The organism is Mycolicibacterium sp. XJ1819 (assembly GCF_053483675.1).
The window spans coordinates 1-57,671 of sequence record NZ_JBEFST010000015.1 but is presented as its reverse complement, the minus strand read 5'-3'; the positions used below and the strand labels follow the sequence as shown (position 1 = coordinate 57,671).

Sequence of the window (57,671 nt, the reverse complement as noted above, 5' to 3'; positions counted from 1 at the left end):
TCCTGCAGCACGTCGTCGGATTCGGTTGCGCTGCCGAGGATCTCGTATGCGATCGTGAACAGCAGCGGACGCAACAGTGTGAACCGTTCGGCGTGTTCGTCACCCGGTGTCGCAGTCATCGCTTCGACGCTACGCTTTCGGTGGTTTCGCCGGTCAGCAGTTGCCGACGGTCGGGCCCGCTCTTCCAGCTGTACGAGCCCGGCTTGACGGCCTCGTCGCGCATCCACTTGATCGTCCAGCGGCACACCTGCTCCTTGACGATCGCGCCGGCCCGGCCGCCGATGTAGAGCCGCCGCGGGGTGTCGTCGAGGTTGTTCACCTGGAATGTGCCCGCCTTGCGGCCCAGGCTGATGCATTGGGCCGACATGCCGTGGTTCACGTCCGCGGGCGTCTCACCGGCCATCCGCGCCAGCACCGTGTTCGCGGCCTGGGCGCCCAGCGGCATGGCGGCCTGGCAGCTCATCCGGTAGGGCAGCCGCGAGGGCGACACCGCATCACCGGCGCCGACGATGCGAACGTCGTCCACGCTGGTCAGCGTCTCGTCGGCGAGCAGCCGGCCCAGCTCGTCGGTGGACAGTCCGCTGGCGGCGGCCAGGCCCGGGACGCCGAAGCCCGTGGTCCACACCGTCACCGCGCTGGGCACCTGACGGCCGTCGTCGAGGACGACGTGATCGGCGGTCACCCGCGCGACCAAAGCGTCGTCCACCACCGCGACGCGCAGCCTGGCCAGCCGCTTGGCCACCGAACGCCGTCCGCCCTTACCCAGCGACGGGCCCAGGATGTCGGTCACCAACGTGACCGGGCGGCCGGCTTCGGCGAACTCGGCCGCCGCCTCGATACCGGTCAGCCCGCCGCCGACCACGACAATCGGCGCCGAGGTCGGCACGTCGGCCAACCGCGCGGTCAGTCGCTGCGCCTGCTCGAATTCGCTTATCGGGTAGGCGAACTCCGCGGCGCCGGGCACCGAGTGGGGCACGGTGCCCGTGCTGCCCACGGCGTACACCAGGTAGTCGTAGGCCAGCGACTCACCGGAGGCCAACGCGACGGTGCGCGCCGCGGCGTCGATACGCGTCGCGCCCTCGACCACCAGTCGCACGTCGGCCGACAGCACGGTCGAATAATCGACCACCGCGTCGTCGTTGCCTGCGACGAGTTGGTGCAGCCGGATCCGCTCGACGAACGTCGCGCGCGGGTTGACCATCGTCACGGCCGCATGCGGGGCGAGTCGGTTGGCGGCCATCACACCGGCGTAACCACCGCCGATCACGACCACGCGATTGTTCTGCTCGGTCATCTCGTTCTCCTCGGGTCGGTCCGGCTCACCGTTGAGCCGGTCTGACCTCGAGACACCGTAAATGTCCGGAGTGTGACAGCTTTGCGCCCCGATGTGTCAGAGGTCACTTCCGGCCGTGACCGGCTGCTGGGGCCGTGGGCCGCCCTTGAACCAGAAACTCGAGCCCGGTTTGCGGGCCTCGCGGCGGATTCCCCACACGGTGCCCTTGCAGACCGCCTCCTTGATCATTGCGCCGAGACGTCCGGGCACGAAAAACCTTGTCGCGGTGTCGTCCTTGCGGGCGAACTGGATGACCGCCGCACGCCTGCCCAAGCTCACGTTGGACCCCGCGAAGCCGTACTCGAACCGCGGCGGCGCATCGCCTGCGATGCGGCTCAGCACGGTGTCGGCGGCCTGCGGCCCCAACTGCGAGGCCGACTGGCAACTCATCCGCAACGGCGCCCCGGAGGGGGAGGCGCAATCGCCCGCCGCGACCACCCGATCGTCGTCCACACTGGTCAGCGTCTCGTCGGTGAGCAGTCGCCCCAGCGCGTCGGTGCGCAGTCCGCTGGCGGCGGCCAGGCCCGGCACGCCGAAGCCCGCCGTCCAGATCGTCACCGCGCTGGGGCGCACCGCACCGTCGGCGAAGACGACCGCGTCGCGGCGCACCTCGGTGACGACGTCGTCCTCCAGGATGGTGACACCCAGCTTGCGCAGCCCGCGCGCGGTTGCGCGCCTGCCCCGCTCGGACAGCGACGGGACCAGTCGGCCACCGCACACCAGCGTGACGTTGCGGCCCTGCTCGGCGAGTTCTGCCGCCGTCTCCGTGCCGGTCAGCCCGGCGCCGACGACGGTGACCGGCGCGGCGGACCCGGCGTCGTCGAGTGCGTGACGCAACCGAGTGGCATGCTCGAATTCCCCGATGGGGTAGGCGAATTCGGCGGCGCCGCGCACCGAGTCGGAAACGGCTGCGGTGCTGCCGACCGCGTAGATGACGTAGTCGTACCCCAGCGTGCGTCCCGAGGCCAGCTCGACCTGGCCAGCGTCGGTGTCGATGCGGGTGGCCTTGTCGACGACCAGCGTGACGCCCTCGCCCAGCAGCGTGCCGAAGTCGACGGCGGCCGGGTAGTCGCCGGCGACGAACTGGTGCAACCGGATCCGTTGCACGAACTCCGGGCGGGGGTTGACCAGGGTGACGTCGACATCCGCGGCGCCGGCGCCCTTGCGCAGCCGGTTGGCCGCCAACGTGCCTGCGTATCCGCCCCCGAGGACGACGACGTGTGTGGGCTTCTCGGCCATGATATCTCCTGCTCTGTCGAAGGTGTCGTGCCCTTGAGACACCGCGGGGCGGCGAAATGTGACACGAGGTGTCTAGCGGCGGATGGTGCGCGGGCTCGCGATGCCCGCGAGCTTCTCCGGGTTGGCCATCGCGTAGAAATTCGTGATCGCACCGTCGACGATCTCGACGAGGAACACCCCCAACAGGTCGTCGCCGTCGGAGATGATCACCGCCGGGGCGCTGTTGCAGTTCACCGTCTCGAACCGGATGTCCGGCAGCCGCTGCGGGCCCACCCGGAAGAAGCTGGTGATCAGCGCCGCAACCTTCTTGGCGCCCACCACCGGCCTGCGGATGGCGGGTGCCTTGCCGCCGCCGTCGGCGGTCCAGGTGACATCCGGTGCGAGCATCGCCAGCAGCCCGTCCATGTCGCCGGTGGCCGCGGCGGTCATGAACTCTTCGGTGATCCGCACGGACGTGGCCGAATCGACGGGTTCCACCCGCCGGCGGCGCGCCTGCACGTGATCGCGGGCCCGGTAGGCCATCTGGCGCACCGCGTTCGCCGACTTTCCGACGGTCGAGGCGATCTCGTCGTGGCTGAACCCGAACACCTCCCGCAGCACGAACACCGCCCGCTCCTCGGGGGTCAGCGTCTCGAGCACCACCAGCATCGCCATCGACACCGATTCGGCGAGCACCACGTCCGTCGAGGCGTCGGTGCCGTCGCTGGTGTCGAGCAGCAGCGGTTCGGGCAGCCACGGGCCGACATAGTCCTCGCGTCTGCGCGACTGCGCACGCAGCGCGTTGAGGGCCTGGCGGGTGACCAGTCGGGCCAGGTAGGCCTTGGTGTCCTGCACCGTCGTCAGATCCACCTCCGCCCACCGCAGGTAGCTGTCCTGCAGCACGTCGTCGGATTCGGTTGCGCTGCCCAGTATTTCGTAGGCGATCGTGAACAGCAGCGGTCGCAGGTGGACGAACCGGTCGGCGTGCTCGTCGTGGCCGCTCACGTGATCGACACCCCGCTCTCGTCGGCCAGCCGCTGGCGGCGGTTGCCGCCCTTGAGCCAGATCAGCGAGCCCGGCCTGCGCGCTTCGCGTGCGAGGAACTTGATCGAGGCCGAATACGCCGCCTTCTTCACGGCCGCGCCCGCGCGGCCCGCGACGTACACCGGCAGCGCGGTGTCGTCGGTGCGCGCCACCTGCAGGATCGCGGTCCTGGCGCCCAGGCTGATGCACTGGCCGGCCACCGCGACGTTCAGCGGTGCGGGTGTGGTGCCGGCGATCCGGCTCAGCACGGTGTCGGCGGCCTGGGCGCCGAGCGGGGCAGCGGACGCGCAGCACATCCGCAGCGGCTGGTTGGACGGGGTGGCCGCATCGCCCGCGGCGACGATGTGCGGATCGTCGATGCTGGTCAAGGTTTCGTCGGTGATCATCCGGCCCGCAGCGTCGGTGCTCAGGCCACTGTCGGCGGCCAGCTCCGGCACGGCGAAACCGGCGGTCCACACGGTGATCGCGCTGGGCACCTCGCGGCCGTCGGCGAGGGTGACCGCCTCGCGGGTCACCTCGGTGACCGTGCTCGCCGGACCGTGGAACACCGTCACACCCAGTTCGGCCAGCCTGCGCGCCACCGACCGGCGGCCGGGTGCGGCCAGATACGGTCCCAGCACTCCGCCGCACACCAGGGTGACCGGGCGGCCCTGCTCGGCGAGTTCGGCGGCGGTCTCGATGCCTGTCGAACCACCGCCGACGACGGTGACCGCCGCGGCGGGCCCGGCGTCGTCGAGCGCGTGACGCAACCGGGTGGCGTGCTCGAATTCCGAGATGTGGTAGGCGAATTCGGCGGCACCGGGCACGGCCGGGGCGGTGACTCCGCTGCCGACCGCGTAGATGAGGTAGTCGTAGACCAACGGCTCACCCGAGGCCAGGTTCACCCGGCGCGCGGCGGGGTCGATACGTGTGGCGCGGTCGGTGACCAGGTGGACCTTGTCGCTGAGCACCTCGGAGTAGTCGACGACGGCGTCGTCGGAGCCCGCGACCAACTGGTGCAGGCGGATCCGCTCGACGAAATGGCTTCGCGGGTTGATCAGCGTGACGTCGGGGACGACCGCGCCCGCGCCCTTCTGCAGCCGGTTGGCCGCGACCGTGCCGGCGTATCCGCCGCCGATGACGACGACGTGTGTGCGGTGGTCAGCCATGGTGCCTCCTTGCTCGGTGGGGTTCATACCCTCGAGACACCGCCGAGGCCCTGGTCGTAACAACCGAGCGCGGGTTGTGGCCTACATCACATGACTCAGACCAGGCCGAGGGCCAGCATCGCGTCGGCCACCCGGATGAACCCGGCGATGTTGGCGCCGGCCAGGTAGTTGCCGGGCTGTCCGTACTCGTCGGCGGTGACCAGGCAGCGGTTGTGGATGCGACGCATGATCACTTCCAGCCGCTTCTCGGTGTCGGCGAACGTCCACGAATCCCGCGAGGCGTTCTGCTGCATCTCCAGCGCGCTGGTGGAGACGCCGCCCGCGTTGGCGGCCTTGCCCGGTGCGAACGTCACCCCCGCCTCGCCGAAGTGCTTGACCGCGGCAGGCGAGCAGGGCATGTTGGCCCCCTCGGCCACGATGCGGCAGCCGTTGGCGACCAGCGCGATCGCTTCCTCACCGTTGATCTCGTTCTGGGTCGCGCACGGTATCGCGATGTCGCACGGCACATTCCAGACGTTCTGGTCCTCGACGAAATGCGCTGCGCCACCGCGCATGTCGACGTAATCGGCCACTCGGCCGCGGCGAACCTCCTTGATCTCCTTGAGGATGTCGAGGTCGATGCCCTTCTCGTCGACGATGTAGCCGCTGGAGTCCGAACAGGCGACCACGACGCCGCCGAGCTCCTGGATCTTCTCGATCGCGTAGATCGCCACGTTGCCCGAGCCCGACACCACGGTGTGCTTGCCCTCGAACGTGTCGTTGGCAGCCCGCAGGATCTCGTTGACGAAGAACACGGTGCCGTATCCGGTGGCCTCGGTGCGAACCTGAGAACCGCCCCAGGTCATGCCCTTACCGGTCAGCACCCCGGACTCATAGCGGTTGGTGATCCGCTTGTACTGGCCGAACAGGTAGCCGATCTCGCGCTGGCCCACCCCGGTGTCGCCGGCGGGCACGTCGGTGTACTCGCCGAGGTGGCGGTAGAGCTCGGTCATGAACGACTGGCAGAACCGCATCACCTCGTCGTCGGAGCGGCCCTTGGGGTCGAAGTCCGCGCCGCCCTTGCCGCCGCCGATCGGCATTCCGGTCAGTGAGTTCTTGAAGATCTGCTCGAAGCCCAGGAACTTGACGATCCCGAGGTAGACCGACGGGTGGAAGCGCAGACCGCCCTTGAACGGTCCGAGCGCGGAGTTGAACTCGACCCGAAAGCCGCGGTTGATCTGAACCGTGCCGCGGTCGTCGACCCAGGGCACCCGGAAGATGATCTGGCGCTCCGGCTCGCACAGCCGCCGGATCACCTCGGAGTCGACGTACTCCGGGTGCTTGTCCACCACTGGACCGAGGCTGGTGAGCACCTCGTACACCGACTGGTGGAACTCGGTTTCACCCGCGTTGCGACGAGCTACTTCCTCATAGATGCTGCGGAGCTTTTCGTGTAAGCCGTTCATTCACTCACCTGATACCGGGGAAAGACGCCGACCGGGGCGGGCAGCGTGGTGCCGGGCGCCAGCCGGGTGCCCACCGCCGCGAATGTCCGCTGGTCGGCGGACTGGCCAAGCAGGTCAAGCAGCTTGGCCGTCGAGTCGGGCATCACCGGCTGGCTCAGCAGTGCGGCGACGCGCACCACTTCCAGCGTCGTATACAACACGGTGCGGAACCGTAGCGGATCTGACTTTCGCAGCACCCATGGCTCCTGCGCGGAGAAGTACTTGTTCGCCGCCCCCAGCACCGACCAGATCGCCTCCAGCGCCAGGTGCATCGCGGTGTCCTCGAAGTGGCGGCGCACCCGGGTGAGCAGACCGTCGGCGGCGGCGAGCAGGTCTTTGTCCTCGGCAGTGAACTCGCCGGGCTCGGGCACGGTGCCGTCGAGGTTCTTGGCGGCCATCGACAGCGAGCGCTGGGCCAGGTTGCCCAGCTCGTTGGCCAGATCGGCGTTGATCCGGCCGATGATCGCGTCCTCGCTGTAGCTGCCGTCCTGGCCGAACGGCACCTCGCGCAGGAAGAAGTAGCGCACCTGGTCCACCCCGAAGGTGTCGACCAGGTTCACCGGATCGATGATGTTGCCGACCGACTTGCTCATCTTCTCGCCGCGGTTGAGCACGAAGCCGTGCGCAAACACCTTGCGGGGCAACTCGATCCCCGCCGACATCAGAAACGCCGGCCAGTAGACGGTGTGGAACCGGATGATGTCCTTGCCGATCATGTGCAGGTCGGCGGGCCAGTAGCGCTTGAACATCTCTGACGAGGTGTCCGGAAAGCCCACGCCCGTCAGGTAATTGGTCAATGCGTCCACCCACACGTACATGACGTGGTCGGGGTGGTCGGGCACCGGCACACCCCAGTCGAAGGTGGTGCGCGAGATCGACAGATCCCTCAGCCCGCCGGAGACGAAGCTGATGACCTCGTTGCGCCGCACCTCGGGTCCGATGAACTCCGGATGGGCGTGGTAGTGCGCCAACAGCTTGTCGGTGTAGGCCGACAGGCGAAAGAAGTAGGTCTGCTCCTCGGTCCAGGTCACCGGGGCGCCGGTCTCGGCGGCCACCCGCACGCCGTCGGCGCCGACGGTGGTCTCGGCTTCGGTGAAGAACCGTTCGTCGCGCACCGAGTACCAGCCCGAGTAGGTGTCCAGGTAGATGTCACCGGCGTCGTTCATCCGGCGCCAGATCTCCTTGGACGCCTCGAAGTGGTCGGGGTCGGAGGTGCGGATGAAGCGGTCGAAGGAGATGTTGAGCTTCTCCTGCATGCGCTGGAACACGTCGGAGTTGCGCCGGGCCAGCTCGGCGGTGGGGATGCCCTCGGCGGCCGCCGTCTCGGCCATCTTGAGCCCGTGCACGTCGGTGCCGGTCAAGAAGCGCACGTCGAAGCCGTCGAGGCGCTTGAACCGCGCGATCGCATCGGTGGCGATGTACTCGTAGGCGTGTCCGACGTGCGGGTCGCCGTTGGGATAGGCGATGGCGGTCGTGACGTAGTAGGGCTCGCTCATTTGAACCCAGCTTATGGTGTGGACGTGAACGAGAAGCGTCCAGGCAGAAGGGAGCGGCCGCCCGCCCCGGAGCCGCTGGCCCCGCTGATCGACGCTCACACCCACCTCGACGCATGTGGCGCCACCGACGCCGCCGGAGTCACCGCGATCGTCGACCGGGCGGCCGCCGTCGGCGTGCAGGCCGTCGTCACCATCGCCGACGACCTGGCCTCCGCACGCTGGGCCGCCGACGCCGCCGACGCCGATCCGCGGGTGTACGCCGCCGTCGCGCTGCACCCCACCCGCACCGACGCGCTCACCGACGAGGCCCGGGCCGTCATCGAGCGGCTGGTCGAACACCCCCGGGTGGTCGCCGTCGGCGAGACCGGCATGGACATGTACTGGCCGGGCAAGCTCGACGGCTGCGCGGCGCCCGCCCGTCAGCGTGAGGCCTTCGCCTGGCACATCGACCTGGCCAAACGGACCGGTAAGCCGCTCATGATCCACAACCGTGACGCCGACGCCGAGGTGCTCGACGTGCTGCGGGCCGAGGGTGCGCCGCCGACCGTGATCTTTCACTGCTTCTCGTCGGATGCGCAGATGGCGCGCACCTGCGTGGACAACGGCTGGCTGCTGAGCCTGTCCGGGACGGTCAGCTTCCGAAACGCTCATGCGCTGCGGGAAGCGGCGTCGCTGATCCCACCCCAGCAACTGATGGTCGAGACCGACGCGCCGTATCTGACCCCGCACCCGCATCGGGGCGCCCCCAACGAGCCGTATTGTCTGCCCTACACGGTGCGCTCGTTGGCGGATCTGCTCGGGCGACGTGCCGAAGACATTGCGAGGGAAACCACCGCGACCGCCGTGCGCGCCTATGGCCTGCCGAGTTGTGCGGCTTGAGCGTGTTCGTTACGGTTCTGTGATCGAACTGCGGGGGTTTGCACACGCCGTCCGATAGTCGGGGATAGACCAGGTATTGAATATTCTGAATAACATCCATGAAGCGCGCTCGCCGATGTTGCGTCTTCTGGTCGGGGCGATGTTGCTTGCGCTGACCTTCGCAGGCGGGTTCGCAGTTGCTGCGCACAAGACCGTGACCCTCACGGTCGACGGGGCGTCGGTGACCGTGCCGACCATGAAGTCGCGCGTGATCGACGTCGTCAACGAGAACGGGTTCGACGTCGGCGAACGCGACGACCTTTACCCGGCGGCCGATGCGCCGGTGAGCGACTCCGACACGATCGTGCTGCGCCGCAGCCGTCCGCTGCAGCTCTCGCTGGACGGCGAGAACAGCCGGCAGGTGTGGACCACGGCGTCGACGGTGCAGGAGGCCCTGGCCCAACTGCAGATGACCGACAAGGCGCCCGCGGCCGCCTCGCGCGGCAGCCGGGTGCCGCTGGCGGGCATGTCACTGCCGGTGGTCAGCCCCAAGACCGTTCACCTCAACGATGCCGGTGTCACCCGCACCGTCCGGTTGGCGGCGCCGAATGTCGGCGCTCTGCTGGCCGCCGCCGGTGTTCCCCTCGAGCAGCGCGACTCCGTGGTGCCCGCCGCGTCGTCGCCGGTGGTCGACGGCATGCACATCGACGTGCGCCGGGTGCGCATCGAGAAGGTGACCCAGCGGTTGCCGCTGGCCCCGCCGAACAAGCGGATCGAAGACCCGACGCTGAACATGAGCCGGCAGGTCGTCGAGGACCCGGGCACCCCCGGCACCCAGGACGTCACGTTCGCGGTGGCCAAGGTCGACGGCGTGGAGACCGGCAGGTTGCCAGTAGCCAATGTCGTTGTCACTCCGGCCCGCGAAGGCGTTCTGAGAGTCGGTGCAAAACCCGGCACCGAAGTCCCGCCGATCGCCAACGGAGCTGTCTGGGACGCCCTCGCGCGGTGCGAAGCGGGAGGTAACTGGGCCATCAACACCGGCAACGGATTTTACGGTGGCGTCCAATTTGATCAGAATACGTGGGAGCGGAACGGTGGTCTGCGCTATGCTGCGAGGGCGGATCTCGCGACAAGGGAAGAGCAAATCACGATTGCTGAGGTCACTCGGGCACGGCAGGGTTGGGGTGCGTGGCCGACGTGCAGCGGGAGGATTGGGGCGCGCTGACCATTCGACTACTCGGGCGGACCGAGATACGGCACCTGGCCAGGGAGATCGACTTTCGACCTCGTAAGTCCTTCGGCCAGAACTTCGTGCATGACGCCAACACCGTGCGCCGAATCGTCTCGGCCTCCGGGGTGAACCGGCAGGATCATGTGCTCGAAGTGGGCCCTGGCCTGGGCTCGTTGACGCTGGCCCTGCTCGACCGCGGCGCCAAGGTGACCGCCGTGGAGATCGACCCGGTGCTGGCCCGTCAGCTGCCCCTGACCGTCGCCGACCACTCCCACAGCGAGATCAACCGGCTGACCGTGCTCAACCAGGACATCCTCACGTTCCGGCGGGCCGAACTCGCCGAGGAGCCCACCGCCCTGGTCGCGAATCTGCCCTACAACGTCGCCGTTCCGGCGCTGCTGCACCTGCTGGCCGAATTCCCCTCGATCCGCACCGTGATGGTGATGGTGCAGGCCGAGGTGGCCGAGCGGTTGGCCGCCGAACCCGGCGGCAAGGACTACGGCGTGCCCAGCGTCAAGGTGCGCTTCTTCGGCGACGTCCGTCGCTACGGCATGGTGTCGCCGACCGTGTTCTGGCCGATCCCGCGCGTCTACTCGGGGCTGGTGCGCATCGACCGGCACCAGAGTTCGCCGTGGCCCACCGACACCGAATTCCGCGAGCAGGTGTTCAACCTGATCGACATCGCGTTCGCCCAGCGCCGCAAGACCTCGCGCAACGCGTTCGCCGAATGGGCCGGATCGGGCAACGAGTCGGCGCGCCGGTTGCTGGCCGCCAGCATCGACCCGTCGCGGCGCGGAGAGACGCTGTCCGTCGCCGACTTCGTCAGGCTGCTGCAGCGCTCCGGGGAGAGCGACGAGCCCAAGGTCAGGGTGCGCCCGGCTACTGCAACGCCCTGGTGATCAGCGCGACGAACTCCCGGCACGACGGGTAGCGCTCTGCCGGTGCCTTGGCCATGGCCTTGGCCAGGATCGAATCGAAAACCCTCGGCAGCCAATCTATTTCGCGCGACAACCGCGGCGGTTCGCGGTGCAGGTGGGCATTGATCAGGCCGATTCTGCCCGGTGCGGGAAAGGGCGGTGACCCGGTGATCAGCTCCACGGCCGTACATGCCAGCGCGTACTCGTCGGTTGCCTCCGTCGGCGCGTGGCCGGTGATCAACTCGGGGGCACTGTAGGGCAGGGACGCCTCGACCGCGCTCGATCGGTAGCCCACGTCGGAGGTGATCGCGTGGGCCACGCCGAAGTCGATCAGGGCGGCTCCGTCATGCGGGAAGTTCTTGTGGACAAGGATGTTGGCGGGTTTGACGTCGCAATGCACGATCGAGTGGTTGTGCGCGTAGTCCAGGGCGTCGGCGACCTGGCCAAGGGCGGCAAGGCGATTCGCCAACGGCTTCAGGTTCGCGACTGCACCGCCGTCGACGACCTCCATCGACAGCCAACCGGGGCCGTGCTCGTAGACGGTCACGATGTGGGGATGGTCGAGCGCGTGGGCGAAGTCGAATTCGCGTCGCAGACGGGCGAGTTGAGCCCGATGCCGGTGGTGCTCGTCGAGGACCTTCAGCGCGACCGCGCGATCCGGGCCCGCACGGTGGTGCGCGCGGTACACGGTGGCGTACCCGCCGCGGCCCAGCACCCCGCCCACGACGTAGCCGTGGAAGTCCTCACCGGCCAACAGCACGCCCTCAGACTAGGTATCGCCGCGGGCGCGGGGACGGCAAGACGGCTGCCCGGTCGCACACCACTCGGATAGGGTCGATTCCCGTGTCCAACGGAAGTACCGCCTCGGAATGGGTGCCCACCGGGTCGGTCACCGTTCGGGTCCCGGGCAAGGTCAACCTGTATCTGGCCGTGGGGGACCTTCGCGACGACGGCTATCACGAGCTGACGACGGTCTTCCACGCCGTGTCGTTGCTCGACGAGATCACCGTGCGCAACGCCGACGTGCTGTCGCTCGAGCTGGCCGGGGAGGGCGCCGAGATCCTGCCCACCGACGAGCGCAACCTCGCGTGGCGGGCCGCGGAGCTGATGGCCGCCCACGTCGGCCGGGCGCCCGACGTGTCGATATCGCTCGAGAAGTCGATACCCGTGGCGGGCGGTATGGCCGGTGGCAGCGCCGACGCGGCCGGGGTGCTGGTGGCCATGAACACGTTGTGGGAGCTCGGGGTGCCGCGCCGCGATCTGCACGCACTGGCCGCGCAACTGGGCAGTGACGTCCCGTTCGCCCTGCACGGCGGTACCGCGCTGGGCTCCGGGCGCGGTGAGGAGCTGGCCACCGTGCTGGCCCGCAACACGTTTCATTGGGTGCTGGCGTTCTCCGACAGCGGCCTGTCCACCCCCGCGGTGTTCGCCGAGATCGACCGGCTGCGCGACACGGCCGGGTCGGTGCGCGATCAGCCGCCCCGGCTGTCGGACCCGGAGCCGGTGCTCGCGGCGCTGGCCTCCGGCGACCCGGCCGAGTTGGCCCCGCTGCTCGGCAACGACCTGCAGGCCGCCGCGTTGAGCCTCGACCCCGGTCTGCGCCGCACGCTGCGGGCGGGCACCGAGGCCGGCGCGCTCGCCGGCATCGTGTCGGGTTCGGGCCCGACATGCGCGTTCTTGTGCGCGTCGTCGGCGGCCGCGGTCGACGTGGGCGCCGAGCTGGCCGGGGCGGGGGTATGCCGCACCGTGCGGGTGGCCAGCGGCCCGGTGCAGGGCGCGCGGGTGGTGCCCACCCCGTCGCCGTCGGTGTAACGCCTGGCCGGGCCCCCGGAACATCGGTTTGGTCACGACTTTGTGTGACTCGGACCTCAATTCTCGGGATAGTTTGGCGGTTACTTAAGAGTTGCCTAAGATGAATCGCGGTGAAATTCAGCGGTCAAGCATCGGACGCGACACTTTCGCCCACCGGGACGCTCGGTGGGCGCTACGTCGAACACGGTCGGCGACCCGAAGCAACACCAAACCGAGACATAACCGCTCCCCAGTCGTATGCGCGCCTGCGCGCGAGTGCCCTGAATCAGGCGGAGCATGACATCCGGGCAAATGCGCTGGAGCAGACGCCGGCGCAGCGGCTCCAGAAACCGAGGAGGTCGTCGTGAGCCGATTCACCGAGAAGATGTACCGCAATGCCCGCACCGCGAAGACGGGCATGGTCACCGGTGAACCCTACGAGCCCGTCCGGCACACCTGGGGTGAGGTTCACGAGCGTGCCCGCTGCATCGCGGGCGGCCTGGCCGAGGCGGGCATCGGCCTCGGCGACGCCGTGGGCGTGCTGGCCGGCTTCCCCGTCGAGATCGCGCCGACCGCGCAGGCGCTGTGGATGCGCGGCGCCAGCCTGACCATGCTGCACCAGCCCACCCCCCGCACCGACCTGGTGATCTGGGCCGAGGACACCATGAACGTCATCGGGATGATCGAGGCCAAGGCCGTGATCGTCTCCGAACCCTTCATGGTCGCGATCCCGGTGCTCGAGGAGAAGGGCATCAAGGTCCTCACCGTCGGCGATCTGCTCAAGTCGCACCCCATCGACCCGATCGAGGTGGGCGAGGACGATTTGGCGCTGATGCAGTTGACGTCGGGCTCCACCGGCTCACCGAAGGCCGTGCAGATCACCCACCGCAACATCTACTCCAACGCCGAGGCGATGTTCATCGGTGCCGAATACGACGTCGAGCGCGACGTCATGGTCAGCTGGCTGCCCTGCTTTCACGACATGGGCATGGTCGGCTTCCTGACCATCCCGATGTACTTCGGCGCGGAACTGGTCAAGGTCACGCCGATGGACTTCCTGCGCGACACGCTGCTGTGGGCCAAGCTCATCGACAAGTACAAGGGCACCATGACCGCGGCGCCGAACTTCGCCTACGCGCTGTTCGCCAAGCGGCTGCGCAGGCAGGCCAAGCCCGGTGAGTTCGACCTGTCCACGCTGCGGTTCGCGCTCTCAGGCGCCGAACCCGTCGAGCCCGCCGACGTCGAGGACCTGCTCGACGCGGGTAAGCCGTTCGGGCTGCAACCGGAGGCGATCCTGCCCGCCTACGGGATGGCCGAGACGACGCTGGCGGTGTCGTTCTCGCCGTGCGGCGCCGGTCTGGTGGTCGACGAGGTCGACGCCGACCTGCTGGCCGCGCTGCGCCGCGCCGTGCCGGCCACCAAGGGCAACACCCGGCGGCTGGCCTCGCTGGGGCCGCTGCTCAAGGACCTCGAGGCCCGCATCATCGACGAGCACGGCAACGTGATGGCGCCGCGCGGCGTCGGTGTCATCGAACTGCGTGGCGAGTGCGTGACGCCGGGCTACCTCACCATGGGCGGTTTCATCCCCGCTCAGGACGAGCACGGCTGGTATGACACCGGGGACCTCGGTTACATCACCGAGGAGGGCAACGTCGTGGTGTGCGGGCGCGTCAAGGACGTCATCATCATGGCCGGCCGCAACATCTATCCCACCGACATCGAGCGGGCCGCCTGCCGGGTGGAGGGCGTCCGTCCCGGTTGTGCGGTCGCGGTGCGCCTGGACGCCGGGCACTCGCGCGAGACGTTCGCCGTCGCCGTCGAGTCCAACGCCTGGCAGGATCCGGCCGAAGTGCGTCGCATCGAGCATCAGGTGGCCCACGAGGTCGTCGGCGAGGTCGACGTGCGACCGCGCAACGTCGTGGTGCTGGGCCCCGGCACCATCCCCAAGACTCCGTCGGGCAAGCTGCGCCGCTCCAACTCGGTCTCCCTGGTCACCTAGTTTCTTGTACTCCCTCCTGGCGCGAGCGTGCGTGTTGGAGGGCGACACGCCGCGTGTTCACCGGAGTTTCCGCACGCTCGCGGGCAGCGAGACGGGCCGTAGGTAGTCTCCGATCAACGTGCGGCGCCACCACGCCCCGTCGTTCCGCAGTTCGCGCCAGCTGGTGAACCGGTATTCGTAAAGCAGTGCGCGCACATGCGTCGGCGGAGATTCGGGAAACGGGTTGTGGCGCAACAACCGCAGCGTCGCAGCATCGTTGCGCAGCAGCCGTTCGACGAACGGCGTGAACCAGTCGCGCGCATAGGCCGGTGACAGCGCCGCGAACCACATCAGCCAGTCCAGGCGCAGGTGATACGGCGCCCACTGGCGCGGCATCCTGTGCGGGTCGCCGGGTTTGCCCTTGAACCCGTACTCCTTCCACACCGTGTGCGCGGTGACGTCCGGCTCGGCGGTGCCCTCGATGATCACCTCGAACCGCTGACGGCCGATGCTGCCGAAGGCGCCGTAACTGTTCATCAGGTGAATCGGATTGAACGCGGCATTCATCCGCTGGCGGCTCGACACCATGTTGCGCACTGGCCAGAAGCTCAGCACGACCGACAGTGTGGTGAACGCGATCACCGTGGCGACGAACCACGTCGGCGGACTGGGCAACGCCGGCGCGTCGGGAACCGGGAGCGCGGATGCGAAAGCGCGGTGATCGACGGCCGCGACGGCCAGCACGATCGTCAGCCAATTCAGCCAGGCGAAGTTGCCCGAGGCCACCAACCACAGTTGGCTGACGATCACCAACCCCGCGGCGATGCCGGCCACCGGCTGCGGCGCGAACAGCGCGAAGGGCACCACCAGCTGGACGAAATGGTTACCCGCGACTTCGACGCGATGCAGCGGCCTGGGCAGGTGATGGAAGAACCAGCTCAACGGTCCGGGCATCGGCTGGGTCTCGTGGTGGTAGTCCAGACACGTCAGATCGCGCCAGCACGGGTCGCCGCGCAGCTTGATCAGCCCGGCGCCGAACTCCACCCGGAACAACAGCCACCGGACGAGCAGAATCGCCAGCAGCGGCGGCGCCGTGTCGTCGTTGCCGAGGAAGGCCGCGACCAGACCGGCTTCCAAAAGCAGTGACTCCCAGCCGAATCCATACCATCGCTGGCCGATGTTGACAATCGACAGGTACAGCACCCACAGCAGCAGCCACATCACCAGCGAGGTCCACAGCGGCACCAGGTTCGCCACGCCGACGGCCATCGCCGCCGACAACGCCGCGCCGAACCAGGCCACCCCGGCGAACAACCGGTCCGAATAGTGCAGATGGAAGAGGCTGGGCGCGGCCCGAAACGGCACGCGCGCGACGAATCTGGGCGCCGGAAGCATGCCGTGCTCACCGATGAGCGCCCTGAACTGCCGGGCGGCGGCCACAAAGGCGATCAGATAGATCACCGCAACGCCGCGCTGCAGCACCTCGCGAGCCAGCCAGTACTCGGGTGCTACGAACCACTGCGCGTCCACGTCGGATACTCCTGACACGACGACCTCGCCCTACACAGGTTGTACTCCACAGACCGCCGAGACGCGGCAAATCGAATGGCCCGCCGTCGGTATCTGCCGATACCGTCGGTGACATGCCCGTCACCCCGGCCGTCGAGGCCATCGATCTGATGAAGAGGTTCGGCAACCCCGGTGATCCGCCGGCCGTCGACGGTGTCAGCTTCACCGTGGCGCCCGGCACCGTGTTGGGCATGCTCGGCCCCAACGGTGCGGGCAAGACCACCACGGTGCGGATGATGACGACGCTGACCAAACCCACCGGCGGCACCGCCCGGGTCGCCGGGTACGACGTGGAAAGCCAGCCCGACGAAGTGCGGCGCCGCATCGGGCTGACGGGCCAGGTCGCCACCGTCGACGAACTGCTGACCGGTCGGGAGAACATCCGCATGATCGGCGGCCTGTACGGCATCCGCCGCAAAGATCTGGCGCGGCTGGGGGATCAGCTGCTGCAACAGTTTTCGATCGCCGACGCCGCCGACCGCGTGGTCAAGTCGTACTCCGGCGGAATGCGCCGTCGCCTCGACCTCGCGGTGAGCCTGCTGGCGTCCCCACCGGTGCTGTTCCTCGACGAACCGACCACCGGCCTGGATCCCCGCAGCCGCACCGAACTGTGGGACGCGCTGCGCGACCTGGTCCGGCAGGGCACCACGCTGCTGCTCACCACGCAGTACCTCGAGGAGGCAGATCAACTCGCCGACAACATCGTGGTGATCGACCGGGGCCGCATCATCGCCGAGGGCTCGCCGATGCAGCTCAAGCAGCAGGCGGGCAAGGCCAGCCTGGTGGTCACGGTGACCGACCCCGACGACCTGACCGCGGCGCGGGCGCTGCTGGCCAAAACCGGGGCCGAGGTGTTCGTCGATGCCGGCGCCCGTCAGCTGACCACGGCCGCCGACGGCCTCGCCGACATGATCCGCGTCGCCGAGTGGTTGCGTGACCACGACATCGGCGTCGACGACATCGGGTTGTCCCGCCCCAGCCTCGACGATGTGTTCCTGTCGTTGACCGGGCACCGCACCCCCGACGAGGTGCACGCATGACCGGCGTCGGGACCCGACCCACCAACATCGCCCAACAGTCGTGGATCATGGTGAAACGCAACATGATCCACACCAAGCGGATGCCGGAGATGCTCAGCGACGTGACCGTGCAGCCGATCATGTTCGTGCTGCTGTTCGCGTTCGTGTTCGGGGCGTCGATCGTCAACCCGGGCGGCACGAACTACCGCGAGTTCCTGCTGCCGGGCATCCAGGCGCAGACCATCGTGTTCTCGGCGTTCGTGGTGGCCTCGGGGATCACCGCCGATGTGGAGAAGGGGATCATCGACAGGTTCCGGTCGCTGCCGATCTCGCGGTCGTCGGTGCTGATCGGGCGCAGCATCGCCAGCCTGATCCACTCGTCGCTGGGTGTGGTGGTGATGGCCGTGACGGGCCTGGCCATCGGTTGGCGTATCCGCGGCGGTGTGCTCGACGCGGCGTTGGCGTTCGCGCTGGTGCTGGTGTTCGGGTTCGGGATGATCTGGTTCGGCATCCTGGTCGGGTCGCTGCTGCGTACGGTCGAGGCCGTCAACGGCGTGATGTTCAGCGTGCTGTTCCCGGTCACGTTCCTGGCCAACACCTTTGTGCCGACCGAACCGATGCCGCACTGGCTTCGGGTGATGGCCGAGTGGAATCCGGTGTCGTCGCTGGCGCAGGCCATGCGGCAGTTGTGGGGCAACGGCGGTCCGGCACCGGAGAGCGCGCAGCTGCCGCTGCACCATCCGGTGCTCGCGACCATCCTGTGGTCGCTGGTGCTGACGGCCGTGTTCGCGCCGTTCGCACTGCGTGCCTACGCGCGCCGCACGGGTGGCTAGGTTCGCACGGCGGCGATCGTCCAGGCCGGCAGCACCGGCGCGCGGGTCAGGAAGTGATCGGCTTGACCGGTTGTGCGCAGCAGCACCTGAGTGCGCAGGATGCAGCAGCCCATCCGCACCATCGCGAAGATCTCGTACCAGTCCAGGTGCCGCAGTTGCCGACCGATCATATGCTCGAAGCGCCCGATCACCTGCTCGCGGCCATCGAACCCCGGCAGCTCCGGATCGGCGTCGATCCCGTTGACCTCCAACATCTGTCGGCGGGTGGCCAACCACCACGCGAAATCGGTCTCGGCCGGGCACACGCAGGCCTGCTCCCAGTCCAACGCGCCGACGAGTTGTCCGGTGTCATCGAAGATCGCGTTGGACAGGCGCGCATCGCCCCAGCACACGCTCAGCTCACCGTGGTCCTCCGGTAGCCGGTGGCGCAGCCAGTCGAACGCCTCCGCGACGATGTCGGGTACCTGGTCGTCGGAGCCCCACCGCGCATACTCCTGCCACCAGGCGAGTTCGGCGGCCACCCCGACACCGTGCGGGCGCCGCAGCCACGGGGCTTCGTCGACCGGGATGCGGTGCAGCCCGGCCAGCGTCTCCAGGAACGAGTCGTGGGCGCGTCGTTGCACATCGCGGCCGGCGTCATGCAGCCAGCCGCGGATCGCGTACGTGGTGTCCGACGGCGTGTGCCCGTAAATGCGGGGCATCACAAGGAATCTCGAGCCGATCCAGCTGTCGTCGGGCTCATGAAGGATCGGTGACGGGGTCGCGATGCCGTGCTCGTGCAGAAGCTGCTGGGTCCGGGTCTGGGCGTCCAGGTCGTAGTCGGGGAAGATCCCGCCGCCTGCGGGCGGAATCCGGATCACGTACTCGTCGGTCGCCCCGCGCACCTCGGCGCTGAAGATCAAACTCTCACTCGACCAGCCCGCCGCCCGATTCGCGGTACGCAGTTCGGACAACGTCGCCTCGGCGGCGAACCTGTGCGCGAACCACGCTTGGAGACGGCTGCGGGTGGCGGCCAGATCGCGCGTCCCCAGGGTGATACCGGCCATGACTCAGGGTTACATGGCAACCATCACATGTAAAGTCAACCCGCGGCCGCGCGAGGCAGTCGCCGCCCGGTCGGGGCCAGGCCCGCGGTGTGGCGCAGTTCGGCGAGGAACTGTCGGGGACTGCCCCCGCCGACCAGGTAGTGGCATACCGCGATGCGCACCACCGCCGCGGCGGCGACCTCGCTGTGGTCTCCCGGGATGATCCGCGCGACACGCTCGTGCATGATCGGCAGCACCCGCTTCATCTGACTCAACACGTGCTCCGGTTCGACCTCGGCCAGCGAACCCAGTGAGTAGCTGCTCTGGAAGTCGACGATGAAACGCAAGGCGGCGTCGAGACGGTCGGGCCCGCTCAACCCCGCCATCGCGGCGGCGATACCGGCGTCGAAGTTGTCCTGTTCGTAGCGGCCGAACGCTTCCATCAGGCCCTCCTTGGACCCGAAGTAGCGGTACAGCGTCGGACGCGACACCTTGGCTTCGGCGGCGACGTCGGACAGTTGCAGCTTGCGATGGCCGTCGCGGGCGAGCACCACGAACGTCGCCGCCAGGATGCGGCGCCGCGTCGAGGGGTCCGCGTCGACCGGCCGAGAAGCCACTTGTCTGTCCTTTACATATGGTGGGTCAAATGTCACACTACGCCTAACTGCGTGCACCCATGTTAAGGCTGGTGGCGACTCATGACGAACCTCGTGGTTCGCAAGATCGCATGGGAGTTCGACGACACGGTGCCGTTCAACTGGCAGCCGGCGAATCCGGAGTTCGGGCTGTTCTGCAACGCGTTCACGTTCATCGCGGTGCCCTTCGAGCGCTACATCGTCAGCACCGTGCGGATGGCCGGGGACAGATTCGACGACGATCCCGACATCGCCTCCGAAGCCGAGGCCTTCCTGCGCCAAGAGGCACAGCACGCCGCGGCGCATCGCAAGCACATGACCGCGCTCGTGCAGCGCTACCCCGAACTCGAGCGGTGCTACGAGCAGGCATGTAGGTCATACGACGAACTGCTCGACGCCCACCCTGTCGAGTTCCACGCCGCCTACATCGCCAATCTCGAGGCGACGTTCACGCCCCTGTTCAAAATTGTGCTGGACAACCGTGATTCGCTGTTCGACGGGGGCGACCAACGGGTGGCTTCGCTGATGATGTGGCACTTCGTCGAGGAGATCGAACACCGCAGTTCGGGGCTGATGCTCTATCGCCACCTGTGTCCGGATCCGTGGTACCGCGTCAAACGGTTGCGCGCGACCATCAACCACGTCGCGGGCATCGCCGAGGCAATCGCGAAGACGTTCGACGAAGTGGTGCCGTTCGAGGAACGCGGCGCCTCGACGCAGCAGCTGATGTCCACCGGGCTTCTGGCCCGCGAACTGACCTACCGCGGTCCCGTCGGCCGTCGCCGCCGGCCAAAATCCGGTGGTGCGCCGACGTTGTTTCACGCCGTGCCCGCCGGCCAGCTGGTCAGAATGCTGTGGCGGCTGGCCCTCTCGCAGACTCCCCGGCACAATCCCGCCACCCAACCGCTTCCCGACTGGGCGGACACCTGGATGCGGGAATACGACCGCGGCACGGACATGAGGACGTTCTTCGGTGCACCGCCCGCTGATTGAAGGAAGGTAGTCGCATTGCTGTCGACGAACTACGGCGCGCTCGTACCCGAGGATGAACTGCTCACCCATCAGATCGTCGACACCTTCGCGACAGTGGGCCAGTCGGATCCGTCGTGGACCGAGAAGATCTGGACGATCGCGCACGCCCGCGACAATTCCCTTCAGGTCGTGCTCGGGGTGGGCAAATACACCAACCGCGGGGTCTTCGACGGTGCCGCGGGAGTGTGCCGCGGCACCGAGCAGTGGACGGTGCGGGCCGGCCGGCGGTTGTCCTCCGACCCGACGGGAACACAGGTCGGGCCGATCCGCTACCGGGTGGTCGAGCCGCTACGAGCGGTGCAGATCACGCTCGACGAAACCGGCCACGCGCCGATCGCGTTCGACGTGGAGCTGCGGGGCAGTTTCCCTGCGGCACTAGAGGATCCGTGGCCAGACCGCAGCCCGGACGGCTACCGCGTCACGCACAACGTACTGCGGTACCACCAGATCGGCGTCGCGTCGGGGTGGGTGCGACTACACGGTGAACGCACCGAGATCGGTCCCGACGAGTGGATCTCGATCCGCGACCACTCCTGGGGCCTGCGCCCGGGCGTCGGCAAGCCGATCCCCGGCCTGCCCCGGGGAGGCCGACGGATTGCCCAGATGTTCATGACCTGGCTGCCGATGACCATGACCAGGCCCGACGGGTCGACGTACTCGCTGTTCGTGATGTATCAGGAGGAGCGCGGCGACGGCTTTCTCGAAATCCGTTGTCAGGCCGAACAACAAGACGACAACGGGGATTCCCACCGGTTCGTCTCCGTCGAACAGGACATGCACTTCCGCGACGACAACCGCCGGTTCACGCACGGCACCGTCACGCTCATCGACGCAGACGGTACGAAGCGGCCGTTGACCGTCACCGCGGCCGGGCCCACCGGATTTCACCTCGGCACCGCGGGCTACTACGGGTGGGACGACTGGGTGTACGGGCAGTGGGTCGGCGACCTGAAGGTCGAGGGCAACCACGTGATGAACTGCGATGCTCCCGAGAACGCGCGCAGATTGCACCAGTTGCGCGACCTGCTGGTGAGGGTGGAAGATCCCGTCGGCGGCGGCGTCGGGTTGGGCAACGCCGAGACCTTCGCCCTCGGCGCGTTCCCGGAGCGCGGCCTCACCGCCGAGAACTCGTTCTTGTAGCCGCGCTCAACTCCAGGCGTGCACGGTGTTCTGCGCGGGCTCCAACCCGTGCTCGAGCAACAGTTCGGTCGCATCGGCGGCCTGCTCGCAGATCGTCGGCACCTCTTTCCATTCCGCCGAGGTGAACGTCGACAGCACATATGAGGCCCCGCTGGTGCGGCCCGGCGGGCGGCCGATGCCGATACGCACCCGCGCGAAGTCGTTGCTGCCCAACGCCGAGGCCACCGATCGCAGGCCGTTGTGGCCGGCCACGCCGCCGCCCGACTTGAGCCGGATACGCCCGAAGTCGAGGTCGAGCTCGTCGTGGATCACCACGACGTCGGGGGGCGCGATCGAGTAGAACTTCGCCAGCAGCCCCACCTGGCGGCCGGACTCGTTCATGAAGCTGCGCGGCTTGGCCAGCACCGCCGCGCGGCCCCCGATGCGCCCGGTGACGACCTCGGCGCCGGACTTCTTGTGCATCTTGAACCCCGCCGCCATCCGGTCGGCGAGGATGTCGGCCACCAAGAACCCGAGGTTGTGCCGGGTGGTGGCGTACTGAGGTCCGGGGTTGCCGAGGCCGACCACCAACTGGGGTTCGGCCATGTCGGCCTACTCCGTATCCGCGGCGGGCGCCTCGTCGGCGGCCTCGCCGGCGGGCGCGGCGGGCGCAGCCTCGGCCTCGGCCTCCTCCTCGGCGACCTCGCCCTCCATCTCCTCGGCGGTGGGCGCGGCGACCACGTTGACGACCAGCATCTCCGGGTCGGAGATCAGCGAGACGCCGTCGGGCAGTTCGATGGTGCCCGCAGTGAACTGGGTGCCGATCTCGGCGCCCTCCACCGACACGACGATCTGATCGGGGATCGCCTGCACGTCGGCCTCGAGCTGAATGGCGTTGGTCTCCTGGGTGACCAGCGTGCCCGGCGCCGCCTCGCCCTCGATGACGACGGTCACCTCGACGACCACCTTCTCGCCGCGACGCACGACCAGCAGGTCGGCGTGCTGGATGCTGCGGCGGATGGGGTGCAGGTGAAGCGCCCTGGTCAGCGCCAGCTGCTCCGTGCCCGCGATGTCGAGCGTCAGCACCGCGTTGGTGCCGGAGTGGCGCAGCACGGCGGCGAAGTCACGCGCGTCGAGTTCGAGGTGCTGCGGATCGGTGCCGTGGCCGTAGAGCACGGCGGGGACCTTGCCGTTGCGACGGGCGCGTCGTGACGCACCCTTGCCGGTCTCTTCGCGGACCACCGCGGTCAGATTGTTGACGATCTTGGCCATTGAATTTCGCTCCTGTCGTGTACCGAGCACGGCCAGGGCGCAACCACTGAAGGTAGTTCGCGTCGATTACGGTGCCAGGAATCCCCGCCACCCTCGCCGTGATTACCAGCCAGGGTAGCCGCTGGGGCCGCGCACGCCCAAATCAGAGCGCGAACTTGGTATCAGTGAGCTGCTCCGATAGGTCCCACAGCCTCGCGGCCCGGTCGGCGTCGCGGGCCAGCGGACTGCGCCAGTGCGGGCCCGTCGGTCCCCGCATCGAGAACCGCGGCCCGATGAACGTGTCGCCGGGCAGATCCTGTGATGCCGCGTAGAGCGTCTGGCGGGCGCCGAACTCCGCGGAGGTGGCCAACAACCGGTTGCCCGCATCCCAGAACCGGGTACCGAACCGGCTGCCGGTGTGGCCTTGCAGGTTGGTCGCCGAGTATCCCGGGTGGGCGGCCAGCGACTTCAGCGGCGAGCCCGCGGCGTCGAGCTTGCGCTGCAATTCGCTGGTGAACATCAGATTGGCCAGCTTGGACTGCCCGTAAGCCAGCCACGCCGAGTACGGTCGCGACTTCCAGTTCAGGTCCTTGAGGCTGACCCAACCGAAGATGTGCATCTGGGAGGACACCGTCACCACCCGATCCGTCAACGTCGGCAACAACAGGTTCGTCAACGCGAAGTGGCCGAGGTGGTTGGTGCCGATCTGGCTCTCGAAGCCGTCGACGGTCAACGCGTAGGGCACCGCCATGATGCCCGCGTTGTTCACCAGCACGTCGACGGAGTCGACGCCTTCCGCGAACGCCCGCACCGAGGCCAGATCCTGCAGGTCGAGCTCGCGGACCTCGACCTCACCGAATCCGGGGCCAGTCATGGTGGCGGCCGCTTCCTCGCCCTTGGCGGTGTTGCGCACGGCGAGGATCGTGTGCGCCCCGACGCGGGCCAGTTCGCGGGCGGTGATCAGGCCCAGGCCCGAGTTGGCTCCGGTGACGATGACGGTGCGGCCGGCGAACGACGGCAGCTCGGCGGCGGTCCATTGGCTCATGGCGACCACCTTAATGAGTGCTCCCGCCGCGAAATTGCATTCCAGCAGGCGTCTTCTCGCGTGGATGCAATCTGGCGGGCGAACAGGCTTACTTCGGCGGGGCCGCAGGGACTGCGACGTTGAAGCCCCGAATGATCGCCTCGATGTCGGGGGCCTCCTCGGCGGCCTTCTCGGCGAAACCGGTGACCGTGAACTGGACGAGGTAGCGCTGATTGGCCGGCGGCGCGCCGGTCGCGATGACGATGCGGTTGTAGGTGTGCATCCGCGTGCCGTTGAGGTCGTAGCTGCCCTCGATCATCGATGACGGGAAGCCCTTGAAATCCTCAGTGGAGGCGTTGAGTTGGCGAAAGTTCTGCGACAGCTGCGCATCGTCGTCACCGTGTTTGATCGCCTCCTCGACATTGAAGTCGCCGGTGAGCCGAAACACCATCAACATCGCGGTCGGATAGGTGTCGCCTTTAGCGATCACCCGCGTCATCGGCGACAGGTTGGTGTTGGCGTACGGCTCCCACCCGGGCGGGGTCGGGTAGGTCACGGTCAGATCGGCCAGCTTCTCGGGCGCCACGGGATCACCGACCACGCCGACGCGCTCCAGATACGCCGCGATCGGCACCGGTGTCTCGGTGGCGGCAGGTGTGGTGGTGGTCGCGGTCGACCAGATCGACTCGTAGTCAGGCGCATCCGTGCCGCAGCCCGCGGCGATGACCGCAGCCAGCAAAGCCGCCGCCGCCCGACGCGCCGTCACAGAATTTCGCGCACGTTGTCGATCGGTCTGGCCAGCCTGGTGCCCTTCGGCGTGACGACGAACGGGCGCTCGATGAGGATCGGATGTTGCACCATCGCATCGAGAAGTTCGTCGTCGCCGGCCTCGGCGAGGTTCAACTCCGCGTACACCGACTCCTTCGTGCGCACCGCGGTGCGCACGTCGATGCCCGCGTCGGCGATCATCTTGGCCAGTTCGGCCCGCGTCGGCGGCGTCTTCAGATACTGCACGATCTGCGGCTCGATACCGTTCTCGCGCAGCAGGTCCAGCGTCTTGCGGGAGGTCGAGCAGCGGGGGTTGTGATAGATAACACTGTCTGACACTTAGGCGTCTCCGTCGAAAAGACCTGTCACTGAACCGTTTTCGAATACCGCACGAATGGTACTCGCCAGCAAAGGGGCGATCGACAACACGGTCAACTGCGGGAATCGCTTGTCTTCGCCGATCGGCAACGTGTTGGTGACGATCACCTCGCGCGCGCCGCACTCGGCAAGCCGGTCCCTGGCAGGCGGGGACAGCACGCCGTGGGTGGCGGCGATGATCACATCGGCGGCGCCTTCCTCGCGCAGCAGCTTGACCGCACCTGCGATGGTGCCGCCGGTGTCGATCATGTCGTCGGTGAGCACGCAGCAGCGCCCGGCGACCTCGCCGACGACCCGGTTGGACACCACCTGGTTGGGCACCCGCGGGTCCCGGGTCTTGTGGATGAACGCCAGCGGCGTGCCGCCCAGCGAGTCGGCCCACTTCTCGGCCACCCGCACCCGCCCGGAGTCGGGGGAGACGACGACGATGTTCTCGCACGGGTAGTGCTCCCGGATGTAGCCGGTGAGCAGGTTCTGCGCCCGCATGTGGTCGACGGGCCCGTCGAAGAAGCCCTGGATCTGGTCGGTGTGCAGGTCGACGCTGACGATGCGATCAGCGCCCGCGGTCTTGAGCAGATCAGCGATCAGCCGCGCCGAGATCGGCTCCCGGCCGCGGTGCTTCTTGTCCTGGCGGGCATACGGGTAGAACGGCAAAATCGCGGTGATCCGCTTGGCGCTGCCGCGCTTGAGCGCGTCGATCATGATCAGCTGTTCCATGATCCACTCGTTGAGCGGCGCCGGATGGGATTGCAGCACGAAGGCGTCGCAGCCGCGCACCGACTCGTCGAAGCGCACGAAGATCTCGCCGTTGGCGAAGTCACGCGCGGTCTGCGCGGTGACCGGCACGTCAAGCTCCTTGGCCACCTGCTCGGCCAGTTCGGGGTGCGCGCGTCCCGAGAAGAGCATCAAATTCTTGCGGTTGTCGGTCCACTCGGTGCCCACAGTGCGCCCTCACCGGTCGGGGGTCGGATACGGGGTCAATCGTACGGGTAGCGAACAGGTAGCCGATGGGCAACCGGCTCAGGACTCGTCGTCGCTGTTGGCCTCGGTGGCGCGCTCGGCGGCCTCGGCGGCCTTCGAGCCCGGCCGCTTGCGGGACACCCACCCCTCGATGTTGCGCTGGGGCCCGGCCGAGACGGCCAGCGCGCCGGGTGGCACGTCGTCGCGGACCACGGTGCCCGCGCCGGTGTACGCGCCGTCGCCCACGGTGACCGGCGCGACGAACATGGTGTCGGAGCCGGTGCGCACGTGTGAGCCGATCGTGGTGCGGCTCTTGGTCTCCCCGTCGTAGTTGACGAACACGCTGGACGCGCCGATGTTGCTGTGCTCGCCGATGTCGGCGTCGCCGACGTAGGTCAGATGCGGCACCTTGGTGCCCGCCCCGATGGTGGAGTTCTTGGTCTCGACGAACGCGCCCAGCTTGCCCTCGGCGCCCAGCACGGTGCCGGGCCGCAGGTACGCGAACGGGCCGACGGCGGCGTCGTCGCCGATCACCGACTGGCCGCCGTGGGTGCGGATCACCGTGGCCCGGTCGCCGACCGTCACGTCGGTGAGCGTGGTGTCCGGGCCGATCTGGCACAGTCCGCCGATCTTGGTGCGTCCGAGCAGTTGGGTGCCCGGGTAGACGGCGGTGTCGCGGCCAATGGTGACGTCGACGTCGATCCAGGTGGTGGCGGGGTCGATGACCGTCACCCCCGCGCGCTGATGAGCGGCCACGATGCGCCGGTTGAGCTCGGCGGCCAACTCCGAGAGCTGCACCCGGTCGTTGATGCCCGCGACCAGGGTGGCGTCGTCGACGTGTTTGGCCCGCACCACCAGCCCGTCGGAGCGCAGGATCGAGACGACGTCGGTCAGGTACTGCTCCTGCTGGGCGTTGTCGGCGCTGAGCCGACTCAACGCCGAGCGCAGGGCCGCGATGTCGAACGCGTAGACGCCGGCGTTGACCTCGGCGATGGCCTGCTGAGTCGGGGTGGCGTCGGCCTGCTCGACGATGCCGATGACCTGCCCGTCCTGGGTGCGCAGGATGCGCCCGTAGCCGGTGGGGTCGGGCAGCGTGGTGGTCAGCACGGTGGCCGCGGCGGGACCGTCGGCGTGCGTGGCGATCAGGTCGGCCAGCGTGTCGGCGTCCAGCAACGGGACGTCACCGGAGGTCACCACGACGACACCGGTGAACTCCGGCGGCAGCGCGGACAGCCCGCATTCCACCGCGTGCCCGGTGCCGAGCTGCTGGTCCTGCACCGCGGTGTCGATGGGGCGGCCGAAGTCGACGGCCAGCTGTTCGACGGCGGGCACCACCCGGTCGCGGTCCTTGCCGACGACCACCACGAGGTGCTGCGGTGCCACCTTGGCCACGGCGTGCAGCGCATGGGCCAGCATGCTGCGTCCGGCCAGCGTGTGCAGCACCTTCGGGGTGTCCGATCGCATCCGGGTGCCCGCTCCGGCGGCCAGCACCACGACAGCGGATTCGGTTGACACCGTGACACGCCTCCCGCTCCGTCGCCAGGACTCGAACCTGAACTCTCAGAACCAAAATCTGATGTGCTGCCGATTACACCACGACGGACCGATCGCTACGGATACGCGTGCGACTTTAGTCGACCGGCCGGGCGGGCTGCGCGAACGCTACTTCCCGGCCACGTGGGCGCCGTAGGGCACGGCCGAGATCAGCGTCACCGGTTGTTCGGCGCCGTTGGGCAGCGTGTAGCTGCGCTGCTCGCCGGGCCGGGCGCCGGCCAGCGCGCTGCCCAGCGGGGACTGCACGGAGTACACCTCGATGTCGGCGTCCTCGGCGCCGCGCACACCCAGCAGGAACGTCTCGGTGTCGCCGGTGTCGTCGTAGCGCACGGTCAGCACCATGCCGGGCTCGGCGATGCCGTCGTCCGGCGGAGTGTCGCCGACGACGGCGTTGCTCAACAGTTCGTGGATCTGGCGGATCCGGGCCTTGCGCGCCAGTTGCGCCTCGACCAGTTGGTCGTCGCGGTCGTTGGGGTCTTCGGTGTCGAACTCGCGGTGCGACATCAGCTCGGCGAGCTCGGCCTCCAGGCGCTCGCGCGCCTGTGGGGTCATCCATACGCCGTCGGTGGTGGGAGTGGTCATCGGTGATGTTCCTTTCCAGAGATTCGTGGGAGGGGGTTCGTCGGCAGTGGCGGGCTTTTCGGTGAGCACCGCCCCTGCCGACTCGACTGCCCATACGGGCCAGGCGTGAGTGCTGAGGTCAGCGAAGAGGGTCGAACTCGCGTAAGGCCTCGGGCTGTTTACCTGTCGTGATCTGTTCGGCTAACAGCCGGCCGGTGATCGGGCCGTGTGCGAGTCCCCACATCCCGTGTCCGCCGGCGACGTAGACGCCGCGCGACACTTCGCCGATGAGCGCGCGCCCGTCGGGGGTGATGGGGCGTGGACCGACCCAGACATCGCTGCGTTCGGCCCACCGCACCCCCTCGAGCAGCGGTTCGGCGGACGCCACGATGGCGCCGACGCGCTGTGCGACCGCCGGCTCATAGGGGTCACGGAACTCCATGGTGCCCGCCACCCGCAGACCTCCGCGGTACGGGGTGCACGCCACCCGTGCCTCCGGCAGATAGATGGGTGACGGGATCGGGCGGTCGACCGGCACGGTGAAGGAGTAGCCGCGACCGGACCGCACCGGAACCCGGATGCGGTTGGCGGCCAGGTGCGGCAGCCAGGCGCCGGTCGCGATGACGGCCGCCTCGGCGGTCATCGGGACGCCGCTGCGCGGGTGGATGCTCACACCGGTGCCGGAGGTGAACACCCCGCGGATCTCCATCGTCTGCAGCGTCGCACCGTGGTCGACGACCGCGCCGGCCAGTGCCTCGGTGAAACGGCCCGGGTCGACGAACCGTTGCCCGTTGACGTTGATGCCCGCGGTGATCTTCGGCGAGGCCAGCGGCACCTGTTCGCGCAGCGCGTCGCCGGTCAAGCCGGTGACCGACACCTCCTGGCCGGCGGCTTCGAGGTGGCGAAGTTCGGCCAGCATGCGGTCGGCCTGCTCGGTGCTCTCGAACACCGCGGTGATCGGGCCGTCGGTGACGGGCACGTCGACGCCGTTGGCCACCAGCACGTCGAAGGCCTCGATGGCCTCGTTGTTGAGCGGCACGTTCGCGCGCACCGCCCGTGTCCAGGACGACTGCCTGCTGTTGGCGGCGAACTTCAGGAGGAACATCGCCAGTCCGCCGTCCACGCGCAGCGGGATGTGCAGGGGCGCGGCCGAGTCGCGCAGCGCGCGCAGGCCCTCGCGCAGCATCGCGGGCGAGTTCAGTGGAATGGCCAGGGTCGGCGAGACCCAGCCGGCGTTGCCCCAGGAGGCCCCCGCGGCGACGCCGGTGCGGTCGACGATGGTCACGTCGACCCCGCGTTCCTGCAGGAACCAGGCGGTCGACAGCCCGACGATGCCGGCACCGACCACGATCACCGATCGCGGTCCGCCGTCCATCCGGTCGAGCCCCACCATCACCAAACCTCCATCAGCTGATGTTCCATCGTGCCGAGGAACGGCGACGGAGGGCTTGCCTGCGGCCGACAAAGACCGCCGCGATGTTTGTCGAGTTAGGACAGCGCTCAGGTGGGCTGGGTGGCGGCCAGCTCGATCATCATCGCCAGCCGCTTGCGCGGATCGTCCAGCCGCAGGTCGGTGATCTCGGCCATCCGGCGCAGCCGGTAGCGCACGGTGTTCTCGTGCACGCCGAGCCGCTCACCCGCGGCCACCGGATCCCCCTGATTCTCCAGATAGGCCCGCAGCGTCGCGACGTAGGGGGTGCCGTGCCCGCGGTCGTGCTCGCGGAGTTCGGCGACCGGGCCGCGCTGCGGGCTGCGCCCCGATTGCGCCGCGGTGCGCAGCCGGTACAGCAGGATGTCGTCCCAGGATTCGTCGTAGGCGGGCGGCGGCCGCTGCGCATCGCTGACCTCGTGCAGCGCGAGGCATTCGTCGGCTTCCAGCCGCGCCGTCGCCAACTCGGCCGGCAGCGCGGGCCCGCTGATCCCCGACAGCACGCTGATTTCGTCGGGCAGCCCCGCGGTCAGCGCCGCCACCCAGTCGCGGGCCGCCGCCGAGGCGTCGGCGGCCAGCACGGTGTAGAGCGTGCTGCCGGTCAGGGCGCTGCGGTTGGGACGCGACCAGCCGAACCCCGCGGTAGCCCGCTCGAACGCCAACAGCAGCGGTGCGTGGCGCTCACCGCCGACGTGGGCGCGCACCGCCACCACCCGCAGCGGCGTCTGCGGCAGGCCGAGCCTGCTGACCACCGTCGCGGCGTCGGCGGGGCTCTCCAGCAGCCGGATGACCAGCTCGGACTCGACCTGCCGCTCCAGGTCCGCGCTCGCGCGTGAGCGCAGCATGTGCAGCGCCACCACCCGCGCGCTGTCGGCCAGCGCGGCGGCGGCGGACGCGTCCAGCGGCGCCGAGCACGCCACCCACACCGACCCCAGCAGTTCGCGGCCGGCGCGCGCGGCCACCACCATGCGACCGCTCAGCCCGTGCTCGGGGTCGCCCTGGACGAACAGCGGTTCGTCGGACACCGCGAGGTGCGCGAACACGCCGCGCTTGTCGAACAGGGCGTGCAGTTGTCTGGGCGCCTGCCTGGCCAGGATCGTCGCCACGCGCGCGTCGTCGGTCTGTTGCTGGCCGCGGGAGTACGCCAACACCTGGGAGATGCGGTCTTCGATGACGACCGCGCCGCCGATCGATTCGGCAAGGCTGTCGGCCAACGCGAACAAATCCGTTGGGCCGCGGCCGGACTCGGTTTCGCGGCCCTCCATCACCAGCCCGAACACGATCGCGGCGACCTCGCTCCACGGGACGGAGGGGTCGATGCTCATCACCGCGGCGGGCGGGGCCTTGGAGCTGAACGTGATCTGTTCGCCGTCGCTGCGCAGCAACACGACGGTCGCGCGCGCGTTGCGGGCCCAGCGCAGCGCCTGCTTGGTCGAGTCCGCGCCCACGGCCAGCAGCACGTCACCGGTGACGGTGCGGCCGTCGGCGGTTTCGGGCAGCACCACGCTGTGCAGTTCGGTCGCCCGGGTGATCGACGTGCTCTGCAGTCGGGCGCCGAATCCGCCCAGCACGTTGACCAGGCGATCCAGCGTGATCACGATTTGCTCCCTGGCCCCAGCCGACGTCGGTGACTTCGTCCCAGGTTATCCGCCGGGTCTACCCTTTAGGCGTGGCAGCCCCGGACAAAGAAGTGCGTGCCCCCCGCGCCCGGATGACCGGGGCGGAGCGGCGCCACCAGCTCATCGAGGTGGCCAGGTCGCTGTTCGCCGAACGCGGCTACGAAGGCACCTCGATCGAAGAGATCGCGCTGCGCGCGAACGTGTCCAAGCCGGTGGTCTACGAGCATTTCGGGGGCAAGGAGGGGTTGTACGCGGTGGTCGTCGACCGCGAGATGTCGGCGCTGCTCGACGGCATCACCTCGTCGCTGACCCGCACCACCAACAACCGCTCGCGGCTGCGCATCGAACGGGTGGCGCTGGCGCTGCTGACCTACATCGAGGAGCGCACCGACGGGTTCCGCATCCTGATCCGCGACTCGCCGGCGGCGATCACGTCGGGCACCTATTCGACGCTGCTCAACGAGGCCGTCAACCAGGTGTCGTCGATCCTGGCCGGTGACTTCTCCCGCCGCGGCCTGGACCCCGAGACCGCCCCGCTGTACGCGCAGGCGCTGGTGGGGTCGGTGTCGATGACCGCGCAGTGGTGGCTCGACGTTCGCGAGCCAAAGAAGGAAGTGGTGGCCGCCCACCTGGTCAACCTGTGCTGGAACGGGTTGATGCACCTCGAGGACGACCCGCAGCTGCTCGACGAGTGACCCCCGACTTCGGCGTGGTCACCTGTGCCAGGCGCAGGTAATCACACCCGAATCCCGTTGCCTAGGATTGATGCAATGACCCCATCGGGGACCGCTCCTGTCCCAACCCCGATCGCGGGGCTCGTTGAGCTGGCGCGCCGAGATCCCTCACTACAAGAGGTGGCGCGCCGCGCCGCCGACAGACCCGCCGATCTGCACCTCGTCGGCCCCGCGGCCGCCCGGCTGTTCGTCGCGGCCGCGCTGGCCACGCCGGAATCGGCGCCGGTGTTGGTGGTGACCGCCACCGGCCGCGAGGCCGACGACCTGACCGCTCAGCTGCGCGGCGTGTTCGGCGACGCCGTGGCGATGTTCCCGTCCTGGGAGACGCTGCCGCACGAGCGGTTGTCGCCGGGCGTGGACACCGTCGGTGCCCGGATGATGCTGCTGCGCAGGCTGGCCCGCCCCGACGATGCGCGCCTGGGTCCGCCGCTGCGCGTGGTGGTCACCACGACGCGTTCGCTGCTGCAACCGATGGCCCCCGAACTGGCCGACATCGAACCGCTGGTGCTGACCGTCGGCGTCGAAGCCGAGTTCGACACCGTGGTCGCCCGGCTGGTCGAGCTGGCCTACACCCGGGTGGACATGGTGGGCAAGCGCGGCGAGTTCGCGGTGCGCGGAGGCATTCTCGACATCTTCCCGCCCACCTACGAACATCCCGTGCGGGTGGAGTTCTGGGGCGACGAGGTGTCCGAGATGCGGATGTTCTCCGTCGCCGATCAGCGGTCCATCCCCGAGATCGACGTCGACACGCTGATCGCCGTGGCGTGCCGCGAACTGCTGCTGACCGAGGACGCCCGCGACCGTGCGGCCAAGTTGGCCACCCAGCACCCGGCGCAGGAGAACGGGCTGCCCGGCAGCGTGCCCGACATGCTGGCGAAGTTGTCCGAGGGCATCCCCGTCGACGGTATGGAGGCGCTGCTGCCGCTGTTGCACCCCACCGAGTTGGTGACGCTGTCAGCCCATCTGCCCGAGGGCGCGCCGCTGCTGATCTGCGACCCCGAGAAGGTGCGCACCCGCGCGGCCGATCTGATCAAGACCGGTCAGGAGTTCCTGGAGGCGTCCTGGTCGACGGCGGCGGTCGGTGGTGACGCCCCGATCGACCTGGAGGCGATGGGCGCGTCGGGGTTCGTCGAATTGGACGACGCCCGCGCCGCGGCCCGGGAGGGCGGGCACCCGTGGTGGACGCTGTCCCAGCTGTCCGACGAAGCCGCGCTCCAACTGGACATCCGGCCCGCGCCGACGGCGCGCGGTCGCCAGCACGGCGCGTCGTTCGTCACCGAGACCTTCGCGATGCTGCGCGCCCACGTCTCCACCGGCGGCTATGCCGCGGTCGTCACCGCCGGCGCGGGAACCGCCCAGCGGGTCGTCGAACAGCTCGCTGAATCCGACACGCCCGCAACGCTGTTGGCGCCGGGCTCCGCTCCGAAGCAGGGTGTGGTCGGCGTGCTGCAGGGCCCGCTGCACGACGGTGTGGTGATCGCGGGCGCGAACCTGGTGGTGATCACCGAAGCCGATCTGACCGGCAACCGGGCCGCCGCCACCGAGGGCAAGAAACTCGCGGCCAAGCGCCGCAACGTGGTGGACCCGCTGGCGCTGACCGCCGGCGACCTCGTGGTGCACGACCAGCACGGCATCGGCCGGTTCCTCGAGATGACCGAACGCGTCGTCGGCGGGGCCCGGCGCGAGTACCTGGTGCTGGAGTACGCCTCCAGCAAGCGTGGTGGCGGCACCGACAAGCTCTACGTGCCGATGGACTCGCTGGACCAGCTGAGCCGCTACGTCGGTGGCGAGGCCCCGACGCTGAGCAGGCTCGGCGGCAGCGACTGGACCAACACCAAGACCAAGGCCCGCCGCGCTGTCAGAGAGATCGCCCAGGAACTGGTGGCGCTCTACGCCAAGCGGCAGGCCTCACCCGGGCACGCGTTCGGCCCGGACACACCCTGGCAGGCCGAGATGGAGGACGCGTTCGGGTTCACCGAGACCGTCGACCAGCTCACCGCGATCCAGGAAGTGAAGGCCGACATGGAACGGCCCATCCCGATGGACCGGGTGATCTGCGGCGACGTCGGTTACGGCAAGACCGAGATCGCGGTGCGGGCGGCGTTCAAGGCCGTTCAGGACGGCAAGCAGGTCGCGGTGCTGGTGCCGACGACGCTGCTGGCCGACCAGCATCTTCAGACGTTCACCGAACGCATGGCGGGCTTCCCGGTCACCGTCAAGGGGCTGTCGCGGTTCACCGACGCCGCCGAATCGCGCGCCATCCTCGACGGGATGCGGGACGGCTCGGTCGACATCGTGATCGGCACCCACCGGTTGCTGCAGACCGCCGTCGGCTGGAAGAACCTCGGGCTGGTGGTGGTCGACGAGGAACAGCGCTTCGGTGTCGAGCACAAGGAGCACATCAAGTCGATGCGCACCCACGTCGACGTGCTGACCATGAGCGCCACCCCGATTCCGCGCACGCTGGAGATGAGCCTGGCGGGCATTCGGGAGATGTCGACGATCCTGACCCCGCCCGAGGAGCGCTACCCGGTGCTGACCTACGTCGGCCAGCACGACGACAAGCAGGTCGCGGCCGCGTTGCGCCGCGAGATGCTGCGCGACGGGCAGGTGTTCTACATCCACAACCGGGTGCGCTCGATCGACCAGGCCGCGGCGCGGGTGCGCGCGCTGGTGCCCGAGGCCCGGGTGGCCGTCGCGCACGGGCAGATGCCCGAGGAACTTCTGGAGCGCACGGTCGAGGGCTTCTGGAACCGCGAATTCGACGTCCTGGTGTGCACGACGATCGTGGAAACCGGCCTGGACATCTCCAACGCGAACACGCTGATCGTGGAACGCGCCGACACGTTCGGGCTCTCCCAGCTACATCAGCTGCGCGGGCGGGTGGGCCGCAGTCGTGAGCGCGGGTACGCGTATTTCCTGTATCCGCCGGACGCCCCGCTGACCGAGACGGCCTATGACCGGCTGGCCACGATCGCGCAGAACAACGAGCTCGGCGCCGGGATGGCGGTGGCGATGAAGGACCTCGAGATCCGGGGTGCGGGAAACGTCCTGGGCGTCGAGCAGTCCGGCCACGTCGCGGGCGTCGGTTTCGACCTGTACGTGCGGCTGGTCGGTGAGGCCGTGGAAGCCTATCGGGCCGTGGCGGACGGGAAAACCGTTGCTGCCGTGGAAGAACCGAAGGACGTTCGGATCGACCTGCCGGTCGACGCGCACCTGCCGCCCGACTACATCGGCAGCGACCGGCTGCGCCTGGAGGCCTACCGCAGGCTCGCGGCGGCGGCCGACGACGACGCGGTGTTCGCGGTCGTCGACGAGCTCGTCGACCGGTATGGGCCGCTGCCGGAACCGGCGCAGCGGCTGGTGGCGGTCGCGAGGCTGCGGCTGGTGTGCCGCCGCTACGGGGTCACCGAGATCAACGCGTTGTCGGAGTCGACGCTGCGGTTGTCGCCGCTGCAGCTTCTTGATTCCCAGCAACTTCGGCTCAAGCGGATGTATCCGAGCGCGAACTACCGGGCGACCACGTCGACGGTGCAGGTGCCGATCCCGCGGGCGGGCGACGGTGTCGGGTCGCCGCGAATTCGTGATCTTGAGCTGGTGGCGATGGTGGCGGGTTTGCTCTTTGCGCTGGATGGAAAACCCCAGGAAACTATTGATATAACGAAGTTCGAGAGGCATCCGGTGACGAGCGGAAAGCAGCGATGACCAACGAGCGGCCAGTGTGATGACAGTTGTGCTGGTCGACCCGCGCCGACCCTCGCTGGTTCCCGTCGAGGCGATCGAACTGTTGACGGGCGACGTGCAATACACCGAGGAGATGCCGGTCAAGGTGCCGTGGTCGTTGCCCGCCGCCAGACCGTGCATCATCAGCCTGTCGGAGGACCCCGAGGAGACCGAGGACGACGCCGCGCCGGTGTTGCTGTCGTCGGACCCCGAACATCCCGTGGTCAAGGCCCGCCTGGCCGCCGGCGAGAAGCTGATCGCGGTGCCCGACCCGGCGCCGGGGGAGCGGCTGGTCGACGCCGTCGCGATGATGGACAAACTGCGCACCGCGGGGCCCTGGGAAAGCGAGCAGACCCACGACTCGTTGCGGCGCTACCTGCTGGAGGAGACCTACGAGGTGTTCGACGCGGTGCGTAGCGGCAACGCCGACGAGCTGCGCGACGAACTCGGAGACGTGTTGCTGCAGGTGCTTTTTCACGCCCGCATCGCCGAGGATGCCCCGGCGAATCCGTTCACCATCGACGACGTGGCCGACTCGCTGGTGCGCAAGCTCGTCAACCGGGTGCCCGCAGTGCTTGCCGGCGAAGAGATTTCGCTCGACGAGCAGCTCGCCCAGTGGGAGGAGCGCAAGGCCGCCGAACGGGCGAGCAAGGGGGTGCGTTCCTGTCTGGACGACGTTCCCACCGGGCAACCCGCATTGGCGTTGGCGCAGAAGGTGATCGAACGTGTCACCGCCGCGGGGCTGCCCGCCGATCTGATCCCCGAGTCGATGACGACGGTGACCGTCGCGGCCGGGGTGGACGCCGAGAGCGCGCTGCGGTCGGTGGTGCTCGAGTTCGTCGACAGCGTGCGAAGTGCCGAGCAGGCGATCGTGGTCGCACGCCGCGGCGAGGAGGTGGCCGAGGAACTCGACGTGGCGCCGCTCCACGACATCACCGAGGACGAGTGGCGCTCGCATTGGCCGTCGGCCGGCGAGGACCGCGAGACCGCCGAGGCCGCCGACGAGGCTGAGGACGCTGAGACCACCGAGACCACCGAAGCCGACGAGGACGCCGACGAGGCGCAGGGCAGCGACGCGACGGCCGAAACCGAGCCGGAGCCGGAGCAGACGCCCGAACCGACGCCCGCCGACGTCCGTTGACCTGCGATTTGGGCGCGCCGGCGGTCGCGCGGCGGTGCGAAACGCGCCGAAATCGCCAAACCCGACGGGCCGTGCGGCCCCCGATGCGTGCGACGATGGCATCGACCGAAGTTGGTTGAGGGAGTTTGGTGTCGCCAGTTCGTTGGCTGCGGGCGGTCGCGGTGGTGGGAGCGACGGCGCTTCTGCTGGCGTCCAGCTGCTCGTGGCGCATGGGCACTCCCATCCCCGAGGGGGTGCCGCCACCCGCGGGCGACCCGGTGCCGCAGATCGACACCTACGCGAAGGGTCGGCCCGCCGATCAGCTGCGCGACTGGGCGGCCGAGCGCGCGCCCGCCCTCGGTATCCCCGCCGCCGCGCTGGAGGCCTACGCGTACGCGGCGCGGGTCGCCGAGGTGGAGAATCCCAGCTGCAACCTGAAGTGGACGACGCTGGCGGGCATCGGCCAGGTGGAGAGCCATCACGGCACCTATCGCGGCGCGCAGATCGGGCCCAACGGCGACGTCAAACCGCCCATCCGCGGCGTGCGGCTGGACGGCACCAACGGCAACCTCGAGATCATCGAACACCACGACGAGGACGGTGGCCCGGTCTACGCGCGGGCGATGGGCCCGATGCAGTTCATCCCCGAGACCTGGCGGCTCTACGGGGTCGACGCCAACAACGACGGCCAGATCAGCGCGGATAATTTCGACGACGCCGCGCTGTCGGCGGCGGGGTACCTGTGCTGGACGGGCAAGGATCTGGGCACGCCGCGGGGCTGGATGAACGCGCTGCGCGCCTACAACCATTCCGACTTCTACGCCCGCACCGTGCGGGACTGGGCGACCGCCTACGCCGACGGACACCCCCTCTAGGCACGAAGCGTCGCCCTCCAACCTCTAGGCTCAAGGCTGTCCAGTCACGACCAAGGAGAAGCCAGTGCCCATCATCGAGCAGGTCGGAGCCCGCGAGATCCTCGATTCCCGGGGGAACCCGACCGTCGAGGTCGAGGTGGCCCTGATGGACGGCACGTTCGCACGCGCCGCCGTGCCCTCGGGCGCGTCCACCGGTGAACACGAGGCAGTCGAGTTGCGCGACGGCGGAGCGCGCTACGGCGGCAAGGGTGTCGAGAAGGCCGTGCAGGCCGTGCTCGACGAGATCGGCCCGGCCGTCATCGGGCTCGGCGCCGACGACCAGCGGCTGGTCGACCAGGCGCTGGTGGACCTCGACGGCACCCCCGACAAGTCGCGCGTCGGCGCGAACGCCATGCTGGGCGTGTCGCTGGCGGTGGCCAAGGCCGCGGCGGAATCCGCCGCGCTGCCCCTGTTCCGCTACCTCGGCGGCCCCAACGCTCACATCCTGCCGGTGCCGATGATGAACATCCTCAACGGCGGGGCGCACGCCGACACCGGTGTCGACGTGCAGGAGTTCATGGTGGCCCCGATCGGCGCGCCGTCGTTCAAGGAGGCGCTGCGGTGGGGCACCGAGGTGTATCACGCGCTGAAGTCCGTGCTCAAGAAGCAGGGGCTGGCCACCGGGCTGGGCGACGAGGGCGGCTTCGCCCCCGACGTGGCGGGCACCAAGGCCGCCCTCGACCTGATCCTGTCCGCGATCGAGGACACCGGGCTGCGGCCCGGTCCCGACGTGGCCCTGGCGCTCGATGTGGCGGCCACCGAATTCTTCACCGCCGGACAGGGTTACGCGTTCGAGAACGAAACCCGCACCGCGGCCCAGATGTCGGACTTCTACGCCGGCCTGATCGACTCCTACCCGCTGTTGTCGATCGAGGACCCGCTGGACGAGGACGACTGGGACGGCTGGGTGGCGCTGACCACCGCCATCGGTGACCGCATCCAACTCGTCGGCGACGATCTGTTCGTCACCAACCCTGAACGCCTCGAAGACGGCATCGAAAGGGGCGCCGCCAACGCGCTCTTGGTGAAGGTGAACCAGATCGGCACGCTGACCGAGACCCTCGACGCGGTGGCGTTGGCCCACCACAGCGGCTATCGGACGATGATGAGCCACCGCAGCGGCGAAACCGAGGACACCACGATTGCCGACCTCGCGGTCGCGGTGAGCAGCGGTCAGATCAAGACCGGTGCGCCCGCACGCAGCGAGCGTGTCGCCAAGTACAACCAACTGCTGCGCATCGAGGAAACCCTGGGCGACGCCGCCCGCTACGCAGGCGATCTGGCGTTCCCGCGCTTTTCCGTGGAGGCCAATTAACCCGTGCCGGACGCGAAGCGGCCCGACCCGAAGCGACGGTCCCCGACCTCCAGACCTGGTAAGGCGGGAAAGACCGGCGAGTCCGGGCGGGGGCGTCCGCGCGGCGCCTCACCCGCGCGGCGCGAGCCACGGGCTTCGGAATCGACGAAGGCGCGGACCAAACCGGCGGCCGAAGCCGCACAACCGCAGGACAGCGGTGACTCGGTACGCAAATCCATTGCGCTGTCGGCCGAACAGCAGTCCGAACAGCGTTTCGGGTCGGCGGCGCGGCGGGCCGCGATCCTGGCCGCGGTGGTGTGCGTGCTGACGCTGACGATCGCAGGCCCGGTACGCACCTACTTCGGCCAGCGCACGGAGATGAAGCAACTCAAGGCCACCGAGGAGCAACTACGCTCGCAGATCGCCGAACTCGAGCAGCAGAAGGCCAAGCTCGCCGATCCCGTCTTCATCGCCGCTCAGGCCCGTGAGCGACTCGGCTTCGTGATGCCCGGCGAGATTCCCTATCAGGTCCAACTGCCCCCCGGCGTCGGGGCCGGCTTGCCGGGTACCGCCACCGAGGAGGCCCGCGCCGCCAATCCCGACCAACCCTGGTACACCGCGCTGTGGCACACCATCGCCGATGAGCCGCACGGGATCTCACCTGCCCCGACCGAGCCTCCCGGTGCTCCGGGAGCGCCCCAGCCGCCGCCGCCACCGCCGGGCGCCGGTGGTTGAGCGCTCGGATCTCGAGGCCGTCGCGCGGCAGCTGGATCGGGAGCCCCGCGGCGTGCTGGAGATCGCCTATCGATGCCCGAACGGTGAGCCCGCGGTGGTCAAGACGGCGCCGCGGCTGCCCGACGGCACACCGTTTCCGACGTTGTACTACCTGACGCATCCGGCGCTGACCGCGGCGGCAAGTCGGCTGGAGTCCGCCGGGGTGATGCGCGAGATGACCGAGCGGCTGCAACAGGACCCGGAGCTGGCGGCGGCCTACCGTCGGGCACATGAGTCGTATCTCTCCGAACGAGACGCGATAGAACCCTTGGGCACAACGTTTTCCGGCGGTGGCATGCCGGAGCGGGTCAAGTGCCTGCACGTGTTGATCGCACATTCGCTGGCCAAGGGACCCGGCGTCAATCCGCTCGGTGACGAAGCGTTGGCGATGTTGGCTGATGATCCCGCGATGGAGGGGATCCTGGACCGGGACAGGTGGCGATGAGCAGGGTCGGCGCGGTGGACTGTGGAACGAACTCGATTCGGCTGCTGATCGCCGACGTCGTCGATGACGGTGCGACACCGCGGCTTCGCGACGTGCACCGGGAGATGCGCATCGTGCGGCTGGGCCAGGGGGTCGACGCCACCGGTGAGTTCGCCGCCGAGGCGCTGGCCCGCACGCAAACGGCGCTGACCGACTACGCCGCGTTGATGCGCGACCTCGACGTCCGCGACGTGCGGATGGTGGCCACCTCGGCCGCGCGTGATGCCGCCAACCGTGACGCATTCTTCTCGATGACCGCCACCGCACTCGGTGCCGTGGTGCCGGGTGCGGTGGCCGAGGTGATCAGCGGCGCCGAGGAGGCAGACCTGTCGTTTCGCGGTGCTGTTGCCGAATTATCTTCGGCTGCAGCGCCGTTCGTCGTCGTCGACCTCGGTGGCGGATCGACGGAAGTGGTGTTCGGCGCAGCCGAGGTGCAGGCGAGCTTCTCGGCCGACATCGGCTGTGTGCGGCTGACCGAACGCTGTCTGCACTCCGACCCGCCGACGGCAGCAGAAGTGGCCGCCGCGCGCGAGGTCGCCGCGGCGGGCCTGCGCGAGGCGTTCGAGGCCGTGTCGGTCGACGGCGCGCGCACGTGGGTCGGCGTGGCCGGCACGATGACCACGCTGGCGGCACTGGCGCAGAAGATGACGACCTACGACTCCGAGGCCATCCACCTGTCGCGGGTGGGGTTCGACGATCTCCTCGGCGTGTGCGGGGAGTTGATCGGGATGACCCGCGCCCAGCGCGCCGCGCTCGGACCGATGCACGCCGGCCGCGTCGACGTCATCGGCGGCGGGGCGATCATCGTCGAAGAACTCGCCCGCGAGTTGCGGCGGCGAGCCGGCATCGGCGAACTGGTGGTCAGCGAGCACGACATTCTGGACGGCATCGCGCTGTCCATCGCGACCGCCTGAGGGGCCGTGGACTACTTCTTGATGTAGCAGTTGGGCGCGTTACCGCAGTGGTGACCCTGGTCGCACTTGTGGCAGTGGCATGAACAACCGGTGCGGTCGTTGGCACGGGTACGCATGGCAGATCACTCCTTTGTCTCTTCGTTCGCGGGGTAGGGCGAACGGGCGGACATAGACCAACATATGCCTGGCCGGCCATGTTTTGCACCGATTCGATGTATTGGGTTGTGCCTGTGATGAATTGAAGCAAACAGACACGGTCTGTCCGATTGGCGCCGAATCGCTCCGATTCCAGTGACGGATGTCTATAGTTAGCTGAGTTTCCCATCGGCCGACGGTGATATTCCGGTGCCGCAACGAGGACCAGGGGCTGCGGCCGATCTGACGGGAAGAGGGACATGGCAACCGATACGCCAATGCAATTGGGAATGGTGGGGCTGGGCCGGATGGGCGCCAACCTGGTGCGGCGGTTGATGCGCGACGGGCATCACTGCGTGGTCTACGACATGAACGCACAGGCGGTGACCGAGCTGGCGGGCGAAGGCGCGACGGGTGCCGAATCGTTGCGTGACTTCGTCGACAAACTCGCCACACCGCGCGCGGTGTGGCTGATGCTGCCCGCAGCGGTGGTCGACCCGACGCTGGACCAGTTGGCAGACCTGCTGGAACCCGGTGACACGGTGATCGACGGCGGAAACTCCTACTACCGTGACGACATCACCCGTGCGAAAAGCCTGCGGGAACGCGACATCCACTATGTGGACTGCGGCACCAGCGGGGGCGTGTGGGGCCTCGAGCGCGGCTACTGCCTGATGATCGGCGGCGAAACCGACGTCGTGCGACGCCTCGACCCGATCTTCAAGACCATCGCGCCGGGCCAGGGAATCGCCGAACCCACACCGGGCCGCACCCGCACCGACGGCACAGCGCCGGACGGATATCTGCACTGCGGCCCAAGTGGGGCAGGCCATTTCGTGAAGATGGTGCACAACGGTGTGGAGTACGGGATGATGGCCGCCATCGCCGAGGGGCTGAGCATCATCAAACACGCCGACGCCGGCACCGTCGACCGCACCGTCGACGCCGAAACCACCCCGCTGCGTGATCCGTGGGCCTACCAGTACACGATCGACGTCGCGGAGGTCGCCGAGGTGTGGCGGCGCGGGTCGGTGGTCGGCTCGTGGCTGGTGGATCTGACCGCCGATGCGTTGGCCCGATCCCCCGAACTCGACGATTTCACCGGGCGGGTCTCCGACTCCGGTGAGGGCCGCTGGACGGTGCTGGCCGCGGTGGACGAGGGGGTGCCCGCGTCGGTGATCACCACCGCGCTGTTCGAACGGTTCGAATCACGACAACTCGGCAGTTTCACCGACCGGGTGATGTCGGCGATGCGCAGCGAATTCGGCGGCCACGCCGAGAAGAAGTAGCCGCGATGACCGCGCCGGTGCACACCCCCGCCGATGTGCTGGTGATCTTCGGCATCACCGGCGATCTGGCCAAGAAGATGACGTTTCGCTCGCTGTACCGGCTGGAGCGCCGGCACCTGCTGGACTGCCCGATCGTCGGCGTCGCACTCGACGACTGGTCGGTGGCGACGCTGCGCGATCACGCCCGCGCGGCGATCGAGGCGGGCGGCGAGAGGATCGACGAGGCCGTGTTCGAGCGCTTCGCGGCGCGGCTGTCGATGGTGTCCGGCGATTTCGCAGACGCGAAAACCTATGACCGCGTGGCCAAGGCGATCGAGGGCAAGCACACACCGGTGTTCTACCTGGAGATTCCGCCGTCGCTGTTCGGCCGCGTCGTCGAGGGTCTGGCCGCGGCCAACCTCACCCCCCGCGCCAGGGTCGTGGTGGAAAAGCCCTTCGGCCACGACCTGGCGTCGGCCCGCGAACTCAACGACAAGCTGCGCAGCGCCCTGCAGGAATGGCAGATCTTTCGCATCGACCACTTCCTGGGCAAGGAACCCGCGATGGACATCATGTTCCTGCGGTTCGCCAACTCCGTCTTCGAACCGCTGTGGAACCGCGACCGGATCCACTGTGTGCAGCTCACCATGGCCGAGAATTTCGGGGTCGAGGACCGCGGCAGTTTCTACGATCCGGTGGGCGCGCTGCGCGATGTGGTGCAGAACCATCTGCTGCAACTGATCGGGCTGTTCGCCGCCGAGCCGCCCAGCGTCGCCGACGCCGACGGGCTGCGCGACAAGCGGGTCGAGGTGTTCCGGTCGATCCCGCCGATCGAACCCGCGCACTACGTGCGCGGCCAATACGACGGCTACCAGTCCATCGCGGGGGTGAAGCCGGGTTCGCAGACCGAGACGTTCGCCGCGCTGCGGCTGGAGATCGACAACTGGCGCTGGTCGGGTGTGCCGTTCTTCGTGCGTGCCGGCAAGGGATTGCCGGTGCGGGCCACCGAGATTCGGGTCATCTTCAAGCGGCCGCCCAAGCTGGCGATCACGTCGTCGACGCCGGACCCGAACGAACTGGTGTTGCGCATCGACCCGAACCCGGGCGCCGATCTGATGGTGCAGGCCAAGCAGCCAGGCGCCAACCGCACCCGCACGGTGGATCTGTCGCTGATCTTCGCCGAGGAACTCGGGGAGGCGCCCGAACCCTACGAGCGGTTGCTGAGCGACGCGATGCGCGGCGATTCCACCCAGTTCGCCCGCGAGGACGGGGTGGAGGAGACCTGGCGCATCGTGCAACCACTGCTCGACGATCCGCCCGCGGTGCAGGCCTACGAGCGGGGGTCCTGGGGCCCGCCCGGTGCGGCGAGACTGGTCGCCGGATATCCGGGCTGGCGCGAACCCTGGCTGTAGTACCCCTATAGTCCTTTCATGGCTGCTGAACCGCCGCCGATCCCAGGGGTGCGCCGATCGTTCGTCGAGGCCAACGGCGTGCGGTTCCACGTGACCGAGGCCGGCCCCGCCGACGGCCGCCCCGTGCTGGCCCTGCACGGTTGGCCGCAGCACCATTGGGAGTTCCGCGACCTGCTCGCCGACCCGCCGGCGGGGTTGCGGATCATCGCGCCCGACCTGCCGGGCTACGGCTGGTCGGGGCCCGCCCCGCACCACTGGGACAAGGACGACGTCGCCACCGACGTGCTGGCCCTGCTCGACGCGCTCGGACTCGACCGCGTGCTGTTGGTGGCCCACGACTGGGGCGCCTACGTGGGTTATCGGATGATCCTGCGCGAGCCCGCCCGTTTCGACGGCTACCTCGCGATGAACATGGCCCACCCGTGGGTGCCTCCCACCGAGATCGCGCCGCGGTTCTGGCGACTGGCCTACCAGGTGCCGCTCGCGGCGGTCGGCGGGTGGTTGCAACGGCGCACCAGGATCGTCGAACGGGTCTTCAAGATGGGCTCGCGGCTCGACCCGGCCGACGCCCGTGTTTTCGCGGAGCGCTTCCGGGACCCGGTCTGCGCGCGAGCCGGTCGCGACACCTACCGCACCTTCCTGCTGCGCGAAATCCCACGCAGCATAAGGAAACCCGAGACACGCAGGGCCACGGTGCCGATTCGCGCGCTGTTCGGTGTGGGCGACGCCGCGGTGCATCCTTCGTGGGTGGCCGCCGAGACGGCCAACGCCGACGACTACACGTTGGAGACGGCCGAGGCCAGCCACTTCATCGTCGACGAGCGACCGGAGTTGGTGCGCGAGAAACTGATCGCCCTCGCCGAGGAGACCGCGCGCGGCTGACGGGTGGCCGGCTCAGATTTCCGGCGGTGCGGCGGGCAGGTCGATTTCCACGGTGAGGCCGCCGCCGGGGGTGTCCGAGGTCGAGATCGTGCCGCCCATCGCCTCGACGAAGCCCGAGGCGACCGAGAGGCCCAGGCCGACGTTGATGCCGCTGTCGTCCTTTCCGAGCCGCTCGAACGGTGCGAATGCCTGCTGTTCGCTTCCGCGGGGGATGCCCGGCCCCTCGTCGACGACGGCGATCAGCACCCGGTCGCCGACCTGACCCGCCGTCACCCGGACCACACTGCCGTTGGCGTAGCGCAGCGAGTTGGTGATCAGGTTGGCCAGTACGCGCTCGAGCAGTTCGCGGTCGGCGAGCACCGCGGTGTCGTCGACGGCGACCTTCACGCGCTCGGCATCCTCGCGGGTGAACACCTCTGTGTCAGCGTCGATTTCGAGTAGTGACCGGCGCACCGTCTCGGCGAGCTCGACGCGGCGCACCTCGGGGCGCAACGCTCCGGCCGCCAGACGCGACGAGTCCAGGAGGTTGCCCACCAGCGCGCTGAGTTGCTCGACGGACTCCTCGGCGGTGGCCAGCAGTTCGGCGGGGTCCTCGGTGGCGGTGCCCGGTTCGTTGCTGCGCATGCGCGACACCGCCGCCTTGGCCGCGGCCAGCGGCGTGCGCAGGTCGTGGCTGATCGCCGAGAGCAACGACCGCCGCAGTTTGTCGATCTGGCCGACGGTGTCGGCCTTACCGGCCTCGTCGGTCAGCGCCCGCTTCTTGACCAGGTTGACGGCCTGGTCGGCGACCGCGGTGAGCACCCGGCGTTCGTGTGCCGTCAGCGGCGGGCCGGCCAGCAGCATCCAGAACTCGTCGTCGCCGACCTCGACCGCGGTGTCGGCCTCCTCGGCGTCGGTGCACGGGTCCTTGCCCACCTGGGCGATGACCTCGCCGGTGCGACCGCGAACCATGCTCACGGCGCGCTGCGAATAGGTTTCGCGGACCCGCTCGAGCAGCGGGTCGAGGTCGGCTTCGCGCAGCACCCCGTCGGCGAACAGCGCGAGCAGTTCGGCTTCCTGGGCCGACTTGCGCGCCCGGCGCAACTCGGTGTCGGCCCGGTCGATGAGCGCGGCCACCCCGACGGCGGCGAGCAGCAGCACCACGACCGCGACCGCGGTGTCGGTGGCGGAGATCGTGAACGTGCGTGCGGGTTCGACCACGAAATAGGTGAGCAGCAGACCCGACAACACCGCGGCGACCGCGGCGCGCACCAGCCCGCCGATCAGCGCCACCACGAGGACCCCGAGGAACAGCAGCGCGCCCTGGGTCTCGATGCCGAGGAACGGTTCGGGCAGCGCGAGGGCCAACGCGCAAAGCGCCACCGGGAGCGCCAGCGCGGCCAACCACGCGGTCACACGGTGCCGCCCCGGGGTGACCCGGGCCTTGGAGGTGCCCACCCCGGCTTCCTCGTGGGTGACCACGTGCACGTCCAGCGTGCCGGATTGCTGCACGACGGTCTCGGTGATGCCCTCGTCGAAGAACCGGGCCAACCGCGACCGGCGCGATGTGCCGACGACCAGCTGGGTGGCGTTGGCGTCGTGTGCGAAGTCGAGCAGCGTCGCGGCGACGTCGTCTCCGACGACGGTGTGCATCGTCGCCCCCAGACTGGCGGCCAGCTCACGCAGCGCCTTCTTCTGCTGCGCCGGGGTGGCGGTCAGCCCGTCGCCGCGCACCACGTGCACGACCTTGAGCTCGGCTCCGGTGCGCGAGGCGATCAGCGACGCCCGGCGCACCTGGGTTTCGGATTCAGGGCCACCGGTCACGCCGACCACCACCCGTTCGCGGGGTTTCCAGGTGGCGGGGATCTTCTCGTCGGAGCGGTAGCGCGCCAGCGCCGCGTCCACCTGGTCGGCCAGCCACAGCAGCGCCAACTGCCGCAGGGCAGTCAGGTTCTCGGGCCGGAAGTAGTTGGACAAGGCCGCATCCACCCGCTCGGGCGGGTAGACGTTGCCGTGGGCCAGCCTGCGCCGCAACGCTTCCGGGGTGATGTCCACCAACTCGATCTGGTCGGCGGCGCGCACGATCTCGTCGGGGATGCGGTCGGGCTCGTCGACCCCGGTGATCTGGCCGGCGACGTCGGCGACGCTCTCCAGGTTCTGGATGTTGACGGTGCTGATCACCGTGATACCGGCGTTGAGCAGTTCCTCGACGTCCTGCCAGCGCTTGGTGTTCTTGCTGCCCGGGGCGTTGGTGTGGGCGAGGTCGTCGACGAGGACGACCTTGGGCCTGCGCACCAGGATCGCGGTCACGTCGATCTCCTGGTAGCGGTTGCCCTGGTGTTCGATCGTGCGCCCAGGGATCACCTCGATGCCCGCGAGCTGCTGGCCGACCTTGCGGCGGCCGTGGGTGTCGACGACCGCGGCGACCACGTCGGTTCCGCGTTCGATGCGCCGGTGCGCCTCGGCGAGCATCGAGTAGGTCTTGCCGACGCCGGGCGCCGCGCCGAGGTAGATGCGCAGGTCTCCGAGTTTTCGGCTGAGAAGTCCCATACGTCTATCTTCTCCCGACTGCCGGTTCGCCGGCACGGGGATCCCGCGTTTGACGTGTACGTCGCCGGGGAACGTCAATGACCATGATCAAGACGCCGCCGGAAGCTGAAAGTTCGCTGACGGTCAAACGCGACACCACCGCCACTCGACAGCAGGTGTGGGACGTGCTCGCCGACGGCTGGACGTATTCACAGTGGGTGGTGGGCAACAGTCGGATGCGCGCGGTCGACGCGGACTGGCCGGCGCCCGGCAGCAAGATCCACCACACGATCGGGATCTGGCCGGTGGCGATCAACGACGAGACGGTCGTCGAATCCTGCACACCGCTGGAGGAGTTGGTGCTGCACGCGCGGGGCAGGCCGTTTGGCGGCGCGCGAATCACGATGCGTCTGCACGACATCGACGGCGGATGTCGCATCGAGATGGCCGAGGTGCCCGTCGGTGGCCCGCTGAACCTGTTTCCGCGCCGGATCGCGCTGGCCGCGGCGTTCCCCAGGAACCGGGAATGCACGTGGCGGTTGGCGGCGCTGGCCGAGCGACGCACCGCCCCCGACTGATTTCTTGCCCCCGAGCGTCAACTTGTGTGCGACTTTTCGCAGATTTTTCGATCACAAGTCGACGTTCAGCGAGTGGCCATGGACGCGGTACCGTGCTCTGCGACGGTTTCGCCCCCATAGCCCAATTGGCAGAGGCAGCGGACTTAAAATCCGCACAGTGTCGGTTCGAGTCCGACTGGGGGCACCGGAAAGGCGCTGGTAAGAAGGAAATCGACTTTTGGCGAATTTTGCGACGAAGCAAGCAGTCCGCAGTCAGTCCGCAGCCGTACCATTGGACTTATGAAGCGTGGGATGCGGGCAGGCGTCGAAGACAGGTGGCATCGTCCTCCGCGACGAGGCGAGGAAGTGCCTTGGCCGGCAGATCAAGAAGGTCCGGGCTCGTGGTGTATCGACCCGAGGCACGGCGACGGCGGCAGGCTCGTTACGACGCTCCGGCATGGCCGGGGTAAGCGCTGGCTCGCTCGATGGGTCGACTACGAAGGTAGGGAGCGCACAAAGGCATTCGACCGCAAAGCACAGGCTCAGAACCACATCAACCAGGTGTCCACAGCGATCAACACGGGGGCCTACGCAGATCCCCGTGGCACTGCGATGACGTTCCGAGTTGTGGCCGAAGAGTGGTTCAGCAATCGGGAGGGCAGCCAGAAGCTGAAACCAAAGACTCTCGCGGGCTATCGCAGTTTGCTCGACGTGGTCATCTTGCCCAGATGGGAAGACGTCAAGTTGAGGGACATCGACCACGCTCGGCTTCAGGCATGGGTGTCGTGGCTGGCTACTAACCCGGCTGCCCGTCAGCGTCCAGTCGAGGAGGCAGCGGGAAAAGGACTGTCACCGGCACGTGTAATACAGGCCTTCCAGGTTGTCGACCAGGTACTCAGCTACGCGGTGCGGGCACGGTACATAGCGGCCAACCCAGCCGATGGCGTGGAACTACCTAGAAAATCAACCTCAGAAGACATCGCCTTGACGCACGAGCAAGTGCGCCGACTGGCGGAAGCGGAGCCTGGCATCCGCACCATGGTGTACCTGCTGGCGTACTGCGGACTGCGGTATGGGGAGATGGCCGCACTCCGAGTAGGCGACGTGGACCTGGTACGCCGGCGCATACGTATCGCTCGCTCCGTTACGCGGGTGACCGGAAAGGGACACGTTGAGGGCGACACTAAAACGCACCAGGTGCGGATGGTGCCGATAATGACGCAAACTTTGGTCGATGCGTTGGCCAAAGAGATTCGAGACCGCGAGCGATCCCAATACTTGTTTCCGACTGACGACGGCGGACTAATGACGTTGGGTTGGTTCCGCTGGCGATTCGACCAAGCTGCTGCCACAGCAGGGCTCACAGGTATTACCCCGAAGACGTTGCGGCACACCGCGGGGTCGCTGGCGTTGGCGTCAGGTGCCTCCGTCGTAACGGTCCAGAGGCTGCTGGGGCATAGGAACGCGACGACGACTATGAATGTCTACTCCCACATGCTGCCGGACGACTTCGACACGTTGGCCGCTGCGATGGACATTGCTGCGACTCCGGGCATCGCCGCCTCGTGATAGTCGTTTTGGCTGGTCAGCTCGTCAATTTGAGTCGAACAAGTGTTCATTACGGTTCTCACTATGACCACGACATCCAAGGACCGGCAACCAACCACCCGGCTCAACACGCAACAGGCAGCAGACTTTCTCGGCATACCAGCGGCCACGCTCCGATGGTTCCGGTACCAGGGCAACCGCGGCCCCCGATCGTACGCACTCACACCGCGGCATGTTGTCTATGACCTGGCAGACCTCGAAGCATGGGCGAACGAACAGAAGGCGAAGACGCAACGTGGCGGTGCACTGTGAGCCGCACTCAACAATCAGTTACCCCTAGTCAGTCCGCTACAGAAGAGAACGCCTTACCCAGTGGCGTTGCGGATGTCGCGGATGTCGCGGACATAGCAGCCAGAGCCGCCAAGCTGTTCGACAACATCGAAGCGTACCTAGCGAGGTTCGTCGCCTACCCGTCCGAACATGCCCGCGTTGCTCACGTCCTTTGGATTGTGCATACATGGTTCATAGACCTATGGGACAACACTCCGCGACTAGCTTTCATGTCGCCCGAGAAGGAGAGCGGTAAGACAAGGGCTTTGGAAGTGACCGAAGCGCTGGTTCCCCGACCACTCTTTTCCGTCAACGCCACCCCCGCATATATCTATCGCAAAGTGGGGGACCGTAGTGGTCGGCCCACAATTCTGTTTGACGAGATCGACACTGTTTTCGGTCCGAACGCTAAGGGCAACGAAGACCTCCGGGCGTTCTTCAACTCGGGCTTTCGGCCAGGCGGAACATCGGGGCGGTGCGTTGCGGTCAACAACACCATCACGACCCAGGAACGGGAGTCCTACTGTGCGGTTGCCCTGGCCGGACTCCACGAACTGCCTGACACCATTACCTCTCGTGCTGTCTTAATCCGGATGCGCCGCAGGGCCAAAGGGGAAAAGGTCGAGCCATGGCGCCGGCGAACGAACGGTCCGGACGGAGCGAGGTTGGGTAGGGAAATCGCCGAATGGTCAACAGAGGCAGAAGCTTTCATCAATCCCTACCCGGAGTTGCCCATAGGTATAGAGGATCGCAAGGCAGACACATGGGAGCCACTTCTGGCCGTCGCTGACCTCGCTGGGGAAGAGTGGTCGAAGCGTGCACGTGCTGCGGCAAGGGCATTCGTTACTACCTCACAGGAAGATCTGGACACGGTCGGTGTGCAACTACTACGTGATCTTAGGACAGTGTTCGGGGAACGGGACTTCATGTACACCAGCGATATCCTCACATCACTGGCCAACTTGCCCGAAGCTCGTTGGTCTCACTTCCACCTCAGCGGATCACCGTTGAATGATCGAGATCTGGCTCGAGAGCTTAGGGCGTACGGGATTCGGTCACGAGACCATCGTCAAGGCGAAAAGGTCAAAAAGGGTTACCACGCTGACGATCTCGCCGACGCTTGGGACCGCTATGTGGACCCGTTTCCCATAACCGCTACAAGCGCTACAGAAGCTACAACGCAGGTCGAAGACTTGAGGGGGCTGCCGAAAACACCTCAGGTAGCGAATCAACGCTCATTGCGATCGTGTTGCTCGGCTCCAAGTTGCACTCAACCCTCGTGGCGGGATGGACTATGCGGGGTGCATTACGGCGAAGAGATCGTCCGCAGCGGAACGTACCGCCCGCGATAGATCGTGTTTCCGCCGCTTAAGACGGCGATTGCAGATTATTTGTTGTCACCAATATCGGTCGGTAGGTTTCGCTACCTCGTCGAGATCCTCGATCCGCACACGCCACAATCGCCCGACACGAAAAGCGACCAGCCTTTGGTCGGCGATGAATCGTCTCAATGTTTTCGTGCTGATCGAGAGATACGCGGCGCCGCAAGACAAGCTGATGTACTGGCTGGGCACGTGCGTCTTCTCGCATTGGGAACATTCCACTTTCGTCAATAACAACTCTCCCTTCACCGGTTGAGCTACGCAATTAGTACGGCCAGCGAATCGGCCAGTGTGTCCGGAGTGCAGAGAGTGACCTCGCTGTCAACAACTGGCTCGAGATCCTCACCCCAGGCGTAGCCGAGGCCGTAGGGCTCGCTCTGGAGGTCGAGGACCGGTGCGAAAGCACGCCTATATGCGAGCAAGTCGAGCGCAGCCGCACGAGCAGAGTCACCCACGGATCGCTTGACACCTCCCTTGACCTCGACCAACAGCCAACGGCTCACGCCGCTCTTCTTGACCTCGACCACAAGATCAGGAATGAGACCGCCTTTACTAGTGAAATGGTGCGCCTCTTGCGTCCTTCTATAGAGTGAGCCAGCAGCAAGCTCACTGGGTGCCGCCTGAAACGTCACTCGCAATTCGACGTCTTCACGCTTCGCAGTGAAAATAGTTGGCGGCTTGAGGAGTCCGCTCGCAGGAGCCTGCCACCCTAGGCGTCGGAGGGCTCTAATCACGTCGAAAGCACAGTGCAGTTCAAGAAGCACGCTGTCTCGACTTGCAATCAGGGCATCCGTTTCGACGGCCTCTCGAATCGCCACGCGGTCCAGACGAGCGATGTAGCGCTGATACAGCTCAACAACATCGAGAGCGGCCTGATAGCGCAACCGTCCTCGGCTCGTACGTACGCGGCTTGTCGTTACCGGTGTGGGTGGATTACGAGGAAGGTCGATCAATTGGCGGGCTTGCAGCCAACGCGTTGCTTCGGCGACTCTCGCACGAATAAGAGCGGCTGGTCCTTCCATGCTTCCTTTGTGCCAGCCCGTCCGCTTGCCGAAGTCGGCAATCGCAAACAACGCGAAGGACAGCACCTGATTCTCAGCTGTGTTGTACGCCCGATGTGTTGGAGTCGTAACGAAGACGTTCGGTGTGCCGGTCGCTGCCCGGTAGGAGAAAGTTTCGCTCCACCTGATAGCTCCACGCACCCGCTCGGCGCTGATCTCAACTTCGGTAGCAGTTGTGGTGGTTAGCCGTCGGATGAGGGAAGGCATCTGTTCGAGTAGTCGACCAACTGGCTCACTCAGAATGAACTGCAATTGGGCAAGATAACGAACCTCTGCGGAGGGCATCTGCAGAAGTGTTCCGGCCCAAAGCAACAGTTCCTCGTCTTGAGTAGAGGCCTGGGTGATGTAGCGCCAGATGTCGCGGCGAAGCCTCGAGATGACTTCGTCACGACTCCAGGGGAGTGACCTCACGAGCCTGGTTGCTCGAAGAGGTCTTCCTCAGAAGAATCATCGAGATCTTGAAGATGTTGGGCAGGGCCTTCCGAAAGTTCCAAGCCCAGAACAGCGTTCAGAGTCTGCCGTAGTCGTGTTCTGCGGCCTGCGCTTCCCATCTGAGGGGCGAGCCTTGCATAAAGCGACTCACCGGTCACCGCATCAATACCCTCGAACTGCGGTAAGAGATAGCTGTAGAAGCCCTCGAAGATCAGTTGACCGTCATCCGCGTCACCCAATGCAAGTCGTTCACGGAGGAACTTGGCAAGATCCATGAACACAGCCGGACCGAGATCCTTCAATTCCCGCAGATTCAGCAGTTGTTTAGCGAGCGCAGCTGGCCTTGGTTCGGCGGCAGCCTCTCTGTCGATCAACGCTTCGAAGACCGACAAGCTGGGAGAGGCGACCTCGATGAAGGCGAACCGCCGCATCAGTGCGAACGACATCTCAAAGAGAAGAGACTTGTCGAAGACATTCATCGTGGCAATGATCCGCCAGGACTGGGGGATCTCGAGCACATCGCCGTCTGGTCGTGGGCTTGCAACTCCCTCGGGAACTAGAACGAGGGGCTTTCCTTCCGCCTCGGGGCGAGAGTACGGAAGGACGACAGGCTGACCGGAGAGCACTGTGAAGAGCTGTCCGAACGCACGATCAAAGTGGGCCCGGTTCAGTTCGTCGATGAGCAGCCATTCGTTTGCGTCAATTGCCTTAAGGAAGTGACCCTCTTCGAAGTCAAGCTTGTTTGGTCCGGTCGGGCGCAGGCCACCGATGGTCTCGTAGGTTGTCCAATCGGCAGTCGCCGTCGTGGGCACGAATCCAGAACACATACCGGCTTGGTGCGCCGCAGCCGCAACCGCCTGAGCCAAAGTCGTTTTGGCGGTGCCGGGTGGACCTGTAAGGATGACGTGCTTGCCACTGAGAATGGCGGCGAGTAGCTGCACGTAGATCTGGTCGTCAAGGGTGAGATCGGCTCTGGTTGCTGCGTCGCGGACGGCCTCCAGGGTCAATTCACCCGCAGTCACCGCACCGCCGCCTGACTTGATCATTTTCTCAAACTGCTGGCGACTTATCTGCTGAATCGACGTCTGAGCATTTCGAGATGGCCCGTCCCGGAACGCTATTGGATGATCGAATGGAACGTAATCCTCTATCGTAGCGACGAAGTCTCCGGGCGAAGGCTGTTGTATTGAGGCGATCCGGCCGTGGCCGAAGTAGCTTTGTGATGTACCGTCAGACGCTGCGCCTGTTCTGTAGTAAATGAATTGAGCCCCTGGTGAATTCGACAGCACCTTCCATGAGCCTGACGAGTTTCGAGTCCAGTGATAGCGCTGACCTTCGATGTCATCGTACGGATTGGTGCCGTTCGTCTTTACCTCGCCTTGATTCAGGATGAAGTAGCGGCCGGTCGTCGAGCCGCTCTGCTTCCGCACGATGAGAGGTGTCTGATTTCCCAGGCCACCCAACGTGACGGGTTCTCCCGATCGAGCAAGAACGTAACCTTCGGTGAGCTCGGTGGGATCAATCTTCTGGAACTCGCTCAACTTCACCCAGAGGCTGTGAGACTCGGAGGGGTCATAGTAGCCAGGTACAAGATCATGATCGACTTCACTTGTGTCAGTTGTGATGTCGAGTAGGCGGGTGCGCCAGGTTCCGCCGTCGCGGCTGTATAGGAACACGAATGTGTCACTGCCGGCGGCGAGTTGGGTTTGCAGCTTTTGAAGCCATTCAGACGAAAGCCCGGTCGCATCCGATGTTTTGCTTCGCCGCCCCCACCACACGGAACCTTTGTGTTCAGCGACCTCGATATGGCGATCGATTGTGTCGGAACGGAGGCCTACGCTCCATTTCAACACGAGATCGAGCGCTGAGGCGTCTGCACCCCCCAACACGTCGATGATTCGTTGGGCAGCTTTCGGCTTTGTTATCTCGCTGACTGTGCCCTGCTGGCCGAAAGAATCTCGAAGGTCGGGATCGAATCGTTCATACGGGATCGCTGTGGCGAGCCACTCGACCGGCAATGTGTTCTTCGCGGAATTCTCGGAGGCGAAAGCTCCGTCGGTGCGGTATTCGTACTCCCCAGTCACCCTCGCTACCGCTACATGGCCAGGATCTGACTTCAGCGGCATTACGACGAGATCAGCCTCTTTGATCTCGTGGCGGAACCGCAGAATTTGTCCCGCTTGGCTGGCGAGGCTGGCAGGTCGGTGTTCGTTCTTGGCGGCTGCGATCCGTGCCTTCAACTGGTCACGATCCGTGGCATCGACTAGTGACCCGAGTTCAGGCCAACCGATGAGGGCAACCCCCTCGTCAAGGGCAAGCTTCTCGTGCTCGCCATCACGTCCACCACGCACCAGCCACACCTGCACGCCCGTACTAAGCGTTGAAGCCGCGTTGTCATCTGCTTTCAAACTGCGGACCTCGAATCCCAGGCTTCGCAAGCGCCGGACTACCTCGCTGCCGCCTGACAGTCCCCGCTGACTAAGCGGCACCTCGTGGGGATGCTCCAAGTCGTAGGCAATCCCGTACAACGCCTTAGACGGATACTCGTCGCCTTCGTAGACGACGACATAGTCCCGAGCTTCGCGGAAGCCGTGCTCGCGGAGAGTAGCTTCACGATCTCCTTCTCTAAGCTGCCGAATCGCTTCGAGCACAGCCTCACGCGTTACTGAGGTGCGCCACCAATCTCGGCTTGGTTCTGAAGTCATGCCCCTGTCCTCCGCCATGGGTCGACGTTAACGCAGCACGCCTCTTCGCCAACTCTGTGTCATGGCGACTCGATCTGTTCGTCAGGAGTGGCGTAGCAGAAAGGCACGTGTCACACCTCCGCCGTCGTCTGCATTGCCTGGGGGACTACCCCTTGAACGTCTTCGCCGGACACTCAAGCAACAGCGCCGCATCCCCCTAGGTATTTTCGGCTATGGGCAGCGGGCAGGTGGCACGACGTGCGAGATTAGCCGATTGTGAACCTCTGAACGCTCTTATCGAGCCAGTGACGATCTTCGAAGCCGCTGAACTTGCGCCGATCGGTGGAACGGGTCGGCCAGCGACGGTGACATGACAGTGCGTTGCGCTATTGGGAGCGACGCCACCGAATTGCGTCGGGGTGACTGGTGACTAGCAGAGCTACGACTTCAAAGTCGACGACGGACGGCAGCTAGATCCTGAGACACTCATGGCCGAGGTCACTGCCCGCCGTCCGAGAGAGGGACAGGCCTGCCAGCGCCGCCACATCTCCTGAGCTGTTGGCGACGGACGGCCACGTCGCGTCACGCAGACGTTATACATCTCGATTCAGATACTCTCCCCTTAAGTCCTAAATGACGGCAAGTAGGGAGGGGATCGGGTGGTGAGGGCAGTGTTTTACAGTTTCTATTACGATCGTGACGTACTCCGCGTTATGCTCGTCAGGAATATTGGAGCCCTCGAGGGTCAGCCATTGCTAAATCCGCAAGAATGGGAGCAGGTAAGCAGGCGAGGACCTGCCGCAATTAGTACGTGGATCGACGAGAAAATGGCATATAAACGAGCGGTGATCGTCCTCATTGGGCAAGAAACAGCTCCTCGTCCTTGGGTTAAGTACGAGATACAGAAAGCTTGGAATGACAAGAAGCCACTGTTAGGTGTCCGCATACACGGGATATCATCAATGGGAACCGTCGATCAAAGGGGACCGGACCCTTTCGCTGCGGCTGGCATAGACACTAGAATACCAATCTTCGACCCGACGGCATACGATATGTACGGGCGCATCGACAGCGGAGCGACGTACCGCAACCTCGCTAACCATCTTGAATGGTGGTCGACACAAGGTGTGGTGCGTTGGTAGGCCGTGAGGCAGATTGCCCTTTCTGCGAGATACTTCGATCTACGAGCACTCGTGAACGAGAGCTTTTTCGCACAGAGCACGTTGTTGTCATTGCGCCGTTGAAACCTGCCACTCGGGGTCATACGTTGGTCATCCCGACACGGCATGTGCCAGACATTTGGGCTCTTTCCGACGAAGAAGGCCGACAGCTGGCGACCGCAACAGTCGAAGTAGCTCAGGGCCTTCGCTTCGCTTTGCGGCCCGAAGGAATGAATATTATCCAGTCGAATGGCGAAGCGGCGACTCAATCCGTCCCGCACTTGCATGTCCACTTAGTACCTCGTTGGAGCAACGACAACATGCATCTACGCTGGCCGGATGATGCTGCGGAAAGTGATTCAGCACAGAAAGAGACAATAAAAGAAATACGACGGACGTTGTTCGGATCGGCAGAATCAAGAACCGAAGTCCGCTACGTTGAGCAAACCACTGAAATCTCGCCCGAGGACAAGCGCAAGCACCTGGAGTTCATCCAGAGTGTTATTTCTCGAATGGCATCGGCATCTGCAACTTGCAAAGGATGGTTGCTGCCTCTCGTCACGGCCGCTTACGGATTTGCGATTGCTAAGCACAGCTTTGGCGTTGCCCTCCTTGGCATCACGGCGGTTGTTCTATTCGGCTTTATCGACACAAGCTATCTCAGACAAGAACGCAAGTTCAGGGCGCTCTACGCTGAAGTAGCCTCCGGTTCGACGATTCCCTTGTACTCACTCGACACAACCCTTGTGCCGCGTAATAACGCCGGTACAAGCAACAGACGGCAGAGGCCAGTCTGGGCGTCGTGGGCAATCATGCCGATTTACCTACCCATGATCATAGTAGGATTTATTGTCGTTATCGTATTGACTCGGCAGGGCTTGGAAAATCTTGTTTCGGCAATGCGAATTATCTGGTCTGTCTATACCCGCTAAGTGGTGGAGGGCCGTAGGCAACCTAGCCGTAAGGGCGGTAATCCAGATCGCCCCTTGCCAAGTCTTTCAAAGGCAAATATCCGCTGCGGTCAGTCGATAGCACTGTAGGGGCATAGCCGCCAACCTTTAGCGGCAACTTTTCAATGGCT

51 protein-coding genes and 2 tRNA genes (1 of these 53 running past the window's edge) are annotated in these 57,671 nt (G+C 66.9%); 27 read left to right on the top strand and 26 right to left on the bottom strand.

Going from position 1 to position 57,671, the window contains the following annotated elements:
* From ABQE89_RS17585 to metG, 7 genes are all read right to left on the bottom strand, one after another.
* Window positions 1-119 carry the start of an RNA polymerase sigma-70 factor gene (locus ABQE89_RS17585; protein WP_448418868.1) on the bottom strand. The gene continues 790 nt to the left of window position 1, outside the view, so the window shows 119 of its 909 coding nt (coding positions 1-119); the start codon lies at window positions 117-119; its stop codon lies beyond the left edge, outside the window.
* The gene (locus ABQE89_RS17580) at window positions 116-1,294 is read right to left on the bottom strand and encodes an NAD(P)/FAD-dependent oxidoreductase (RefSeq protein WP_448418866.1); all 1,179 of its coding nucleotides are present in this window, start codon (window positions 1,292-1,294) and stop codon (window positions 116-118) included. Before ABQE89_RS17580 ends, ABQE89_RS17585 begins: the two co-directional genes overlap by 4 nt.
* Window positions 1,295-1,390: 96 nt before the next feature.
* Complete coding sequence (locus ABQE89_RS17575; protein ID WP_448418864.1) at window positions 1,391-2,572, bottom strand: NAD(P)/FAD-dependent oxidoreductase; 1,182 nt, start codon at window positions 2,570-2,572, stop codon at window positions 1,391-1,393.
* A gap of 72 nt (window positions 2,573-2,644) precedes the next feature.
* Window positions 2,645-3,556, bottom strand: coding sequence for an RNA polymerase sigma factor SigJ (gene sigJ, locus ABQE89_RS17570; RefSeq protein ID WP_448418862.1), 912 nt, complete (start codon window positions 3,554-3,556; stop codon window positions 2,645-2,647).
* Complete coding sequence (locus tag ABQE89_RS17565) at window positions 3,553-4,743, bottom strand: NAD(P)/FAD-dependent oxidoreductase (protein ID WP_448418860.1); 1,191 nt, start codon at window positions 4,741-4,743, stop codon at window positions 3,553-3,555. The genes sigJ and ABQE89_RS17565 overlap by 4 nt, the downstream gene beginning before the upstream one ends.
* Window positions 4,744-4,838: 95 nt before the next feature.
* The gene (gene gdhA / locus ABQE89_RS17560; protein WP_448418858.1) at window positions 4,839-6,188 is read right to left on the bottom strand and encodes an NADP-specific glutamate dehydrogenase; all 1,350 of its coding nucleotides are present in this window, start codon (window positions 6,186-6,188) and stop codon (window positions 4,839-4,841) included.
* The gene (gene metG / locus ABQE89_RS17555; protein ID WP_448418856.1) at window positions 6,185-7,723 is read right to left on the bottom strand and encodes a methionine--tRNA ligase; all 1,539 of its coding nucleotides are present in this window, start codon (window positions 7,721-7,723) and stop codon (window positions 6,185-6,187) included. Before metG ends, gdhA begins: the two co-directional genes overlap by 4 nt.
* Window positions 7,724-7,747: 24 nt before the next feature.
* Here metG and ABQE89_RS17550 point away from each other — a divergent pair, with 24 nt between their 5' ends.
* The 3 genes from ABQE89_RS17550 (at window position 7,748) to rsmA (ending at window position 10,711) form a co-directional block, all read left to right on the top strand.
* The gene (locus ABQE89_RS17550; protein WP_448418854.1) at window positions 7,748-8,602 is read left to right on the top strand and encodes a TatD family hydrolase; all 855 of its coding nucleotides are present in this window, start codon (window positions 7,748-7,750) and stop codon (window positions 8,600-8,602) included.
* Between the two features lie 76 nt (window positions 8,603-8,678).
* A complete protein-coding gene (locus ABQE89_RS17545; RefSeq protein ID WP_448418852.1) occupies window positions 8,679-9,806 on the top strand; it encodes a resuscitation-promoting factor in 1,128 nt (375 codons plus the stop codon).
* Window positions 9,803-10,711: a 16S rRNA (adenine(1518)-N(6)/adenine(1519)-N(6))-dimethyltransferase RsmA gene (gene rsmA, locus ABQE89_RS17540; protein WP_448419052.1), complete on the top strand. Its 909-nt coding sequence runs from the start codon at window positions 9,803-9,805 to the stop codon at window positions 10,709-10,711. Before ABQE89_RS17545 ends, rsmA begins: the two co-directional genes overlap by 4 nt.
* Here the strand turns inward: rsmA and ABQE89_RS17535 are convergent.
* Complete coding sequence (locus ABQE89_RS17535) at window positions 10,692-11,489, bottom strand: serine/threonine-protein kinase (RefSeq protein WP_448418850.1); 798 nt, start codon at window positions 11,487-11,489, stop codon at window positions 10,692-10,694. The genes rsmA and ABQE89_RS17535 overlap by 20 nt on opposite strands.
* An 83-nt stretch (window positions 11,490-11,572) precedes the next feature.
* Between ABQE89_RS17535 and ABQE89_RS17530 the strand changes: the two genes are divergently transcribed.
* Window positions 11,573-12,541 (top strand): 4-(cytidine 5'-diphospho)-2-C-methyl-D-erythritol kinase, encoded by a 969-nt coding sequence (locus ABQE89_RS17530; RefSeq protein ID WP_448418848.1) that lies wholly within the window; start codon window positions 11,573-11,575, stop codon window positions 12,539-12,541.
* Between the two features lie 343 nt (window positions 12,542-12,884).
* Window positions 12,885-14,519: a fatty acyl-AMP ligase gene (locus tag ABQE89_RS17525; protein WP_448418846.1), complete on the top strand. Its 1,635-nt coding sequence runs from the start codon at window positions 12,885-12,887 to the stop codon at window positions 14,517-14,519.
* Between the two features lie 57 nt (window positions 14,520-14,576).
* On the opposite strand, the gene ABQE89_RS17520 is transcribed toward ABQE89_RS17525, so the two are convergent.
* Entirely contained in the window at window positions 14,577-16,028 is a 1,452-nt protein-coding gene (locus ABQE89_RS17520) for a lipase maturation factor family protein (RefSeq protein ID WP_448419050.1), read from the bottom strand.
* A gap of 113 nt (window positions 16,029-16,141) precedes the next feature.
* Here ABQE89_RS17520 and ABQE89_RS17515 point away from each other — a divergent pair, with 113 nt between their 5' ends.
* Window positions 16,142-17,107 carry an efflux ABC transporter ATPase subunit, DrrA-related gene (locus ABQE89_RS17515; protein ID WP_448418844.1) on the top strand — a complete coding sequence of 322 codons (966 nt, stop codon included), beginning with the start codon at window positions 16,142-16,144 and terminating at the stop codon, window positions 17,105-17,107.
* The gene (locus ABQE89_RS17510; protein WP_448418842.1) at window positions 17,104-17,919 is read left to right on the top strand and encodes an ABC transporter permease; all 816 of its coding nucleotides are present in this window, start codon (window positions 17,104-17,106) and stop codon (window positions 17,917-17,919) included. Before ABQE89_RS17515 ends, ABQE89_RS17510 begins: the two co-directional genes overlap by 4 nt.
* Here ABQE89_RS17510 and ABQE89_RS17505 read toward each other — a convergent pair.
* A complete protein-coding gene (locus tag ABQE89_RS17505) occupies window positions 17,916-18,965 on the bottom strand; it encodes a phosphotransferase family protein (protein ID WP_448418840.1) in 1,050 nt (349 codons plus the stop codon). The genes ABQE89_RS17510 and ABQE89_RS17505 overlap by 4 nt on opposite strands.
* A 35-nt stretch (window positions 18,966-19,000) precedes the next feature.
* Window positions 19,001-19,561 carry a TetR/AcrR family transcriptional regulator gene (locus tag ABQE89_RS17500; RefSeq protein WP_448418838.1) on the bottom strand — a complete coding sequence of 187 codons (561 nt, stop codon included), beginning with the start codon at window positions 19,559-19,561 and terminating at the stop codon, window positions 19,001-19,003.
* Between the two features lie 81 nt (window positions 19,562-19,642).
* On the opposite strand from ABQE89_RS17500, the gene ABQE89_RS17495 reads away from it, so the two are divergent.
* Window positions 19,643-20,572, top strand: coding sequence for a metal-dependent hydrolase (locus ABQE89_RS17495; protein WP_448418836.1), 930 nt, complete (start codon window positions 19,643-19,645; stop codon window positions 20,570-20,572).
* 15 nt (window positions 20,573-20,587) lie between these two features.
* Complete coding sequence (locus ABQE89_RS17490) at window positions 20,588-21,751, top strand: Rv3169 family protein (RefSeq protein WP_448418834.1); 1,164 nt, start codon at window positions 20,588-20,590, stop codon at window positions 21,749-21,751.
* A 6-nt stretch (window positions 21,752-21,757) separates the two neighbouring features.
* Here the strand turns inward: ABQE89_RS17490 and pth are convergent, their stop codons facing one another.
* The 11 genes from pth to ABQE89_RS17435 all read right to left on the bottom strand — a co-directional run bounded on the left by pth (window position 21,758) and on the right by ABQE89_RS17435 (window position 31,253).
* Window positions 21,758-22,336 (bottom strand): aminoacyl-tRNA hydrolase, encoded by a 579-nt coding sequence (pth, locus tag ABQE89_RS17485; RefSeq protein WP_448418832.1) that lies wholly within the window; start codon window positions 22,334-22,336, stop codon window positions 21,758-21,760.
* A gap of 6 nt (window positions 22,337-22,342) precedes the next feature.
* Window positions 22,343-23,002 (bottom strand): 50S ribosomal protein L25/general stress protein Ctc, encoded by a 660-nt coding sequence (locus ABQE89_RS17480; protein WP_448418830.1) that lies wholly within the window; start codon window positions 23,000-23,002, stop codon window positions 22,343-22,345.
* A 142-nt stretch (window positions 23,003-23,144) separates the two neighbouring features.
* Window positions 23,145-24,026, bottom strand: a complete 882-nt coding sequence (locus tag ABQE89_RS17475; protein ID WP_448418828.1) for an oxidoreductase — start codon at window positions 24,024-24,026, stop codon at window positions 23,145-23,147.
* 88 nt (window positions 24,027-24,114) lie between these two features.
* Window positions 24,115-24,771, bottom strand: coding sequence for an LpqN/LpqT family lipoprotein (locus ABQE89_RS17470; protein ID WP_448418826.1), 657 nt, complete (start codon window positions 24,769-24,771; stop codon window positions 24,115-24,117).
* Window positions 24,768-25,112, bottom strand: coding sequence for an arsenate reductase (glutaredoxin) (gene arsC / locus ABQE89_RS17465; RefSeq protein ID WP_448418824.1), 345 nt, complete (start codon window positions 25,110-25,112; stop codon window positions 24,768-24,770). The genes ABQE89_RS17470 and arsC overlap by 4 nt, the downstream gene beginning before the upstream one ends.
* Complete coding sequence (locus ABQE89_RS17460; protein WP_448418822.1) at window positions 25,113-26,093, bottom strand: ribose-phosphate diphosphokinase; 981 nt, start codon at window positions 26,091-26,093, stop codon at window positions 25,113-25,115. It abuts the gene before it with no gap.
* A gap of 78 nt (window positions 26,094-26,171) precedes the next feature.
* Window positions 26,172-27,626, bottom strand: coding sequence for a bifunctional UDP-N-acetylglucosamine diphosphorylase/glucosamine-1-phosphate N-acetyltransferase GlmU (gene glmU, locus ABQE89_RS17455; protein ID WP_448418820.1), 1,455 nt, complete (start codon window positions 27,624-27,626; stop codon window positions 26,172-26,174).
* A gap of 16 nt (window positions 27,627-27,642) precedes the next feature.
* A tRNA-Gln gene (locus tag ABQE89_RS17450) sits at window positions 27,643-27,714 on the bottom strand.
* A 59-nt stretch (window positions 27,715-27,773) separates the two neighbouring features.
* The gene (locus ABQE89_RS17445) at window positions 27,774-28,247 is read right to left on the bottom strand and encodes a GreA/GreB family elongation factor (RefSeq protein WP_448418818.1); all 474 of its coding nucleotides are present in this window, start codon (window positions 28,245-28,247) and stop codon (window positions 27,774-27,776) included.
* 118 nt (window positions 28,248-28,365) lie between these two features.
* On the bottom strand, window positions 28,366-29,619 hold the full coding sequence (locus ABQE89_RS17440) for an NAD(P)/FAD-dependent oxidoreductase (protein WP_448419048.1): 1,254 nt from the start codon (window positions 29,617-29,619) through the stop codon (window positions 28,366-28,368).
* Window positions 29,620-29,726: 107 nt separating this feature from the next.
* Window positions 29,727-31,253: a PucR family transcriptional regulator gene (locus ABQE89_RS17435; protein WP_448418816.1), complete on the bottom strand. Its 1,527-nt coding sequence runs from the start codon at window positions 31,251-31,253 to the stop codon at window positions 29,727-29,729.
* A gap of 113 nt (window positions 31,254-31,366) precedes the next feature.
* Here ABQE89_RS17435 and ABQE89_RS17430 point away from each other — a divergent pair, with 113 nt between their 5' ends.
* The 11 genes from ABQE89_RS17430 (at window position 31,367) to ABQE89_RS17380 (ending at window position 44,928) form a co-directional block, all read left to right on the top strand.
* Window positions 31,367-31,969, top strand: coding sequence for a TetR/AcrR family transcriptional regulator (locus ABQE89_RS17430; RefSeq protein WP_448419046.1), 603 nt, complete (start codon window positions 31,367-31,369; stop codon window positions 31,967-31,969).
* Between the two features lie 75 nt (window positions 31,970-32,044).
* On the top strand, window positions 32,045-35,713 hold the full coding sequence (mfd, locus tag ABQE89_RS17425) for a transcription-repair coupling factor (protein WP_448418814.1): 3,669 nt from the start codon (window positions 32,045-32,047) through the stop codon (window positions 35,711-35,713).
* Window positions 35,714-35,732: 19 nt separating this feature from the next.
* Entirely contained in the window at window positions 35,733-36,872 is a 1,140-nt protein-coding gene (locus ABQE89_RS17420) for a nucleoside triphosphate pyrophosphohydrolase (protein WP_448418812.1), read from the top strand.
* Between the two features lie 125 nt (window positions 36,873-36,997).
* On the top strand, window positions 36,998-37,726 hold the full coding sequence (locus tag ABQE89_RS17415; RefSeq protein ID WP_448418810.1) for a lytic transglycosylase domain-containing protein: 729 nt from the start codon (window positions 36,998-37,000) through the stop codon (window positions 37,724-37,726).
* Between the two features lie 64 nt (window positions 37,727-37,790).
* Entirely contained in the window at window positions 37,791-39,080 is a 1,290-nt protein-coding gene (gene eno / locus ABQE89_RS17410; RefSeq protein WP_448418808.1) for a phosphopyruvate hydratase, read from the top strand.
* 3 nt (window positions 39,081-39,083) lie between these two features.
* Window positions 39,084-39,794, top strand: coding sequence for an FtsB family cell division protein (locus tag ABQE89_RS17405; protein WP_448418806.1), 711 nt, complete (start codon window positions 39,084-39,086; stop codon window positions 39,792-39,794).
* Window positions 39,787-40,278 (top strand): DUF501 domain-containing protein, encoded by a 492-nt coding sequence (locus ABQE89_RS17400; RefSeq protein ID WP_448418804.1) that lies wholly within the window; start codon window positions 39,787-39,789, stop codon window positions 40,276-40,278. The genes ABQE89_RS17405 and ABQE89_RS17400 overlap by 8 nt, the downstream gene beginning before the upstream one ends.
* Window positions 40,275-41,231: a Ppx/GppA phosphatase family protein gene (locus ABQE89_RS17395; RefSeq protein ID WP_448418802.1), complete on the top strand. Its 957-nt coding sequence runs from the start codon at window positions 40,275-40,277 to the stop codon at window positions 41,229-41,231. Before ABQE89_RS17400 ends, ABQE89_RS17395 begins: the two co-directional genes overlap by 4 nt.
* A 413-nt stretch (window positions 41,232-41,644) precedes the next feature.
* A complete protein-coding gene (gene gnd / locus ABQE89_RS17390) occupies window positions 41,645-42,655 on the top strand; it encodes a phosphogluconate dehydrogenase (NAD(+)-dependent, decarboxylating) (protein ID WP_448419044.1) in 1,011 nt (336 codons plus the stop codon).
* A gap of 5 nt (window positions 42,656-42,660) precedes the next feature.
* Window positions 42,661-44,046, top strand: a complete 1,386-nt coding sequence (gene zwf, locus ABQE89_RS17385; RefSeq protein ID WP_448418800.1) for a glucose-6-phosphate dehydrogenase — start codon at window positions 42,661-42,663, stop codon at window positions 44,044-44,046.
* Between the two features lie 18 nt (window positions 44,047-44,064).
* Complete coding sequence (locus ABQE89_RS17380) at window positions 44,065-44,928, top strand: alpha/beta fold hydrolase (RefSeq protein WP_448418798.1); 864 nt, start codon at window positions 44,065-44,067, stop codon at window positions 44,926-44,928.
* A gap of 12 nt (window positions 44,929-44,940) precedes the next feature.
* Here the strand turns inward: ABQE89_RS17380 and ABQE89_RS17375 are convergent, their stop codons facing one another.
* Window positions 44,941-47,457: a sensor histidine kinase gene (locus tag ABQE89_RS17375; protein WP_448418796.1), complete on the bottom strand. Its 2,517-nt coding sequence runs from the start codon at window positions 47,455-47,457 to the stop codon at window positions 44,941-44,943.
* Between the two features lie 83 nt (window positions 47,458-47,540).
* Here ABQE89_RS17375 and ABQE89_RS17370 point away from each other — a divergent pair, with 83 nt between their 5' ends.
* The 5 genes from ABQE89_RS17370 (at window position 47,541) to ABQE89_RS17350 (ending at window position 51,223) form a co-directional block, all read left to right on the top strand.
* Window positions 47,541-48,014 (top strand): SRPBCC family protein, encoded by a 474-nt coding sequence (locus ABQE89_RS17370; RefSeq protein WP_448419042.1) that lies wholly within the window; start codon window positions 47,541-47,543, stop codon window positions 48,012-48,014.
* 110 nt (window positions 48,015-48,124) lie between these two features.
* A tRNA-Leu gene (locus ABQE89_RS17365) sits at window positions 48,125-48,198 on the top strand.
* A gap of 422 nt (window positions 48,199-48,620) precedes the next feature.
* Window positions 48,621-49,562 carry a tyrosine-type recombinase/integrase gene (locus tag ABQE89_RS17360; protein WP_448418794.1) on the top strand — a complete coding sequence of 314 codons (942 nt, stop codon included), beginning with the start codon at window positions 48,621-48,623 and terminating at the stop codon, window positions 49,560-49,562.
* 63 nt (window positions 49,563-49,625) lie between these two features.
* A complete protein-coding gene (locus ABQE89_RS17355; protein ID WP_448418792.1) occupies window positions 49,626-49,853 on the top strand; it encodes a helix-turn-helix domain-containing protein in 228 nt (75 codons plus the stop codon).
* Complete coding sequence (locus tag ABQE89_RS17350; protein ID WP_448418790.1) at window positions 49,805-51,223, top strand: DUF3631 domain-containing protein; 1,419 nt, start codon at window positions 49,805-49,807, stop codon at window positions 51,221-51,223. Before ABQE89_RS17355 ends, ABQE89_RS17350 begins: the two co-directional genes overlap by 49 nt.
* 45 nt (window positions 51,224-51,268) lie before the next feature.
* Here ABQE89_RS17350 and ABQE89_RS17345 read toward each other — a convergent pair whose 3' ends face one another.
* The 3 genes from ABQE89_RS17345 to ABQE89_RS17335 form a co-directional block, all read right to left on the bottom strand.
* On the bottom strand, window positions 51,269-51,445 hold the full coding sequence (locus ABQE89_RS17345) for a helix-turn-helix domain-containing protein (RefSeq protein WP_448418788.1): 177 nt from the start codon (window positions 51,443-51,445) through the stop codon (window positions 51,269-51,271).
* A gap of 65 nt (window positions 51,446-51,510) precedes the next feature.
* Entirely contained in the window at window positions 51,511-52,725 is a 1,215-nt protein-coding gene (locus tag ABQE89_RS17340) for a hypothetical protein (protein ID WP_448418786.1), read from the bottom strand.
* Entirely contained in the window at window positions 52,722-55,469 is a 2,748-nt protein-coding gene (locus tag ABQE89_RS17335; RefSeq protein ID WP_448418784.1) for a ScoMcrA-related endonuclease, read from the bottom strand. Before ABQE89_RS17335 ends, ABQE89_RS17340 begins: the two co-directional genes overlap by 4 nt.
* A gap of 620 nt (window positions 55,470-56,089) precedes the next feature.
* Here ABQE89_RS17335 and ABQE89_RS17330 point away from each other — a divergent pair.
* Together ABQE89_RS17330 and ABQE89_RS17325 are read left to right on the top strand one after the other, a co-directional pair.
* The gene (locus ABQE89_RS17330) at window positions 56,090-56,572 is read left to right on the top strand and encodes a TIR domain-containing protein (protein ID WP_448418782.1); all 483 of its coding nucleotides are present in this window, start codon (window positions 56,090-56,092) and stop codon (window positions 56,570-56,572) included.
* On the top strand, window positions 56,539-57,522 hold the full coding sequence (locus ABQE89_RS17325; protein ID WP_448418780.1) for an HIT family protein: 984 nt from the start codon (window positions 56,539-56,541) through the stop codon (window positions 57,520-57,522). Before ABQE89_RS17330 ends, ABQE89_RS17325 begins: the two co-directional genes overlap by 34 nt.
* Window positions 57,523-57,671: the final 149 nt, after the last annotated feature.

Excerpts from the sequence above, each read along its gene's own strand:
- ABQE89_RS17440 (WP_448419048.1), bottom strand. The coding sequence starts at position 29,619 with ATGGTGGGGCTCGACCGGATGGACGGCGGACCGCGATCGGTGATCGTG.
- mfd (WP_448418814.1), top strand. The coding sequence starts at position 32,045 with ATGACCCCATCGGGGACCGCTCCTGTCCCAACCCCGATCGCGGGGCTC.
- ABQE89_RS17565 (WP_448418860.1), bottom strand. The coding sequence starts at position 4,743 with ATGGCTGACCACCGCACACACGTCGTCGTCATCGGCGGCGGATACGCC.
- ABQE89_RS17375 (WP_448418796.1), bottom strand. The coding sequence starts at position 47,457 with ATGGGACTTCTCAGCCGAAAACTCGGAGACCTGCGCATCTACCTCGGC.
- ABQE89_RS17395 (WP_448418802.1), top strand. The coding sequence starts at position 40,275 with ATGAGCAGGGTCGGCGCGGTGGACTGTGGAACGAACTCGATTCGGCTG.
- ABQE89_RS17370 (WP_448419042.1), top strand. The coding sequence starts at position 47,541 with ATGATCAAGACGCCGCCGGAAGCTGAAAGTTCGCTGACGGTCAAACGC.
- pth (WP_448418832.1), bottom strand. The coding sequence starts at position 22,336 with ATGGCCGAACCCCAGTTGGTGGTCGGCCTCGGCAACCCCGGACCTCAG.
- ABQE89_RS17325 (WP_448418780.1), top strand. The coding sequence starts at position 56,539 with ATGGTGGTCGACACAAGGTGTGGTGCGTTGGTAGGCCGTGAGGCAGAT.
- ABQE89_RS17350 (WP_448418790.1), top strand. The coding sequence starts at position 49,805 with ATGGGCGAACGAACAGAAGGCGAAGACGCAACGTGGCGGTGCACTGTG.
- ABQE89_RS17355 (WP_448418792.1), top strand. The coding sequence starts at position 49,626 with ATGACCACGACATCCAAGGACCGGCAACCAACCACCCGGCTCAACACG.
- ABQE89_RS17515 (WP_448418844.1), top strand. The coding sequence starts at position 16,142 with ATGCCCGTCACCCCGGCCGTCGAGGCCATCGATCTGATGAAGAGGTTC.
- ABQE89_RS17380 (WP_448418798.1), top strand. The coding sequence starts at position 44,065 with ATGGCTGCTGAACCGCCGCCGATCCCAGGGGTGCGCCGATCGTTCGTC.
- ABQE89_RS17420 (WP_448418812.1), top strand. The coding sequence starts at position 35,733 with ATGACAGTTGTGCTGGTCGACCCGCGCCGACCCTCGCTGGTTCCCGTC.
- ABQE89_RS17575 (WP_448418864.1), bottom strand. The coding sequence starts at position 2,572 with ATGGCCGAGAAGCCCACACACGTCGTCGTCCTCGGGGGCGGATACGCA.
- metG (WP_448418856.1), bottom strand. The coding sequence starts at position 7,723 with ATGAGCGAGCCCTACTACGTCACGACCGCCATCGCCTATCCCAACGGC.
- gnd (WP_448419044.1), top strand. The coding sequence starts at position 41,645 with ATGCAATTGGGAATGGTGGGGCTGGGCCGGATGGGCGCCAACCTGGTG.
- gdhA (WP_448418858.1), bottom strand. The coding sequence starts at position 6,188 with ATGAACGGCTTACACGAAAAGCTCCGCAGCATCTATGAGGAAGTAGCT.
- ABQE89_RS17475 (WP_448418828.1), bottom strand. The coding sequence starts at position 24,026 with ATGAGCCAATGGACCGCCGCCGAGCTGCCGTCGTTCGCCGGCCGCACC.
- ABQE89_RS17335 (WP_448418784.1), bottom strand. The coding sequence starts at position 55,469 with ATGGCGGAGGACAGGGGCATGACTTCAGAACCAAGCCGAGATTGGTGG.
- ABQE89_RS17495 (WP_448418836.1), top strand. The coding sequence starts at position 19,643 with ATGACGAACCTCGTGGTTCGCAAGATCGCATGGGAGTTCGACGACACG.
- ABQE89_RS17580 (WP_448418866.1), bottom strand. The coding sequence starts at position 1,294 with ATGACCGAGCAGAACAATCGCGTGGTCGTGATCGGCGGTGGTTACGCC.
- ABQE89_RS17445 (WP_448418818.1), bottom strand. The coding sequence starts at position 28,247 with ATGACCACTCCCACCACCGACGGCGTATGGATGACCCCACAGGCGCGC.
- zwf (WP_448418800.1), top strand. The coding sequence starts at position 42,661 with ATGACCGCGCCGGTGCACACCCCCGCCGATGTGCTGGTGATCTTCGGC.
- ABQE89_RS17510 (WP_448418842.1), top strand. The coding sequence starts at position 17,104 with ATGACCGGCGTCGGGACCCGACCCACCAACATCGCCCAACAGTCGTGG.
- ABQE89_RS17480 (WP_448418830.1), bottom strand. The coding sequence starts at position 23,002 with ATGGCCAAGATCGTCAACAATCTGACCGCGGTGGTCCGCGAAGAGACC.
- ABQE89_RS17430 (WP_448419046.1), top strand. The coding sequence starts at position 31,367 with ATGACCGGGGCGGAGCGGCGCCACCAGCTCATCGAGGTGGCCAGGTCG.
- ABQE89_RS17505 (WP_448418840.1), bottom strand. The coding sequence starts at position 18,965 with ATGGCCGGTATCACCCTGGGGACGCGCGATCTGGCCGCCACCCGCAGC.